Genomic DNA, 57,671 nt, shown 5'->3' on the forward strand with positions numbered 1-57,671 from the left:
CAACAGCAGAAATATTATGCAGTTCTTCAACCGCTGTTTTTGTAGCTAATTCAATTCCCCGGCGGATGCCTAAAGGATTTGCTCCAGCAGTGACGTTTTTCAGCCCTTCACGAACAATCGCCTGTGTTAAAACAGTAGCAGTTGTTGTACCATCTCCTGCAATATCATTAGTTTTAGAAGCAACCTCAGAAACTAATTTAGCACCCATATTTTCAAAATGATCTTCTAATTCAATCTCTTTTGCGATTGTTACACCATCATTGGTGATTAGCGGTGAACCATAAGATTTTTCTAAAACGACATTACGACCTTTTGGACCTAATGTTACTTTTACTGTATCAGCTAAAATATCCACACCACGAAGCATTGCTGCGCGGGCATCTTCTGCAAATTTAATTTCTTTTGCCATGTTATTTCCCACCTTATTTAATTTATTATTCATTCTGTTTTTATTAGGATTTACCTGAGAACTCTATTACTTAAATAGCTCAGATTTACCTTAATACTATAAAAATTATTAGAGGTTTATTCTACAACTGCGATGATATCTTTTCCTGAAACAATTAAATATTCTGTTCCTTCATATTTAACTTCTGTTCCGGAATACTTTTCAAACATAACTGTATCGCCTTCTTTTACTTCCGCAGGAACTTTTGTACCGTTATCTAATACACGGCCTTCTCCCACCGCGATAACTTTACCAGTCTGTGGCTTTTCTTTTGCAGCTGAAGCTAAAACAATACCTCCTACTGTTTTTTCCTCTTCCTGTGCGACTTCAAGAATGATGCGATCGCCTAATGGTTTTAACACAATAAATCCCTCCATGATAAATTTTTTGATTTTTAGCACTCTTGCAAAGAGAGTGCTAACTCACACTATTTATAATACTCATTTCTGATTTGCTTTGCAAGTCTTTTGTATGAAAAATAAGATTTTTATCTTACTTTGGATTATCTCCCAAATCCATTGACCATTTCATTCCAGTATTTAGCGCACTTCATGCTAAAATAGAATTAGTGGAAAATAAAAAAAGGAGGAAAGCGAATATGAAACAGCGCATTGCTCAGACTATTATTCTTACATTTGTTTATCTTTTCATCGCAAATGCCGGAAATCTTTTTTTTGGTGTAGATAAGCAATTCGACTGGACAACTACCTTGTGGGAAGCCTTGTTTTTTTCAATTTTTATTTTCCTTTTATTAGGATTCCGCCACAAAAAATAGATAGGTTTTCAGTTTTCTATAGGATAGTTTGAACTACTCACTTGAAAAGAAAAGAGGATTTTATGGCTGCTAAAAAAACAAGTATGACAATGATTTTGATTTACCTGGCTGTCTTTGTCTCACCATTGCTCTTTGCATCAGCTTCGCAGGATGTCGTGGTCTTAGCCTCCACACTAGCCTATATTTTAGGTGCAGGTTTAATGATTGGCTTATATCTAAAAGATAAAGAAAAAACAATGGTGGAAAAAAAGGGGCGGCTTCACTCTCCAGTATTCGTTCTGCTTCTCGGAGTTAGCGGCATCTTTCTGGCTCTCTTTCTTCAGGGAATTGTTGTTAGCCTTCAAACGACCATTACAAATACAGCTCCTAATTCAGAAAATACTAAAAATATTATCTCAATTATTTTGAACAACAGCTTATTTGTTTTTGCGACAATTATTGGGGGACCAATTATGGAAGAATTTGTTTTCCGACGTTCATTAATTGATCTCTTCTATTATGAAAAGACTGGTTTTTGGTTGGGAGCAATTCTCAGCTCAGCACTTTTTTCCATTATTCATTTTGACGGAAACTTTTTTGTTTATTTCGTTCTGGGGCTTTTCTTTGCCATTCTCTATAAAGTGACTGGGAAAATCTGGACCTCCATCATTGCCCACTGTGGTATGAATACACTTGTCGTAGTTATACAGCTGATTCTTTATTCCAGCGGACACTCATAGAATAAACTTCACAAATTATAGATGCATATACTTCAAAGAACAATTTTATAGCATTGCTAAACAGCATTAGCTGTTCTTCAAAATAAAAGAGGGGCTTGAATCAGATTTTATAGGATAAATTTTTAATTTAAAAAGAGATAAAGGAACGTCAGATTGCGTTCCTTTATCTCTTTTTTATTAAACGAAAAGACAGATACTAAACAACATCTTGTGTAATTCCCAGGTTTCAGGACGTCCATCTTAATTGCTTTTACCGTCTATTCCTCACCTGTCTCAATCAAATCTCCATCGTGATGCAGGAAATAGATTAATGTTTGCAGTTCATTGGTTAGATCGACATTTTGAATCAATACATCTGATGGCGCTGCCAGACGGGCAATGGTAAAGTTTAAAATTCCTTTAATCCCCGCTTCAGCTAGCTGATTTACAACATCCTGCGCTTTTCTGGCAGGCAGCGTTAAAATTGCCACCTCAATTTGTTGAATCTTGATTTGCTCCAGCATATCCTCGATAGGATAGACAGGAACACCATCTACGATTCGTCCAACGATTTCTTCGTTGATATCAAAAGCACAGCTCACACGAATACTGTTGCTCTGATGAAATTTGTACTTCAATAAAGCACTGCCCAGATTCCCAACACCAATTAAAGCTACATTGGTTAATTCATCATCATTTAGTGTTTTACCGAAAAAGTTCATTAGATTTTCTACATCATAGCCATAGCCCCGTTTTCCCAGCTCACCAAAGTAAGAAAAATCTCTACGAATCGTAGCGCTATCAACTTGAACTGCTTCACTCAACTCAGTTGAGGAAACTTTACTTTTACCAGCATCATATAAAATACGTAAATAACGATAATATAAAGGAAGCCTACGCGCAGTGGCTTTTGGTATCGTTTGCTCTTTCACATTCATACCTCCAACTCATTCTATATCTCCACTACTAATAATAGCAGTTCCAAGAGCTAAAAAGCAACGTTGGTGCTCATAAAAAACTATTTATTGCCTAAATCTTCTGTTTTATATCCTGCAGCTTCTTATGTAACTGAATTTTTTAGTATTTTATGCTAAACTAAGAAAGATTACGATGAAATGAGGATAGAACCATGATCTTACTACAAGCAAATCAGATTGCCCGTTTTTTTGGCGCTGAAACTTTGTTTGAAAATATACAAATGGAAATAGCCGACAACAGCCGGATTGCTCTGGTAGGTCGGAATGGTGCTGGAAAATCTACACTCTTGAAAATCATTGCTGGAGTAGAGGCTCCGGATGCTGGAACTATTTCTAAAACCAAAACAGCTACCATTGGTTATCTTGCTCAGGACACTGGGCTGGACTCTGAAAAAAACATCTGGGATGAAATGCTGCTGGCGTTCTCAGCTATTACTGCTATGGAAAAGAGAATGCGGGAGCTAGAACAGCAGATTAGTCAGACAGATCCTGAGGCAGCTAATTATCCTTCAATCTTAAAGGAATACGATAGACTACAGCAGGACTTTTCAGACAAAAACGGCTACAGCATGGAAAATGAGATTCGTTCTGTGCTGCATGGCTTCGGTTTTGATGACAGCTTTTACGATCGTCCGGTCGCTTCACTATCTGGGGGGCAAAAAACTCGTTTGGCATTGGCCCGAATGTTACTCCAGAAACCAGACTTGCTGATTCTCGACGAACCAACCAATCATTTAGATATTGAGACGTTATCGTGGCTGGAAGGCTACCTGCCAAACTATTCTGGTGCGCTGCTAATCGTTTCTCATGACCGTTATTTTTTAGATAAGGTCGTAACTGAAATCTATGAAATCAGCAGACGAAAGATGCGCTACTACAAAGGAAATTACTCTAAATACCTTGAACTAAAGGCCGAACAACTAGCTAGTGAGTGGAAAGCATTTGAAAAGCAGCAAACTGAAATTCAAAAGCTGGAAGATTTTGTCGCTAGGAACCTAGTACGGGCTTCTACGACCAAACGGGCGCAAAGTCGTAGAAAAACACTGGAAAAAATGGAGCGGCTGGATCGCCCTGCCGGAGATGAAAAATCTGCTAATTTTCTTTTTGATATTGAGAAGGTTTCCGGGAACGTCGTTTTACAAGTTGAAGACGCGGCGATTGGCTATGATGACACAATCCTTTCTGCTCCAATTACTATGGATATCCGCCGACAGGAAGCAATTGCATTAGTTGGACCCAACGGTATTGGAAAATCCACACTCTTAAAATCGATTATCGGCACGTTACCCTTTATTAAAGGACAAGCTTTTCTCGGAACAAATGTTTCAATTGGCTACTATGATCAGGAGCAGGCAACTCTTCATGGCAACAAAACCGTTTTGGCAGAGTTATGGGATGAGCATCCAACGACTCCGGAGAAAGATATCCGCAGTGTTTTAGGCAGCTTTTTGTTCAGCGGGAATGATGTAGAAAAAACTATTCCATTATTAAGCGGCGGAGAAAAAGCCCGTGTTGCTCTGGCTAAGCTGTCAATGAATAAAGAAAATTTTCTGGTTCTTGACGAGCCAACTAACCACCTAGACATTGACAATAAAGAAGTATTGGAAAACGCCTTGATTGATTATGAAGGCACCTTGCTCTTTGTTTCCCATGACCGCTACTTTATTAACCGAATTGCTACCAAAGTCATTGAACTATCGGAAAATGGAAGTAAGCTCTACTTAGGCGATTATGATTATTATTTAGAAAAGAAAAAAGAAGAGGAAGATCTTGCCGCTTTAGCCGCAGGTGAAGCGCAAGAGAAAGAAGTATTCGCCAGCAATAAAAATAACTTTTACCAGAACAAAGAAGCTCAGAAAATCTTAAGAAATCTGAAACGAAAAATTACTCAGATTGAAGAAACTCTCAGTAAATTGGATGAGCATATTGCTGAATTAGAAATAGAAATGAGCCGTCCTGAGGTTGCCGATGACCATGTCGGGCTGATGGAACTTAATAAAAAGCTGGAAAAAGCACATGAAGAACAAGAACAGCAGCTACAAGAATGGGAAGATTTGAGTCTTGAATTAGAAGAAATGGAATCTTAGAACGCCCGATTTGAAGCTTTTTCTAAACTTCAGCTTTCTCCTTCAATTATCAGAAAAATGTTGAGTTTTCAGCCTTAATAAATAGTTATTTGCCTATTTATTGAGGTTGAAAGGGCTATAGGGTTTGTCCTAAGGATAAACCCTACAGCTCTTTTTTTGCGTCTAACTTTTCAGCTTTTCTTGTTTCTTTAGTAATTCTACGTAATGTGCTGATAACTGGATAGCGAAGGAACCAGAGCAAAATTAGACTCGCTTTAGACAGGTCCTCTGCCGCTTAAATAGCTGTCCTGCCAGAAAGAAGCCAACCAGCTGCCGGAGCTGTTCTGCTGATGTTTTAATAAGCGCTCCTGAAGTACTCTGCCAGTTCCTTCAGAAAATTCTTCCAGACTGCGGCTGAGTTCTTTGCTTTCTTCAGCCGTTATAAAGGGACTCGCCCAATTAAACAGCTCCACTAATGTATCTTCTAAATCAGGAACAGGCAGCTTTTCCAAATGAGGCAATCGCTTTTTTATATTTATGCAAGTTTTTTTCCAACACCTTCCTGCAAACAAATGTAAACGCTCACTAACTTATTATACCAATTTTTCTGAGCATTTATAAAAGTTTACAAAAAAAGCCCCTATTATCAAAAATCAATTTTTTTGGTAATAGGAACTTTGTTATTATTTTTCTCTTGTATCGATAATGATTGTTACCGGTCCATCATTTGTCAGTACTACATCCATATCTCCGCCAAATTCTCCGGTTTCAACAGAGATGCCGGTTGCTTCCAGCTGCTGATTAAATGCTTCATACAACGGAATAGCCTGCTCAGGACGTGCGGCTTGAATAAAGCTCGGTCGATTTCCCTTTTTAGTATCTGCATATAGCGTAAATTGTGAAATACTAAGAATACTCCCCTGTACTGCCTGAATATCCAGATTCATCTTACCTTCATTATCCTCAAAAACACGCAGTTTACTAATTTTTCGAACTAAATAGGCAGCATCTTCCAGCGTGTCCTCTTCATGAATACCTAGCAGAATCATGAAGCCATGACCGATTTTCCCAATCACTTTCTGTTCCAGTTTTACATGGGCACTGGAGACTCTTTGAATCACAGCTTTCAACTTACTCCTCCTATCCGTTCGTCCGGCGAACACTGTAAATTTCTGGTACACTTTTGATTTTATCGACAATTGTTTTCAAATGAGAAAGATTTTGGATTTTCACAGTGATATGAATCGTCGCCATCTTATCTTTTGTCGGCTTTGCCTCCACACTGACAAGATTTTTAGTCATTGAACTTATTACTTGTAAAACATCGTTCAATAAACCGCTGCGGTTATAGCCGTAGATTTCCAAATCTGCATCATATTCCTTATGAATATTATCTGCGTTCTCCCATTCCACTTCAATCATCCGTTCAGCCAGCTCTTCCTGATGCTGTACGTTAGGACAATCCGCCCGATGAATAGAGACTCCTCGTCCCTTAGTAATATACCCTACGATTTTATCTCCCGGAACCGGATTGCAGCAGCGGCTCAAACGAATCAGTAAATTATCAATTCCCTGAATCACAATCCCGCCTTCATGCCGAACCTTCATTTTATCTGATTCTTTCTTCACCGGCTGAGTCATCAGCTCTTCCGCTTCCTGCTTTTGTTTCTCCAGTTCAATCTGCTTCCGTTCCTTCTCAGTCAAACGGTTGGAAACGACCTGGGCACTGATTTCACCATATCCAACCGCCGCATATAAATCATCCTCAGTTTGATAGTTGAACCGCTCTAAGGCTTCAGCAATTTTTGCCTTACTCATAAACTCTTTAGGCTGGAAGCCGTGTTCGTTTAGGTATTTTGTAATTGCATCATGTCCTTTAATGACATTGACTTCTCTATCCTGTACCTTGAAAAAGCGTTTAATCTTATTTCTTGCCTTACTTGTTTTAACCATCTTCAGCCAGTCACGACTCGGACCAAAAGAATTTGGCGAGGTAAGGACTTCAATTATGTCTCCATTTTTCAGCGTGTAGTCCAGCTGTACCATTTTGCCATTAACCTTGGCACCGGTTGTTTTATTGCCAATTTCCGTATGCACGCTGTAAGCGAAGTCCAGTGGACCAGAGCCCTTCGGCAATTCGGTTACATCCCCAGTCGGAGTAAAAACATAAACCTTGTCACTAAAGATGTCTCCTTTAACACTTTCCATAAAATCAGATGCATCATAGCTTTCATCTTGAAGTTCAAGAATTTCTCTAAACCAGCTCAGCTGTTTACCAGATGGATCTTCCTCCACCTTATCTGTCTTGCCTTCTTTATACGCCCAGTGAGCAGCTACCCCGAACTCAGCAATTTGATGCATCTCATGTGTTCGTATCTGAACCTCAACAGGATTTCCTTTTGGACCAATCACAGTTGTATGGATGGATTGATACATATTAGCTTTCGGCATGGCGATATAATCTTTAAACCGTCCAGGCATAGGTGTCCATTTTGTGTGGATTGCGCCCAGTACCGCATAGCAGTCCTTAATCGAGTCAACAATCACACGGATTGCCAGCAAATCATAGATTTCTGTAAACTGCTTCTTCTGGTCCTTCATCTTCCGATAAATCGAATAGATGTGCTTTGGACGGCCATAAATTTCAGCATAAATTTCTAACTCTTCTGTAGCCTTTTTGATATCTTCAACCGCTTCAAAAATATATTCTTCCCGTTCTTCGCGTTTCGACTGCATTAAATGAACAATCCGGTAGTACTGTTTTGGATTGATGTAGCGAAGTGCTGTGTCTTCCAGCTCCCATTTGATACGGCTCATCCCTAAGCGATGAGCTAAAGGCGCATAGATTTCCAGCGTTTCCTGTGCAATTCTTCTTTGCTTATCATCACGTAAATGCTTTAATGTGCGCATATTGTGCAGTCTATCGGCTAACTTAACCATAATTACCCGAAGATCCTGCGCCATCGCCAACAGCATCTTACGGTGATTTTCAGCCAGTTGTTCTTCATGAGACTTATATTTGATTTTTCCAAGCTTGGTCACGCCATCAACAAGCATAGCTACATCTTCGCCAAATTCATTTTTTAAGTCATCCAGAGTCACATCTGTATCTTCTACTACATCATGAAGAAACCCTGTAGCTACGGTATGAGGGTCCATATGCAGCTCAGCAAGAATACCTGCAACCTGAATCGGGTGAATGATATACGGCTCTCCAGATTTTCTGACTTGCCCCTCATGTGCCTCTTTTGCGTACTCGTATGCTTTCCCAACAAAAGCAGTGTGTTTCTCTGACATATATTTTGATACAATCCTTATAACTTCCGGTCCTGTTACAATTTCATCTTTCGGCATCGTTCTCACTCTCCTTCAGCTTTCAGCGGGTAGCTTTGTCCGCAATTCTTCACCAAGCCTAAAACTACAGATTTGCTGCAGAAAAGTACCATGGCAAAATCTTTTCAATCTTAAAACAGCATAGCAGAATTTAGCTGGAATCAGCGACTGTCTTTTCACTGCCGATGCTCTTTTAAAAGTGCGTATTTATTGTTTGCTGTCATTTTCCTACACGCCTTTGTTGTCATTTGCTTAGGAGTATTCGGTACAACAACAGCTATTTTTTGTAAAAAAGAAAAGTACTACTTGAAGCAGCAGCACTTTCAATACCCTCTTATTATACTCTAAAATCCCAAATTTTCAATTCCTTCATTTCTCGGAATCATGTAAATAAAGGTAGAATTTCTCTAGGATTGTTCACACCAATAGTCGTTGCTCCAGTTTGAAGCAATATTTCCATCTCCAATAAGGTCGGATTGTCTACGTTCACTTGGATTTCCAGATAACGGTCCCGCATTGTTCGAAACATCCCTAAATTAAACAACGCCGTCTCAACTGACAAATTAGAGCCTAAGGAAATCAGCTTCACGTTTGTCCGTCCAATCTGAATGGCGATTCGTCCTCGTTCCTCCTCTGTCATCTCTTCGATATCAATAAAAAAACCTAGTTCTCCTTTTCCAAAAGCCAGTGGTGCCAACATTTGATAGGTTTGTTTACTGATTGAAAGATTTTCTAAAGTAGCAGTAATTTGAACCTCTGTCGCTCCATCCCGATATAGTTCCCCTGTTTCAAACGCTTGTTTCGCCAAGGTGCCGACTCCTAATGGGTAATCGGCAATACTGCCAACGTGAACTTCAGTGCCTTCTAAAAGCTGTTTTGTTCGCCTCACATGATACGGCAAAACATATATCATTTTTATTTTATATTCCCTGATAAATAAAACTTCTTCTTTTAACTGCTGGTCGGTCATTGCCGGGTCCAGCAAAATAACAGAAATTCGATTTAAATCAATCCCCATATTCAACCCCCTTGCGACAACAATTCTTGTTGATAGCTAACCGCACTCAATGCATACAGCGGAGCCGTTTCAGCTCTTAAGATACGAGGTCCTAAACCACAGCATATGCCTCCGCTTTGCTCAAACAACGCAATCTCTTCAGATGAAAAACCGCCCTCCGGTCCAAACACAAACAGTAGCCGTGCACCTGTGTTAAGACTTGTTAACACGTCAACAAGTTTGCTCCGCTCATTTTGTTTTGCTGATTCCTCATAAGCAATCAGCACTTTATCATAGGTTGAAAACATAGCAAGCAGCTGTGCTTCTTTTTCCAGTAACTGTATTTCAGGAACTCTTTGACGGTGAGATTGTTCAGCCGCTTCCTGAGCTATTTTTATCAGCCGCTTCGTTTTGGCAGCCAGCTTTTTGTGATCCCATTTAACAATCGAATTTTGAGCCGGAAAGCCAATAAAGCTGCTGCTGCCTAGCTCTGTTCCTTTTTGCACAACCCATTCCAGCTTATCTCCTTTGGGTAGTCCGCAAGCAATGGTTACGTGGATGGGCAGTTCCTTATCCGCTGTTTCTTTAGACAGTTCTCTAACTGAGACCGTCTGTTCATCAATCGCTGTTATCTCTCCCAATACAACGATGCCGTCCTCAAACACTAAATAAAGCTCTTCTTCCGGCTTCATACGCATGACCCGTACAATATGATGATAATTTTCGTCTGTTACAGCAAAGACTTCTTGATTTCTATAAGATTCTTTTACAAAATAGCGCTGCATATTATTCGTCCTCTGATTTTTTTAAAATAATGGCATACCAGTCACCTTGCTGGAATATCTGATCCACCTGAAAACCAACACTTGTCATCTTTTCAAGAATCATCTCTTTTTTCTCTCTAATAATCCCTGAAACAACAAACGTCCCGGAATTTTTCAATAAGCGATATGCATCTTCCACCATCAATACAATGATATCTGCCAGAATATTCGCTACAATCACATCAGCTTCAACTGCGATTTCTGTCAATAGATTGTTTGCACCAACCTGAACATCAGCAGCAACGGGATTCAACGCCATATTTTCTTTGGCCGCAGCAACGGCTACATCGTCTAAATCATATGCATAAACAGTTTCAGCACCTAAATATTTTGCAGCAATACTCAGAACGCCGGAACCAGTTCCTACATCCAGCAGGGTTTCACCGCCTCGTAAAACAGTTTCCAAGGCCTGCAGCGTCAAACGTGTTGTCGGGTGAGTGCCTGTTCCAAATGCCATTCCCGGATCTAAAGTAATGATATGCTCTTTTGAATCTTTAGGTTCATACTTTTCCCAACTTGGTACAATCGTCAAGTATCGGGTTACCCGTACGGGATGATAATATTTTTTCCAGGCTGTTGCCCAGTCACTCTCGGCTACTTCACTAACGGTCAATTTATTTTTTCCAATCGCCAAGCCAAACTTCGGCAGCTGGGAGATATTTTCTTGGATGAACGGAACAATTTCCGGTAAAAAAGCAGTCTCTGGAAAATACGCCATAACTAACGCTCCCTCTTTAATATGAGCAAACTGATCTTTATCTAAAATCTCACCATAGATGTCGCTTTCAAAATTTTCAACATCCAGCGCATCCTCTATAGCAACACCGCTGGCTCCCGCTTCCATCATAATATTGGAGACCGCCTCGACAGCCTCACTTGTCGTTTCAACTTTCACTTCTGTCCACTTCATTTGCTTAATACCGCCTTTTTAATAGCTTGGATAAGGAAAATAGCTGTCTGTAGCTGTGCTAGCTTCCTTAATAGCTTTTTTAAATTCATCATCATTCCATACTAGTTCAAATGTTTCTTTATCCCCATCTGTCAAAAATTCAAGAAGACTATCCTGACCGTTAATCAGCACCTCATTTAGATACGTCAGTGCTCCATCAATTTCTCCTTTTGACATGCCTTTTTTCCCATCAAAAGGGATTACTGCCATATAATCTGAAGCATCAGGTATCTGCTTTACTTTTTGAGTGTTATAGAACAATAAGCCATCTTCAAACTCAATAATTTCAGATTCTGATACCACTCCCTGCGCATCATCAATTCGTTCTCCTGACTTATTTTCCGCAAATAACCGAACGACTAATTCAATCGTATGATTCCGTGTATCCCAGTCAATAGCGGTATCAAATTCAGTTATTTTCTTTTCCAACTGCTGATCCAAATAATCGAGTATTGTTTGTTTTTTCATTAGTTATTCATCCTTCCACCCCAGGGTTTCTTGATCCACCCCAGCTTTCTTCTGTAAAGATATATATGGGTTCCCCGCAACTGCGAAACGGAGCGGCGCCTCTGTCCAAATTCCTTTATTCGGAATACCGATACGCGGCAGTTCAAGAATTTTTTGAGGATATTTCCTCTTTTCCGAAACCAAGTGCAGCGGGCTGTCAAAAATCGACTGACCATACAGTTCCCGGCTAATCCCTAATGCAGCAACCAACTTGCCTGGTCCATTTGATAACTCCGGTCCGCTACGTCCTTTCCGGTGAATAATCATCTCTTCAACACCTGCAGCCGGCTGCAGTCCTCGAATCATTACTCCTTGCGGGTGTCCTTCATCTCCGGTGACCATATTTAGAATCAAATGTGTGTGCATCGTGTATAGGTAAATTGTTCCTGGTCTGCCGTACATTGCCTGCAGTCGTGGAGTATTCCTCATACCAAAGCTATGTGCCGCCTCATCTTCCGGACCTAAATATGCTTCTGCATCAACAATATATCCTGCCAACGTACCAGCTGCTGTTTCATGCTCCAAATACATACCCAGCAGATAGCGGGCAATCTCTTCTGTCGTGTGTTTTTCAAAGTATTGCTTGATATTATTCAATTTTGCCACCCTCTATCATACACAATCTATAGAAAATAAGCCATGAAAACAGGTAATCTTCCTGTGGTTCTCTCCAGCAAATCTAATCTTCAACCTTCGCGTATATCTTCTTATTAATAAATCACAAAAAGTCAAAGCTTGCTTTATAAAAAGCTAATCACGGCTAGTCTTGTTTTTTTAACAGTATTTATATATATTGTATCATATTCTTGCTCTTACAAAAGTATAAGAGCAAAGGGATTGACCTAATTACAAGAAAAATTTTTTTGAAAAAAGCTTGTTCATTTTTCAGCAAACATATTGATAAATCATTATTCGTCTTTTGCAGAGTCTCTTCAAATAACGTCTGCAGTAAAAAATAAATAAAATTTCTTATGCCAAATTGATTCTATCACCGAATAAAATACTCTTACCAAACAACATACGAATGTATGTTCTTATGATAAAAACATGGTATACTAGTGTATAAGAATTGGAATAGCTCTTCTTATTTTTTTATGTGTGTTTATTCCGGAAAGAGGATATTATTATGGCTTTCTTTAATCAGCTTTTTAGAAAAAAGGCAGACTCAGCAAAGAAAAGACCGGCAGCTTCTTCTGAACCGAAACAACTGTCTATCAATCGGCAAACCCTTGCTCCCTTCAATCTTCTGGAAAGTGAGCTGGACAGTATTTTTCAGCAAACCTACAGTTCGCAACACCCGCAAATCCATTTGATTACTAGTGAAGAATTTCAGGCCCTTTCCATGATGACTGAAGTGTTGCCGGATGTCTGCTTCTTATGGACAGATGATGAAAGTAATTACGCTGGACTTTTTTATCAAGGACCGTTAAGAGGAAAAATTATGTTTCTTGATCATGGAAACCCTTTTTATGTTCCTTTATATAAAACAGTTGATTCGTTTATCCAACGGGTGGCAGATGGAAGCATTGAGAATCTATACATACCTGAACTGGGCGCTCAGTCATCGGAAAACAAGCCAGTTGCGGATTTTCCAATGAAAGCTGACAGCTCCAGTGAAATGCAGCAGAATTATGCCTGTAGTAAAATACTACTGGGGCAGCTTTCTCAGTCTTTAAATGAGGATGATTATGCCCAAATCGCTTTTCAGGCTTTTTATCTCATGCCAAAAGAACACCTTTATGAGCTTCTGCCCTTCTTGGATAATGAAAATATGTATATTTTACAAGAGCTGCCTTATCTATTTGCTTTTCACAATTTCCTGCCTGCACGTCCTCTGCTTGAGAAAGCTGCGGAAGCTGGAAACAACTATATAAAAAGTCATGCGCAAAATGCATTGAAGCGCTATACTGCTTAGCAAGATACATGACTCTAAAACAAACAAGGATTATGAACAAAATTTCCCACCCTGTTTCCGCAATATCTAAACAGATGACAAGAACAAAATGAATTGCTGCAATACTTAGCTGTAATAAGCACCAGTTGGCACTTCATATCACTTTGCCTTCTAAGATTCAGACTTTCATTCCTGTCTTATGTGCAGTCTTGTAAGCTTTTATCAATTTACGATTATGAACAGAAAGGAAGTATTCCTATGCAAAAACCGCTAGCCTACCGTATGCGGCCAAGAAATATAGATGAAGTTGTTGGTCAAACACATCTTGTAGGAGAAGGAAAAATTATCCGCCGTATGGTGGAGGCACGTATGCTTTCTTCCATGATTCTCTACGGACCACCGGGAACTGGAAAAACCAGTATAGCCAGTGCAATTGCCGGTTCTACGAACTATGCCTTTCGAATGCTGAATGCGGCAACAGATACTAAAAAGGATTTGCAAATAGTTGCGGAAGAAGCAAAAATGAGCGGAACAGTTATTCTGCTGCTGGATGAGGTTCACCGCTTGGATAAAACCAAACAGGATTTTTTGCTTCCACATCTGGAAAGCGGACGAATTATTATGATTGGAGCAACAACTGAGAACCCCTATATTACTATTAATCCTGCAATACGCAGCCGGACACAAATCTTTGAAGTAAAACCTTTAAGCGAAGAAGATATTCAAACTGCTGTGAACTGGGCTTTGGAAGACAAAGAAAGAGGATTAGGAGAATATCCTATAATATTAGAACCAGAAGCTCTCCTGCATTTATCTCGAGCAACAAACGGCGATTTGAGGAGTGCTTTAAATGGGTTAGAATTAGCTGTAAAATCGACGAAGGAAAATAATGAGCAAAAAATTGTCGTTACACTATCGATTATTGAAGAATGCATTCAGAGAAAAGCACTGACACATGATAAAAACGGCGACGCTCATTATGATGTTATTTCTGCCTTCCAAAAATCGATTCGTGGAAGTGATGTGGACGCTGCGCTTCACTATTTAGGTCGATTAGTCGTCGCAGGTGATTTACCGATTATCTGTCGCCGCCTAATGGTTGTTGCCTATGAAGATATTGGGCTGGGAAATCCGACAGCTGCTGCGCGAGCAGTTACAGCTGTACAGGCCGCTGAAAAACTAGGCTTTCCTGAAGCTATTATGCCGTTGTCTATGACTGTTGTTGAACTCTGTCTCTCACCCAAATCTAATTCTGCAAATGCGGCATTAAGCAGGGCCATTGCAGATATCGAAGCCGGTAATGCCGGAGAGGTTCCTGATCACTTAAGAGACAGTCATTATTCTGGGGCCAAGGAACTAAACCGCGGAATTGGCTATCAGTATCCTCACGCCTTTGAAAATGCTTGGGTGAATCAGCAGTATTTACCGGATAAACTAAAAAATGCAAAATACTATGAACCGATTGACACTGGAAAATATGAACAAGCCCTTCATCATCAATACGACCGAATTCAAAAATGGAAACAAGAAAATTCATAAATTCTCCAATGCATGGTCATTGCCGGATGGCAGAAGCTATGCTATTATAAAGATGGTTAATCTGTGATGTGCGCGTTGTCTTTTTTGTGTGTTGACCGAACATTTTATTGATATCTCGGGATCCGACTAGTATCCAGATGGGTAGCATGCCTTTTCATTTGGTAGCTCGAAATCAGGGATCGTGGAACCCACCTGCTAAGTGCGGGATCAATACTATAGGACAAATAACGGCATCGACGGATTATCCTTTTTTTTAAACTTTCCAGAAACTGTGACATTAATGTAGATGTCGCAGTTTCTTTTTTTGGGGGAATACTATGCTTATTCGTTTTCTTATTTTAGCTGCAGCTATACTCGCTTTTATCATCAGTATTTATTTAAAAAAGAGCTTTCCTCTTCTTGCAGCTGCATTAAAAAAGGACATCTCTTCAGATTTTTTTGATAGCTTTAGCCGCCTGTTCTTAATTTTCGGAGTGTTGGGTATTGTAACAGCAATTATCAATCTATTTTATCTTTCCTTAGTCTATATTATCTTTCTATTAATGCTTGCCGCAGTTTTTGGAATCTCATTCTCAAAAAAAATATGAGAATTTTACCCTTTTTGATTTGAATTTCGACTGTTTTGTTCTACAATAATAGTGTAGAACGATTTAATGTTATATAAATCCTTTGGGACACCTCGCAGGATTCATATAGAGTAAATAATAAAGGAGTTGATTCCTATGTTACAAAATTATCGTAAAATCATGGTAGCCGTCGACGGCTCAGCGGAAGCAGAACTGGCTTTCAAAAAGGCTGTCAATGTAGCAATGAGAAATGATGCAGAACTACTACTAGCGCATGTCATTGACACGCGGGCTTTCCAATCCATCTCTTCTTTTGATGGGATGTTGGCTGAGCAGGCAACAGAAATGGCTAAACAAACATTGGATGACTACAAAAAACAAGCAGAGGAGCACGGCTGCGAAAAGGTTTCAACCGTTATTGAATACGGATCGCCGAAAGGAATCATCGCCAAGCAGCTTCCTCAAGATCACAATGTTGATCTTATCATGATTGGTGCAACTGGACTAAACGCTGTAGAACGGCTATTTATCGGATCTGTTTCAGAATACGTTATCCGCAATGCCGCCAGTGATGTCCTTGTTGTAAGAACAGATTTAGACAATAAGGTACCAAAAGAAGTAGAATAAAAGCTATAAAAATAGGACCCAGCCAAAAGCATTCAGCTTTTGGAAATCAGATGATGTTCACAAAAATGATTTTTTAATTTTGTGACTTTCAGCTTGTTTCCAGAAGAACAGCTTTTGTCTGGCCTTTTTTAATTGTAAGAGAGTTAGGGCAAAAGTATGACGCCTTGGAGCATAATACAAAGTAGATGAAAATTGTTAAGAAACTTTACGAAGAAATTCGAATAGCTGCTGATAGCTCCCTCAGTATTAGGAAGTAAACACGGATTAATGTCTTGCCTGCTCATTTTATTTTTTAGAATAGATTAATTTTTAGTTTGATTACTCTAGTTCATCTGTATTATAATTTTTTTCCATCTGATACTGCTCTACAATTGGGCTAAAACCTATATTCAACAGCTGTTTAGTCTCTTGCGATGATTCAGAGAAGTTCATCCCTACAACCTGTTCACGGCCAAATGCTTCCGCTAGATTTCTTATCATGTTTTCGCCATCTTTGTTGAAATCAACAAGATTCATCTGACAAATCGTCACCTGCTGTTCATTTCTCGACAATACTATTGTTCCAATCCGTTTATTTTCTTCTGAACTGATTTTATAGCCCTCATTTCCATGACTTAGCCAGTTTTGCCAAGGAGTATTGTCCGGTTCTACAATTTGTTCAGCTGCTATTTTTGAAAAAGACAGCTTACTTTGCGGTTTTTCTGTTACTTTCCTTTTTAGAACTAGAACCTTCGATGCAATATAATAGCCTAGCTTTTTATAGAGTTCAACTGCCTTAGTATTTTCAGTAATTACTTCCAGCGTCATTCTGGATACGCTATGCTGCTTGGCTATTGTCTCAGCCTGATTCATCAAAAGCTTTGCTATATTTTTGCTGCGATACTCTGGATGAACTGCCAAGCCTCCAATCCATCCTACTTTTTCTTGCCCCCACACTGCTTCACCATACAAAATAATTCCAGCAGGCTTTCCATTACTCAAGTATATCCAAGACCAATCATCCTTTAGCTTCAAAAAACTAAGCCTGTCATTCAGCTGCTGCTCCGTCACCTTAACTGGTACTAAATAATCTGAAAATCCCTGATTCCATAGTTCAGTCCGAACTGCTGAAGGAGTCTCCTTAAAAGATTGGAACACATCTCTCACACCTTTCTTAATCGACTATTGTTTCACTTAACTTTTTAAAAAGAACCCTTCACTCAGTAGTAAGAGTGAAGGGTTCTTTGGCTTCGGTAAGCTATTTGTTGATTATTTACGGAAACGCTCAACATCACGCGCAATTACTAATTCCTCGTCTGTAGGAATCAATAGTACTTTTACTTTTGAATCTTCAGTTGAAATCACAGATTCTTTCCCGCGCACATTATTTTTCTCAGCATCGATTTCACAACCGAACCAAGTCATTCCTTTAATTACTTCGCTACGGACATGAGAATCATTTTCTCCAATTCCCGCAGTGAACACAATTGCATCCACACCGTTCATTACAGTTACATAACTGCCGATATATTTACGGATACGGTCTGTAAAGATGTCATATGCTGTTTGTACTTCTTCTTTGTCAATATTTGATTCCAAGTCACGCATGTCACTAGAAATACCTGATAATCCTAATAAACCGGATTTTTTGTTTAAAATATCAATCATTTCCTTGATATCAGTCAAACCAAGCTTTTCCATTAGGTAAGGAAGTAATGAAGGATCAATATCTCCAGAACGAGTACCCATTGTTACGCCGGCTAACGGTGTGAAGCCCATTGATGTATCTACAGAAACACCGCCGTCAACAGCTGTAATTGATGCACCGTTCCCTAAGTGACAAGTGATGATTTTCAGCTCTTCAATTGGTTTGCCCAACATTTCAGCAGCACGTTGTGCTACGTATTTATGGCTTGTTCCGTGAGCTCCATATTTACGTGCGGCAAACTTTTCATAGTATTCAGTTGGAATACTATATAAATAATTGTGCTTAGGCATTGTTGTATGGAAAGCTGTATCAAAAACTGCCACACTTACGATGTCTGGTAGAATCTTTTTGAATGCTTTAATTCCCATTGCATTTGCTGGATTATGCAAAGGAGCAAGATCTGCCAATGCTTCAATTTTTGCCAGTGCTTCATCGTCAATCAAAGCTGAATCTTTAAAGTCTTCTCCACCAGCAACCACACGGTGACCAACCCCAGTGATTTCATCATATGAACCAAGAATATTTAATTCAATCAACTTATCAAGCAGCATTTTAACAGCAACTTCGTGATCGTTAATATCAATGATTTCTTCATACTTTTTATCGTCACCATACTTGATTGTAAAAATTGAATCATTTAATCCAATACGTTCAACGATTCCTTTAGCGATAACTTCTTCATTTGGCATTACGTATAATTGCCATTTCAAACTTGAACTTCCAGCGTTGATTGCAATTGTTTTAGACATGATATTCTCCTCTTTAAATGAATTAAGTAATTTTTATTTTAAATTTGAAGCTTTCCAGGCTTCAAATTGTTGAAAGAACTGAGTGATGTTTTTTGGATCTTTCATTGTCGCCAGCTTGGCAAGAAGGACTTCTTTCGCCTGCACGCTTTCGTTTCCCTTATTTTGGACAATCATGATACTTTTTCTCGATTGTTCAGATTGAAAAAGTTCATTCGGCAATTGAATTAAACCTTGCAAAAATACTTGTTCCTGAATCCATTTTTTTAGATATTGACTCTGGTCTGATTCAAATATATTTGAAGGTACTAAAAATAGCCCAAAGCCGCCGGGCTTCACATAATTCATCGCCTGCTCCATCAACAAATGATGTGCATATGTATGTCCTTTTTCTGAAGCAACAGTAAATTGCTTTGCTTTATCATCATTAGGGTAGTAGCCAATCGGCAGGTCACTGACAGCTGCATCAACTGGATCAATGAGTAAATCTTGTAGACCATCCTGATGAAATAGATGAATATTCGACTTGACTAAGCCATTATTTACTGATGCAACTGCTAATAATGTATCATCAATATCCACACCATAGCCTGTCATCCTATAACCGTTCATCTGCAGATTCACAACCAAGGTTAATAATAGATTGCCCATACCTGATGCAATGTCTAAAATCCGTAAATCCTTTGTTTCAGCAGATAAACTTTCTAATAAGTACATGAACAAATAGCCAATACCGTCTGGTGTTAGCTGATGGTTGGCTTGCAAAGGTTCATCCTTGTTTCCTTTCAGCAGCAAAAGCTGTGTCAAACGACTAAGCTCCTCTGGCTTTAGATCAATCTGTCGAAATTCCTTATAAATCTCTTCCAGTTTCAAAACCGTGGCTTCTTCAGGCTTTCCATCAAGAACTCTGACCGTAAAATCATCTAGAAGATTATCTCCATTTTCAATGTAAGCATCTAAAAAAGAAATATCTAAAGATTTCTTCAGTAAAGTTATTGCTTCTTCCAGCAATTCGAAAGCCTTTTCCATTTTCTCAGAAAACAAAAAAACACCTCAACTTCTTAAAAAATATAACAACTTTCATACCTGTTCTATTTTATCTAAAAAACGCATAATAATCAATCAATTTTATAACATTATTTGTAAATTCAGCATTTACAGTAGAAAAACAGCAGTTTCATGAAAGAAATCTCATTATTTCCATTCAGACTGCTGTTCTGTACCAGTTATTTTCATTTAGATTTTGATACACAATTCACAAACTTTTTACTCTTTATCTTTTTCTGTTTTTTTAACCGCTTCATAGAAGGTATAGGTCGCCCCAGAAGTCTGAACAATCATTGTCATTTTTTGATTCTCTAATTTATAATTGAGTACTCCTTTTGAATAAGTTTTTGTCCCTTGATTATCTTCATTCTGATACTGTCGAAATTCTGATAAAAACATTGAACAGATTACTTTCGCTGTATAAAAGGCTTGTGTCTTTTTTGAATATTGAACAGTTAATTGATAATCCTCTGCGACAATTAAAAATAAGACACCAAATAAATAGAAAAAGAGTAATGCTGTTATCATCGTACTGCCTCTATACCTCTGCTTCATACTCAAGCTCCTTAGGAATAATCCAGCAACCCTTATGATTTCTGCCGTTTTCAAACAATACATCTACCTGTATTCGATTTTCATTTCTAGTAAAAATAGCTCTTTCCACTTTAGTCAGTAGTGGCTGATACCCGTTGTTTGCTGACTTCACTATTTTATTGTATTTAAATTCAATAAGTACCGTGTATTGCTCCTTCTGGTCATACAAGGTTAGCTTTTCACTTTCCAAAGCAGTCAAACTGCACTCTTTCAGTTCATTCTCCAATTGAATTTGAAAGGCATGCCATTCTTTTTCAGAAGCATTGTTTAGACGTCTAGTCAGCAGTTGGGTATGCCGGATATAACCTGAACTAATTATACCGATGAACGAAAAAAGAAATAACGCAAGCAGACATTCCAACAGCGTAAAACCAGATAGCCTCATTCTTTTATTCAATTTCTTCAACCGCAAATGATTCTTCCCCATTTTTAATAGCCGCCTTTACAATTTTCTTATTTTCCAGTGTAATACTTAGCTGATAATAAGTATTATTTCTAAAAATGACTTTGCTAGCTGTTCCACCATAGTTTTCATAATGCCTCACTTCTTCGTAAAGAAGCCGCTTCATCTCCAGTTGTGTTTCCTGTGCTTTTGTTTTTTCTAATAAAAGACTATTCACAGAAAGATAAGTACCAATTATCAGAGTAAGCATCGTTAATGCTAAAAAACTTTCTATAAATAAATAGCCATTATATTTTATGAATTTTTTTGACATATCTTCCATTTCCCATCTGAAACTGAAATTCAATCCTTTCTTTCTTAGAGACCCATTCAAAACTATATTTTGACAATGAGCCATTGTTTCCCGTACCATTTTTAAACACTATTTTTTGAGGTCCCTGAACTACCAGCTCCTCTGGGATATTCAATATTTCCTCCCCATTTGCAGAGGAGAAAATCAATCGGCTTTCTTTCGTATTAAGATAAATGCCTGAATCTCGTTCACTGACAATCGCCATTTGCTGAACATATAGCAGATGCTTTTCAAACCGCATAAAAAACTGTCCCACAATGATATTTTGCTGGCTTTGCTTTAGCAACAATGAGGGCATGCTAATAAGAAATGCAGCTACCAACAGAACCAACAAAGCCTCAATCAGCGTGAAGCCCTGGTATTCTTTACTTATTTGCCTGATATTTATCATATTGCTCCTGTGTAATATAGCCCTCTGAAAGTAAGGTATCCACTGTTGGTGTCTGATCATTTTCTAAACGATAGACATCCATTTGTGTTTCCACGACTTTGATAATCGCTGCATTGCCCTTTTTATCAATATTGTCCTTTTGTCTAGATAAATTTGGAGCAAAAAGCAGAATTAGAACGGAAATGATTAATAAAACGATGAGCATTTCCAAAAGTGTAAAACCTTTTAGCTTTTTTTTACGCAGCTTTTTTTCCATATTATTATTTTTGTGATTTTTTGCTATCTTTTGTTGTTTCATAATGTATCAATCCCTCCATAAATTGGCAGCAGCATTGCTGCATAAATTCCAACTACAGCCAATGCAATAATCAAAAAAATTATTGGCTGAAGCCATTGAATCAGCTTTTCTATTCGCAGAAAGAAGCTTCTCCAGCATATTTCACTATAAATCATTAGCTCTTTTCCTAAGTTTCCCTTAACTTCTCCTTGTTGAATAATTAATGCCAGCTCTTCAGAAAAGAACGGAAAATATTCTAACTGATTGTAGAAAGGTTCCCCTTTTAGCAAACCTCTCTCAATGACTTCGGATAGTTCCCTCATCAGTGATTCATTAAGGAGCCCCTTCATTGTGACAACAATATGCTTAATTTCCATTCCCTGAGAAAAAAGCTTTCCCCATTCCAAAGAAAAAAATGCTGAGGTATATTGAATATAGTATGATCGAAATCCTGGTATTTTTGCTAGAAATACGGCTCTATTAAAAGGAGTCTTTCTTTTAAGCAAAAGGCGAACACTGATAGTCAGTGATATAAGCAGCAGCATACCGCCACCTAAAACATAGGGACTGGCTCTAACAAATTGAATACCAAAATTATCAGTAGTTGTTAGGCCGCTCATCTGAAGCTGGGGCAACAAAAATTGTCTCATACCGATGAGTGCTGCAAATAGGAACAGTAGAAGAATAAATGGATAGATAAGTATCTTTGAAAGGTTCTCTCTCTGTTTTTGCATAATCCCCATATGTTGTTCAATGCCTGTCAAAGTTGCCGCTAGATTTCCATGCCTTTGAGCGAATTCTATTTGAGTGATAATTTCAGAAGAAACCCCCAATTTTACTAAAGATTCGGTTAATTCCTCACCACTTTCCAACCCATCTATGAGAAAATCAATTAATGCTGCCGGCAATACCTTGGCTTTTCTCATAAATGAAAAGCTTTCGTTTAAAGAAAAACCGTTCATTAACAGCTCTGCTAAAAGCTTAAAAAAACCAGAAGACTGTTTTTTAGTTAATTTAGGTTCTTTTTTCTTTGTAATAAATTTCCGTACTGATAAATCCATAAGCCCATACCTTTCTCAATAAATTGTTCCACCCCATTGTTTTTGATTTAGAGAACTGATACTCCATCAGTAAAGCAGGAATCTCCCCCTCAATATCTACCGTCAACAACCGCTGATAGATAATACTTTTTAGGCACTCATCTAGTTCTCTGGTCTGTATGCCCAACTCCAGTAAACGTTCAGTCGCTCCAGTAATGCCCCTGCTGTGTATTGTTGCAAAAACTGTGTGCCCTGTTAGTGAGGCTCTAATGGCTGCTTGAGCAGTTAGTCCGTCCCTGATTTCACCGATTATTAAAATATCCGGTCGATGTCTAAGACAAGCCTTAATCAATGCATCATAGGTCATATCTATTTTATTGTTTGTCTGTAGCTGGAGAAATGTTTCCTCTTCAATTTCCACAGGGTCTTCAATACAAATAATCTGAGCATCTACTCCTGAATTTTTAGCAAGCTTATACATTAAAGTAGTTTTTCCTGAACCAACAGGACCACAAAATAAATGCAGTCCAGCTGCCTTCACCTCTTTACTGACCGTTTCCAACTGTTTAGGCAGCAGGTAATACTCTTTGCTGTCTCCAAAAAAATGTAGAAAACGAATGACTAAGCTTTCTCTTTGCCGGAAATCCCCTACGGAAGATAGCCGAAGCCTGCGTTCTTGTCCCCTAACCTCGTATGTAACTGCTCCAGTCTGTGCCTTTCTCTTTTCACCAACATCCATTTGTCCAATAAACTTAAAATGAAATATTAGCTTCTCTCCATGTTCTTTTGACAGCTGTTTATATTTTTGCCTATGCTGAACTGTTCGAAATAAAATGCTATAGCCTGTCCTTTCAGGTAAGATGTACAGATCCTGAGCTTTATTTTGTACACCCCATTCAATCAGCTCTTTTGAAAATTCTTTAATATCCATAGCTTCCTCCTCAAGATTAAGCTACGCAAAAGAATTCTAAACATGCAAAAAAAGTCTGAAATTAATGAACTTCAGACTTCGGAAGAAATACAGCTCCTATTAAAAAATAAAAATATCCTACTTCTATCTTTGTTTACGAAAAGAGGCGGCAATTGCCGTAATTAGGATAAGCATTTGCCTTTTTCTTCGTACGCATACCATTCCACTAGATGTTCCTACATAAGTGGAACTGGCAGGAGATATCACCTATATTTAATATAATTAGTCGGCAGATAGTGTTTTCAACTGTCTTTTTCAACTGTCTTTTTCAACTCTATTTTTAAGAAATACACTATTTAATCGATTTCTTACTTATCTCTTATTGTCTTTCTGTAAAATATGCAGAATTAGTGCATAAAATAATACAACAGCTACTGCCTGAACAGTAGCTGTTGTATTATAAAGAGATTTAATGCACTATCTTCCCCAAAATAGTTTATTAATACTTGATACCATCATTATACTAAAAATTTTGCTCTCGTGGTTTTCAAAAATTGTCAGATTTATTAAAATTTTTGAGAAAACAAGGCATTTAGCTGAAAGGGTCAGCAAAACGCCTTGATTTTATGCTTAAACAAAGCATTAGATCCCTTACATTATATCAAACAAAAAAATTTATTTCTTCTCAATTTCTTATACCTGAAAGCTATTTCTTTGAGAAATCATACTAAAAATATTAATTATTTTTTTAGTAATAATTAAACGTAATTAATTTGAAATTTTATACAATTCCATCTAATTAAACTATAATCCTTTTTCATTTTATTGTCCATAATAAGCATTTTTACCATGTTTTCTAAAATAATGCTTGTCTAATAAATAGTTAGGAATCGGTTTTATTTTTCCTCCTATCTCCTCGGTTGACTGTGCCATCTCTGCAATTTCATCCAACACGATACTGTTTTCTACTGCTTTCTGAGGTGTTGCTCCCCAGGTAAAAGGTCCATGCCCATAGACAAGAACTCCTGGAACAGCTAGTGGATCAACTGACTGCTGCTGAAACAGTTCAGCAATGACCTTTCCAGTTTCTTTTTCATAGGCTGCTTTGACTTCCTTCTCACTAAGCTGTCTGGTGCAAGGGACTGGACCATAGAAAGTGTCAGCATGGGTTGTTCCATACGCTGGAATTTCTCGGCCGGCCTGCGCCCACATAACAGCATATTTGGAGTGGGTATGTACAACTGCACCAATTTCTAAAAATTCTTTATAGAGAATGACATGAGTTGCCAAATCAGAGGAGGGCTTCATACCCTTTGTCAACATATTTCCATCTAAATCAGTGATCACCATATCTTCTACTGTCATTTTCTCATATGGTACACCGCTGGGTTTGATTACAATCACACCCAAAGTTCGATTAATCTCGCTGACATTGCCCCAAGTCAACTTCACCAGACCTGCTTTTGGCAAAGCCAAATTCGCTTGAAAAACCCGTTCCTTCATTTTTTTAATTACTTCATCTCTCAAAATATCCCGCCTCCTTCAAATAAGGAAATAGAAACTCCTTGGCATCTTCAATCTCTTTTTTAGGGTCTGAACTAGTTTCACTCCACATTTCAATTAGGAATGGTCCGCTGTATCCAAGACGTTTCAAGGTTTTCAAGCATCCTGAAAAGTCGACACAGCCTGTACCAAATGGAACTCCCTTGAATTTTCCATCAAAATCTGCTGTTACTGCCAGTGTATCCTTCAAATGAATAGCCGATATCTGGCTGATTCCTGCTTCTAATTCATAACCGACATCATTTTCCGACCATGCAGAAAGATTGCCTAAATCTGGATAAACCTGTAAATAAGGCGAGGGAATTTGCTTTTTAATCTTCAGAAATTTAGAAATGGAATTGATAAAAGGATCATCCATAATTTCAATAGATAAAACCACTTCTTTTGCTGCTGCTAACGTAACAGCTTTTTTTAAATTTTCAATAAAATAATTTCGGGAAGCAATTGTCTTCTCTTCGTAATACACATCATAGCCCGCTAGCTGAATTGTTCGAACACCTAAATCAGAAGCTAAATCCACTGCCTGAGCCATAATTTCCAGTGCTTTTTTTCTTGCGCTTGCATCTTTCGATCCGAAAGGAAACCGCCGGTGTCCGCTCAAGCAAATAGATAGTATTTTAACTCCGGTATCATGAACTGCATCAATGACTTCTTTCCTTTGCTTTTTATCCCAAGTCAATCGGTCTAATCGTTCATCTGTTTCATCTATAGACATTTCTACAAAATCAAACCCCAGCTCTTTAGCAAGAATCAACCGCTCTACCCAGCTGATTCCTCTAGGGAGCGCCTTCTCATAAATTCCTAAAGTGGTCATTCTACTCCCCCCAAATACGCTTAATTTCATCTTTAAAAGCCTGAGCAGCCTGTTTAGGATCTTTTGCTGAGGTAATTCCTCTCCCGGTAATAAATGTGTAGACAGCTACGCCTTCAAAAAGTTTTAAGGTTTCTACCTCTAAGCCTCCAGTAACAGATACTCTAAAGCCCATATCTATCAGCTTTTTAACTTTAGTCAGATCCTTTTCTCCCCAAGTTTCTCCTGCAAAAAGAGCATCCCTGCTTTGATGATAGATGGCTTGTGAGATGCCGGCATCCAGCCATTGCTGTGCTTGTTCAAAGGTCCAGTCGCCATAAAGCTCTACTTGAACTTCTCCAACTTGCTCAGCTGCAGCTTTCATAGTAGGGATTGTTGCACAGCATATAACAGTCATCCAATCCGCACCCGCATCGGCACAGTTCTTTCCAACCGTTCCTCCGGCATCAGCACATTTTGTATCTGCAATCACTCGCTTATCCGGGTATAGCGCCCGTATGCAGCGAATCGCTTCCTCTCCTGCTTGTAAGCAGAGAATCGTTCCTACTTCTACTATATCTACAACTTCTCCAACTTTTACGATGTCAGCTAATGCACTGGCTAGATCTGAATGATCTAACGCAACTTGTAAATTTGGTCTGCTCATATTAATTTTCCTCCCGCTCTAGTTTAAGAGCGCAGGATACGAAACAAATCTATCCCGCGCTCATTTCTAATCCAGCCTTTTTATAAATTTAGAAGCTTTCTGTTTTACTTATAGGTCGCTTCTAAATCCGTTTCCTGTACTTTTTCTTGTACCTCTTTTGCAGACATGACATTTTTGATTCCTATCACAGTCACACCCTTTTCCTTTACAGCATCGAACATATGCAGAAAATTCATAGGTGTAAATACTACATCATACTGCATAGCTGAACTTTTTCCCTCTGCAATTGAACAATGATGAATTTTTGTGATTTCAAAGCCAAGCTCTTTCAAGCCTTTTTCTACACTTCTCATCATCATCAAGCTTGTTCCTGATCCATTTGCACACGATACTAATACTCTCATTATTATTTCCTCCTATTAATTATAGTTAGTGTTTTTCCTTTAATTTAAGCTGCCATCTTTTTTACATACTCATCATAATCTTCAGCAATCAGGAAATAGCCTTCCGGATTCGCACGATACTGAAGCTGCGGAATGGCTAGTAGAAGCAGAACAACTACTGCAATACCAAAATAGCCAAGGAATTTCATCAGTAATGTAGCAATTGGCCAAACTGTCGCCCAGTCAAACATGCCTAAATACCCGCCATACTGTGCCAGTCCTACAAATGAAGCAATTAGAGCGGAACCAACAACCTGTATAATCCCAGAGATAAATGGGAAAATACAAGCAGCTTTTACTCCTCCACGGTTATTTGAAAACAGAGCAATCGCTGCATTGTCAAAGAATAGCGGAATAAATCCGGCAATTACAATGACTGGTGACTTAAATAAAATTAATAAGCCGATGGTTACAAACTGTCCTAATGCGCCAAACAGGAAGCCAATTGTTACCGCATTGGGCGAACCAAAGGCTAGTGAGGCAGAAACATCTATGCCGGGAACAGCTCCTGGCAGCAACGTATTAGAAATTCCTTGGAAGGATTGCGTCAGTTCATCCACGAAGGTCCGAACCCCTAACTGCAGAATTGCCAGATAAACGGCGAAGTACAAGGATGTTTGTAAAATATAGAAGAAAAAGCTTTGCCCTTCAACCATAAATTCAGCTTGAATCAGATAGTCTTGCCCCAATATAACCATAATTATTCCAAAGAAAAACAGCATCAAAATGGATGTGGAGACCATATTTTCATTGAAAATGGAAAGGAAGCCTGGAAACTTAATGTCTTCAATTCGTTTATTGTTCTCTCCTTTTTTCATTTTTTCAGCTAAGCGGGCAAAAATGTATATTCCAAACATTTGTTGATGGGCAATGGCAAAGCCAGCCCCTTCAGTCAGCTCCTGTGTGATTCCTACGGTCAAATTGGAACCAACTGCCCAATAACAACCTAGAACCAGTCCCATTACCAACAGGATTTCTATACGGCCTAAATCCGGGAAACAGAAGAGTAACAGCCAAAAGGCGGTTGCCGCCTGCTGAATCTGAACATTTCCTGTGGTAAATACGGCTCTTAATTTTGTATACTTTTTGAAACGAACCAGCAAAATGTTCATAACAAAGGCAATTAACAGTAAAATCATCGTATCACTGAAGGTCCGCCCAAAGGTCTCTTCAATTCCAGCGGTAACTGCATTTTGTCCGAAATAAGGATCGATAACCATGGCGTCTAAATCGAAACGTTCTTTTAGTCCAACAAGGATTGGCCGAAAATTATTAACCAGTCCGCCGGAACCAACAGACAAAATCAGATACCCTACAGTCGCCTTTAAGAAACCTGCGATACTTTCATAAATCGGTTTCTTCAATAATACATAACCTAATAACACAATAAATCCAATAAGAAACGCAGGCTGCGTAAGAATGTTTGCAGCAAAATAGTCCCAAATTCCTAGTAAAAAATCTAAAACCTGATCCATTTTATCCCCTCTTTCTTATAATTGATATTTTTCCATAACTCCTTGATAATCTGCCAGTGAGTTTGTCGCAGATAAATCTTCAATCAAGCCTTCTACCATCAGCAGCTCAGATAAATTCGCAATATTTTCCATATGTTCTTCCGGATTTTTAGCTGCCAGTGTAAAAAATAAACAGGCATTTTTTTCCGGATTTCCCTCTTCAAATACAACGTCTGCCGGCATTTTTGTAAAGGAAATAGCTGTCCCAAAGACCCCTTTACTTTTTTCTGAAGAGTGCGGCATAGCCACCCCTGGCACAATAACGATGTAAGGACCAAATTCTTTAACACAGGCAATAATTTCTTCTACATAAGTCTGATTGATGATTTTCTTCTCAATTAGATTATCGCAGCTAATCTGGACTGCCTCTTCCCAATTTCCCGGCTTTTTTTCGCTAAAACGTACTAAATCATTTTCATAGAAATACTTCAGCATCATGTATCCCCTTCCATTTTTTATTTTTAAACAATCGGGAGGAATTTTTTGTTTTCCATCCCGATTTCTTTTATTTATATGCTTTTTACAGGAATGATGGGAATGGCGTATCATTCTCCACAGCAAAGACATCTTCAAATCCCCGATAAAAATTAAATTCCAGTTTGTCTTTATCATTAGGATAAGTAAATTTACCACCTACTTGCCAGATGAATGGTTTAAATTGGTAGTCTAAACGATCTTTCTTAAATTTCCAGATTTCCGTGATTTCTTTCGGATCTGCCATAAAGTTCGCCCAGATGTCGTAATGAACTGGAATTACTACCTTTGCATTTAGTGATTCGGCCATCCTAAGCATATCAACAGATGTTACTTTATCTGTAATTCCTCTTGGATTTTCACCATAGGCGCCTAAGCAAACGTCAATTTTATGTTCATTGCCGTGTTTAGCAAACATATTGGAATAGTGGGAATCTCCTGCATGATAGATATTGCCGCCGCTGGTTTCAAATAAATAATTTACTGCAATCTCATCCATATCCTGAGGCATTTTTCCCTTTAATGTTACTTCAGGATCTTCACAAGTTACCAGCGCTGTCCGGTCAAATGCTTCCAATGCGGCTACTTCAACATCTTTCACTTTAATGCGGTCCCCTGGTCTGACAACTATTGTCTTTTCTTTTGGAATTCCCCATTCCAGCCAAGTATTTACAACCTCTTGCGGTCCGATAAACGATGCCTCCGGGCAATTCTGATGGACTGCTGCAGCCGTATTAATATCCAGATGATCTGAATGGATATGGGTTACAACTAATGCATCTACATTCTTTACCGCAAATGGATCAATAACAAATGGCTGAGTTCGTAGATTCGGCTGCATGTTTTCACATCCGCTCATCCGCATCATTTGATGTCCTTTTTTCATCTTACCGTCTCCGTGTGTACGTTTACCTGTTCCACACCATAAATCACAAAGTATATTCGTCCCTTCATGTGATTTTAGCCAGATTCCCGTACAGCCTAGCCACCACATCGCAACTGTTCCTTCTTTAACATCTTCTTTTTCTATTTCTTCGTTTAAATAAGTGCCCCACTCTGGAAATGTACTTAAAATCCAGCTCTCTTTTGTTACATCATGAATTGTCGCCATACGCTGCCTCCTAATTTTTCACGTTTGTTTTCGTTTACAAATTTATTCTACAACAAAATCAAGCGTTTTCAATCTTTTTTTATGAGCATTTCATGTTTTTAAGAACGTTTGACCATTTTTTTAATATTTTTTGAGCATTTAATCATTTTTTAGTGCAAATTAAGATTGTTTTATGATAGTATAATGTTTGAGGTGAGAATCATGAGAAAAATATTGTGGACTGTCTTTCATTCTGGGAAAAAACTACTACTCTGGAGTATTTACAGTATCTTTGCCGGTTATATCATCTATTTAGCAGCTACATCTCCTAAACTGGAATCTAAATTGTTTTTTTCAGTTGTTGGTATTGCTGCTTTAGCTGTCACACTTCTGTTTGAATATCTAAAAAGAAGCTATGAAAAAATGATCTGCGCACTAACTTTCGATTGTGATATTATCAAAGCAGAGCAATTGAAGAAACAGCTGTATAAAGCTGATTTGTTCAAGGGCTTTACTGGTTCCCTTCGTATCTTCGATGCCTTATTACTAATGGATAAAGGTCATTATAATGAATGTCTGGAGCACTTAGCAAAGAACGAAAAATTTTTCCGCTCGACCTTTGACTACCTTTTTATTTATTACCATACACAACTTCACTGCTTTTATTTTTTAGAGGAATTTGAAAAAGCAGATACAGCGCTAGAATCGCTTACTAAGTTAAAACAACTAAAAACAAAGCAGGTTAGTCCCCTTTATTCTTGGTCAGAAATTGAGGGAATAAAGTATTATGTTCAAGGTAGAAATAAAAAGAGCCTAGAAGCCTTTGAACAGGTTGACACTAGTCGACTAAATAATCGGGAACTCGCTTATCTCTACTATATGCAGGGCCGCAGCACTGTTAAGTCTGGTGCAGTGTCCGATGGAAACCGTTTGCTGAAGGAAGCTCGAACGCTGGGAAACACTTTGCACTTAACGACTATATGAACAGGGAGAGATTTTTATGAAGAGTTCCTACAAGACAATTCAGGAGAGAAGAGAGCGTATTCTTGACTTGCTAAAAACCGCTGCTTCCTCTATATCAATTAAAGAAATTAGCGAGCAGCTGGCAGTGTCAGAAGTTACAATTCGCCGCGACTTGACTGCACTTGAAAAAATGGGTCAGGTGATACGGGAACACGGCAAGGCAAAGATAATTCAAAAAGAAAATGAGCAGCTTTACAACAAAGAATTGGAAATACTTAAATGTTTAATTGCCCAAAAAGCTGCTGAATTTGTTAGCGAGGGAGATACACTTTTTATTAATACTAGCTCTACCGCTCTCGCTGCCATTAAAAAGCTGGAAGAAAAACGCGTAACTATTGTCACAAACAATGTGAAGGTTGCCAATATTGATCATCATCCTAATTCGACTGTTATTCTTTCAGGCGGGGAAATCCGTTTTCCTAAAGAAGCATTGGTTGGGGATATCGCCATTGAATCCTTTTCAAAGATGTCATCTGATATTTCTATTATCGGCTGTTCAGGGTTAAGCTTAGAGGATGGTATCACTACTCCCGTTCTCCATGAAGCTAAGATTAATTCTTTAATTATTGAGCGAACCCGCGGACCGGTCATTGTTGTTGCAGATTATCGAAAAATTGGTTTTTCATCTAACTTTACCAGCGGAAATATTAAGGATATTGATTACTTAATTACAGACACCTTTGCCTCTCCTGAAGCCATTAACGCAATAGAAAAAGAAGGGGTTCATGTTATTCAGGTAGAGGTTTGATTAAGCATAGAAAGACTGTCACATAGATAAAAACTGCTGAATGCTCTAGACAGCTCAGCAGTTTCTATCTGTTTAAATAAGAATAAAACCTGCACAAAATTATCGTTGTAGTCTTCATACCTATTTCACTGGTATCATTTATAACCTGTTTAAATGAGCAAAATTAAAGTTATTCAACGTTTCTACTCTTAGGAATATTTACAGAGAAGTTTTTTTGAGCTATGATATTAAGTAAGCGCTACCATTAATTGTACTAGTGCGTATTATCGGGATATTCGGGCAAGTTTCATAGTTTTCAAGAGCTAAAAAAGGAGTAGTGAAGGCTGATGAGTAATAGTATAGAAGAACATTTGGCTCAAGCGCACAGCTATTGGCGTGAAGGAAACGAAAAAGAAATGCTGATTCCGCTGGAAAAAGCATTAGCTGCGGCAAAGCAGGAACAGAAAATAGCAAAAACAATTGAGATACTTAATGAATATGGAGGTGCACTGCGTGTTACCGGCAATTATCCAAAGGCTGTTGAAGCATTGACTGAAGCATTGGATTTAATTGACTGGTTCTATTCCCGTCATTCAGAAGCTTACGCCACTACGTTGACAAATTTGGCAAATGTTTTAAGAGCACAGGGCTCACTAGTAAAATCCGAAAAAATATTTTTACAAGCAAAAGAACTATACGAAAACCTAAATCTATTTGATTATCCTTATGCTAGTCTGTGCAATAATCTTTCTCTTGTTTATCAAAATATGGGTGAGTACAAACAAGCCTATCAACTGTTGATGAATGCTGTTGAACTTATTAAAGATTCACCGCGGTTAGCTGTTCCTTTGGCAATCAGCTACAACAATCTTTTTGAAATTTGTAAACAAACGAAACAGCCGGAGGCAGAATCCTATTTGGTTTTAGCAGAAGAGCTTCTGAGAAATACAGTAGGCAAAAAACATCCGTTGTATGCAGTTATACTTAATAATATGGCCAGTGTTTTTTATAAACGAGGGGAGTTTTCTAAAAGCCTAAGTCTTTATGAGGTCAGTCAGAAATTGATTAGGGACACCTACGGTGAAGAAAGCAGGGATTATCAGGCAGTTACAGGACATATTCAAACACTGAATAGTATCTTAAAAAAAGAAGCTATCGCTGAAGCGGCTTCTTCCATCCCTTGTGAAACGGACAGAGGTGGTTATGGAATGGAGGCTGCCCGGCATTTTTTTGAAACTGAAATACTAGCGCTGTTTCAGAATAAATTACCAGAGATTTTCCCCTTCTGTGCTTTTGGATTAGTCGGTCAGGGGTCTGAATGCTACGAATTTGATGATGCCTATTCGCGAGATCATGACTTCAAAACAAGATGCTGCTTATGGCTGCCGCGACAAAAATATCTAGAATATATCGATGAAATAACTACTATATCTTCGTCGCTGACAGCTCAACTGGATGTCTATTCTATTGAAGAATTTTATAAGAATTTCACCTTGTGTGATTCAGTTCCACAAACCATTCAGGAGTGGCTGCGTATTCCTCAGGATTTTCTTTCTATCGCTACTAATGGTCAGGTTTTCATGGATAATTTAGGACAGTTCACCGCCTTTAGAAAACAGTTACTAGCCTATTATCCCGAAGATATCCGCCTCAAAAAAATGGCCTATTGCTGTAATAAAATTGCACAATCAGGACAATATAACTATTTTCGATGTCTAAAAAGAAACAATCAAATTGGTGCGCAGGCTGCACTAGGAGAATTTATTCACTACTATAGCGAATGCGTCCATCTAATCAACAGACGATATTTACCTTTTTACAAATGGGTAGAACGTTCCCTTTCCAGCTGTCCTCTTTTTGGTCAAGAAACTACGGACGATTTAAATCTGCTGCTGGTCAATAAAGAGAATAATCAAGAAGAGCTGATAGAAACTATGTGCAGACGCTTAGTCAGCTATTTCAATGCAGAAGGTCTTTCTCAATCTAATGTTAGCTTCTTAACCTACCAGGCAGAAGAAATAATGGAAAAAATCAAAAATCCTCAGCTAAAAAGAGGAAATTCATGGGTATTATAAGGACACTAAAAACTAAGAAAAGAACTTACCAGAAAAGCAGTTACTCTGGATTTATTTTAGTTTTAGGCTAAGGAAAATATCGGTGGAAAAGCCCTTTGTCAGAGTCAGTTGGCAAATTTCATTTTCTCAAAAAACTCTCAATGGCACCTCTATTCGAAGAATGACAAGCAAAAAACACTTTCATAGAAACTTATTTACGCGGAGAATATTGCACTTATTCAGAAACAACTCTTGCTTTGCTTTAAACTGTCTATCTTATACGCCTATAATACTGGAGAGAATTTAGTCACTCGTTTAGCCAATTTACACAAGCAGCTCGTATAGAACGCAGAATGAGTGACTAAGTACTAAACATTAAAAAGCCGGAATATACTGAAAATAGGAACTAAGGTGAGAGCCTTAAGCAACTATTCTCAATATATTTTCGGCTTCTTTCTAATGGAACTGCTTTTTCGTCTATCATTCTCCCTGCATACCTTTTCGCTGCTGGAGTCCTGAGGCAGTATGAATCATTGGAATACCGTTTATACAATTTTTAAGGACTGGAACATCATCAATTTGACGAATGTTTCAGTCCCCGCTTGTTAATTTATCTTTTTTGAATAGTAACTATGCCGCCTTATTTAGCTGCTTTTTCTTTTTTTATTTGCTTACTACGCAATTGTCCACAGGCAGCATCGATATCTGTGCCATGCTCTCTGCGAATAACACAGTTAATTCCATTTTTCTTGAGCACATCATAAAATGCCAGCACGTCAGCTTTATCACTGCGGCTGTACTGATCATGTTCGCTTACAGGATTATAAGGAATCAGATTTACATAGGTTAGCTTTTTCTTATTCTTCAGCAAATCTGCCAGCTGCTGAGCATGTTCTTTTCGGTCATTCACATGGTTCAGCATAATGTATTCAAAGGTAATCCTCCGATTCGTTTTTTCCAGATACTCATCGACTGCTTCCATCAGTTTCTCAATCGGAAAGCTGCGGTTAATTCGCATGATGGATGTACGAACATCATTATTTGGTGCATGTAGGGAAATCGCGAGATTAACCTGCAAACCATTATCGGCAAATTCTTTGATTTTCGGTACTAGACCGCTTGTTGAGACGGTAATATGACGTGCTCCAATAGCCAAGCCCTTGGCATCGTTGATTGTATGCAGAAAGTTCATCAGGTTGTCATAGTTATCAAATGGCTCACCGATTCCCATCACGACAACGTGGCTCACTCGTTCATCCTGTCCGCGCTCATCAAAATAGTGCTGAACCTCCATAATCTGTGCAACTATTTCTCCAGCTGTTAAATCCCGCTGCTTTTTCAATAACCCACTGGCACAGAAGGTACAGCCAATATTACAGCCAACTTGCGTAGTCACACAAACAGACAGACCATATTCTTGGCGCATCAAAACTGTCTCAATCATGTTTTTATCCGGCAGCTCAAACAAGTATTTTACTGTTCCATCCTTTGACTCCTGAATAATTACCTGTCGCAAAGGATTAATAATAAAGTTTTCTTCTAGTATAGTAATTAAATTTTTAGATAAATTCGTCATTTCACTAAACGTGCGTACACGTTTTATGTACAGCCATTCCCAAACCTGTGTAGCCCGGAACTTCTTTTCACCGTTTTCAATAAACCAGTTGATCAGCTCTTCTTTAGTCAACCCGTAAATGGATATCTTTTCCACTAGTTTTCCTCATTTCATCAAGACTTCGATTCATACTATAACCCATTCTTTCTTGCATTGCAACAGCTCTCTTATTTTCAAGATAGGAAAAAGAAGAGGTTAAGCCAAAGTGTTTTGCTTCAAGAACCAGGCAGATACTGTTCAACATCAGCTCATACATCACTGTGTTTTTCAGCAATAAACCATACTAAACGAAAATAGCTACATTTCCAATATAGTATGGCTTATTTTTGAAGAGGCGGTTTTTGACCGCCATTATTTTGGTCCCAGACATACTGAGAATCTGGGAATTTATATTGTTCCAAGCCCGCCCTTGCCTCAGATACCTGATGATTTAAAAAAAACACTTTCAGAAAAACCAAAGAACACAGCCTGTTCACCCAGTACCAGCAAAAAAAGTAGCGCTAGCGTTCATAACCTTTGGGGAAAAGCTTCTTTTGTAAAAAACGCTTAAATTCAACCACTAACATGTTGGCAGCCAATTAGGCTTGAATAAGCCGATAGACTTTTTTAAAGTAGAAGATTCTCGCAATTAGATAGTAGGCGGCCTGGATCAAAATGAATACACCCAATACCTGCCAACCTGCCAGCTGCATTCCCTGATTAAATATATGATACATGGCTGTCAGTGCAACCGCACCATGTATAACTGAAACAATAATTGGTGTAAAGAAGAGAATAGCCACCTGCTGATTGATCATTTTTTTCAATTCTTTTTTCGTTAATCCCATTTTGTAAATCATTCTGAACTTCTCTACATCGACATCCATATCACTGTATAAGCGGAAGTAAAGGAAGCTTCCGGCAGAGACAAAGAAGACAATTCCAATGAAAATACCTACAAATAAAATGGGTTTATAGCTGTCTAAAATCATTTGTGTAGAATAGGTTTTTGCAGAAAACTGATAATTACCTTCCTGAGATTTTCCCAGATCAATTAATTCTTCTCGTGAAAGATCCTGCGGCTGCCAAACTGTTCCCTGAGTGTAACCCAATGTATCTAAGTCAGTCGCATCAGGGACAACAACTGTTGTACTGAATACTGGCAAAATAGTTTCTTTTTCCTGCTTCTGTACTGCTAAAAGCTGTTGATTTGGCAATTGAACCTGAGTGACCGCTTCTGGTTCATTTCCTGAACCAAACTCTGTATCAAATAACAGTTGAATTGCTTGTCCGTTAACCACTATCTTGGGTTGTCCCGCAATTTCTGCCAACCGATTGTAGTCACTTTCTTTAATAAAGTTTACATGGTTCTGATCCGTATATGTCTTATAGTCACCCCGTTGCACCTGAATGCTTTTTTGCTCCAATAATGCGGAAAAGGCAGTATCAATCGGTGCTGTTTCTGCTGTTTCACCAGATAGCTGAAATTCATACGGCATAGAATCAACTGACCCTAAAATCATTTGTTGAAAGCTGTAAAGGGTCCCAATAGCCGCAAAAGCAACTGTTGAAATGATTGATACGAGAAAGAAGGAGCGAGCATTATCTTTCATACGAAAGGCCAAATCCGAAAAGACAACCATGTTGGTTTTCTTCCAAAAAATCTGTCTTTTACTCTTCAGCTTTTCAATACTCCAGACACTGAGTTGATTGAACAGAAATCTCGTTCCCAAAACAACCAGAAAAATCACCGGCAGCATAACTATTGGAACCAGCTGACCTGGTGACAGCAGCGCTACACCATAACCGATGCCAATTAGTATAATTGCTAATAATCCTTTGATAAATGAACCCTTGATTGTCCCTTTTCCCATATCTCCAGCTTTCAGTAACGTCTGTAGCTTGAGCTTTGGTAAACGAAACTGAATGAAAAAAGAAATAGCTAAAAATAAAATGGAAAAAGAGATTAGAGTTATTATCATTGCCTGTAATGGAAAATAGAAACTAAGACTAACATGTATCAGCTTGTTGCTGAGGAATAAAATCAACTGGGAAAAACCTACTCCTACAATACTGCCAATAATTGTTGCAAAAAAACCAATAACTAGATTTTCAATAAAAATCATGCGTTTCAGTTGTTTAGGGCTCATGCCCTGAATCATTAATACCCCGAATTCTTTCTTACGCGATTGAATAAACACATCCATCGAATACAGTACAAAGAAAAAAGAAAAGCCATAAATGATAATTGCCGCAGCCATCATCCCTTTTTGGGCACTGGCATTTAATCCATCAGATAATGCCGGATGAAAAGCAAAACCAGTAAAGGTGAAAAAAACCATCACAGCAAATAGTGTGCTTAGGAAATAGGCTAAATACAGCCGTCTGTTTCTGATTGTATTGCGGATTACAAATTGACTAAAACTCATTCTCAACACCTTCAATCATTGCAAGATTGGTCATAATCTCATCATAGAATTGTTTTTGTCCTTGCTGTTGTTTGATTTCACCAACCAATTCACCATCCTTGATGAACACAATTCTTTGGCAATAGCTGGCTGCCAAAGGATCATGGGTAACCATCAGAATAGTTGCCTGCTCTCCTCTATTCAGCTGCTGTAGGAGCTTCATTACATCTTTAGAGGATTTAGTATCCAGATTCCCCGTCGGTTCATCAGCCAGCAACAGCTGCGGCTGATGAATCATCGCTCTAGCAACAGCCACACGCTGTGCCTGTCCGCCGGATATTTCTCCAATCCGTTTTGTTAATAATGGTGCAATACCTAATTTTTCAGCTAGCTGGTGCAATTTTCTCTTCATCACATTAATTTTTTCACCATCTAAAGTTAAAGGCAAAACAATATTTTCTTCCACAGTCAAAGTAGGCATCAGGTTAAAGCTCTGAAAAATAAAGCCCAGCTCCCGCCGTCTAAATTTAGCGATTGCCTCCTGATCCAGTTTATGAGGGTTTTTGCCGTTCAATACTATTTCTCCAGAAGTAGGCTGGTCAATTGTCGCCAACAGATTTAAAAATGTACTTTTACCACTGCCGGAAGGTCCCATAATTCCGATAAATTCTCCATCCTCAACAGTTAAATCAAGCCCTTTTAATGCTTGATATTTGATTTCATCACCATATGTTTTACTTAAATTTTTAACTTGCAGCATTTTTAATCACTCCATTTCTTTCTACTTCATTCTATGAAAATCTGGTCTTTTTAACAATTGAAAGGAATAACATTGTGCTTACATTTTTGTCATATTCACTTGTAAAGCCGTAAAAATAGTTTTTTGACAGCAAAAAGCAGGCTCCTTATGCTAAAGAGCCTGCCTGCTGATTCCAGTTTTTAACTATGCTTCATATTCAATAACATATGGATGCATTTCAGTATTATAGATTGCTTCAGAGTATTCGACAACTTGATCGTGTCTGCCAAAAGAACGTCGAATCCGTTTCAACCCAACTGTTTCTGTTGTATCCAAAATCTCCTGCTGCCAATCAGTTAGCTGAATAATCTGAAAACTATCCTCAAATCGAAAAATTTCTATTTTGTGCTGATCCAAAATACGATACAGAGATTCCTTTTCAAAGCTTTCAATTGAGACATCCGCAAGTTCTATTGGCAGAAAGTACTCAAAATAAATATACGGCTGTTCATCCAATGTATAGACTCTGGAAAATTTAACCGCTTTTTTCCCTATATATTTATAGGCGGCAGCCTCCTCTGTTAGGTTGATAACATCCAATGTTAGGTTTTTCTTCACAACATTCAAACCAGATTCATTTAAAAACTCAGTGAACGTTCCTGCTTTTGACAGCTTGTTATAGGGACGATTACTTAAAACGGTTGTACCCTTTCCGCTCTTTTTCGCTACCAAATCTTCATCTGCAAGCATTTCAATTGCACGGCGTATTGTTATTTTACTTACCTCAAATATTTCTTCGAGTTCAGATTCTGTAGGAAGTAGTGAACCAACTGGATACTTTCCACTTATAATATCTGCTTTTAATTGTTCCGCCACATCTAGATATAAAACGCTTTTCCTTCTCATCATACTCCCCCTTGACTTGGTCAATCAATAACTGGTTTCAGCTGCTGCTAAAATAAATTTTCTATTCCTTCTCACTATTGCTCTTGTATCTATAGAAACTCTCTACGCTTAAATAAAACAGTACAACTACTACTAACAGACACATCATTAAACAACGATTTCCAGAAAAACTTTACCTTTAAATAGCTAGCACACCACAGAAAAATTAGACATGCTCTAATGTCCCTTTCGCTTTTCTAAACGCTTTTCTTGTTTCTTTTCAAAAATCTGCTGCTTCTTCTCAATTGTCCGTTTCCGCTTTTTCTGTTTTCTCAAAAGCTTCAAGCTTTCCTGCTGCTCTACTATTGCTGCTTGAGATTTTGTGGATAAAATCGGCTGCCTCTTCTGTTTCTCAATCATGCGCTGAATACGTTTTGGATTTATAGGCTTTTTTTCTATCTGTTCTTTTTTTATCTGACTATGCCATTCTTGCTCCAAAAGTACAGGCAACTGTGTAATTACAAATTGGTACACCTCTTCATCCTTAGGCTCCGAACCAAATATATGCTGATAGACTCTCAAATGCTGTTCACTATCCACATACTCTACCAACCCGCTCCAATACTGACCATTAAAATAAATTGTTAGTTCCACGCTGCTTCCTCCCTTAGTTTGGAAAAAGAACAATGGACGACCCAGGAGGGAAGGTTACTGACAATTACTGCTTTTGGACTACCAACCAAAACGTGTTTTTATGCTCTTATCTCTATCATACAATAAATGAAGCAGAATGCAATTTGATTTTAATAAAAAGAAGAAACATAACAGCTAACTTATGCTTTTTGTCTAATAAATCTTAAGAAAAACGGTATATAGAGACTCTTTTTTCTTTTTCTAGCAAAAGCTAGATTGTGAGAATTTAATAAGAAGGTTAATTGTTGAAAAATATTCTCTTTTAATAAAAAAGAACTGAAACATGAGTCAATCCGACCCTGCTCCAGTTCTAAAAAATCCAATTAATGAAAACGCTAGAGTAGCCTTTTCAACATTAAACAGACATGAGTTGAAACGAATAAAAACTATTCTAGCATTCTTTCAGCTTATTCTTCCAAGCTTAATCTTTTGCTTCCACTATTATTATTTTTACTGTTCTTCTTCCGGGAATGGCGGCTCTTCTTCCGGCTCCGCTTCAACAAAAACCTTGCGCGGCTTACTACCTTCTGATGGACCAATAACCCGATTACTTTCCAGTTCGTCAATCAAACGCGCTGCTCGATTATAACCAATTCTAAAACGCCTTTGCAGCAGTGAAATACTCGCCGTCTGCATTTCAATTACTAAAGCCTTGGCATCTTCATATAGTTCATCCTGTGGCATCTCACCCGGTGCCGCAGCTACTTCTTCAGTCGGCATCATATTTTCCTGATAGTCTGCTTCCTGCTGTTCTGTCACAAAGCTGACCACTCGTTCCACTTCCTGGTCAGAAATAAATGCTCCCTGAACACGGATTGGTTTGTTTTCTCCCATCGGCAGATAAAGCATGTCTCCTCGTCCAAGCAGTTTTTCTGCACCATTACTATCAATAATTGTGCGGGAATCCGTTCCGCTTGATACAGCAAAAGCAATTCGTGAAGGGACATTGGCCTTGATAATCCCAGTAATAACATCTACACTAGGTCGCTGTGTAGCTAGAATCATATGGATACCTGCTGCCCGCGCCATTTGAGCCAGGCGAATAATCGCATCCTCAACTTCATTGCTGGCAACCATCATTAAATCGGCCAACTCATCAACAATCACGACAATAAACGGTAAAATCGGATGGTTTTCACCAGCTTCAATATTTCTCTGTCTCACTAAGTCATTGTAGCCGGAAATATTTCGAACCCCGGCTCCAGCAAATTTCTCATATCTAAGCTCCATCTCCTGAACAACCTTCTGCAGTGCTTGAGCTGCCTTGCGCGGGTTCGTTACAACAGGGGTTAGCAGATGAGGAATCCCATTGTAAACATTCAATTCAACCATTTTAGGGTCAATCATCATCATTTTAACTTCATGAGGCTTTGCCCGCATTAAAATACTGGTAATAATCCCATTGATAGCGACTGATTTCCCACTCCCTGTTGACCCAGCAATCAGTAAGTGAGGCATCTTAGTCAAATCAGCAGATTGTACCATACCTGAAATATCTCTTCCCAACGGCACCTCAAGCAGCTTATCTGGATGGCTGGGCTGAGCTTCAATAACATCACGGAAGGATACCGTACTGACTGTATTATTGGGTACTTCAATTCCTATCAGAGATTTCCCAGGAATTGGAGCTTCCATCCGCACATCCTTGGCGGCTAGTGCTAACGCGATGTCATCTGTTAAGCCGACAATCTTACTAACCTTAACGCCGACAGCCGGTTGAACCTCAAACTTTGTTACTGCAGGTCCCAGACTAGCTTTGACAACCTTGGCATCGACACCAAAACTCTGAAAGGTTTGCTCGAGAACTGAAATATTCTTTTCAATTTTTTGGTATTCGTCACTTTGATCTGCCGCTGGAATGGAATCCAGCAATGAAGACACAGGCAGCTGATAATCTCTGTCTTCTGTTTCAGCAGAAATTTCAAACTCCAAATCTGCCGGATCTTCCGTTTCTGAAAAATCAGTTTCCGGTTCAGGTCCGTAGTAATCATCAGGAGACAGCTGCTCCTGATTTTGAAAGCTGTCAATAGGAACTAATGTTAACTGTTCCGGCTCTTGTTCAGCAGCCTCTGTATACAGCGCCATTTCTTCTTTCGCTAGCTGTTCCCCTGCAGTATGGGGTCTAACCTGATTCTTTTCAAGCCATTGTTCTGCCATTTCTCGGGCTTTCTCTTGTTTTTCTTCTTCCTTAAGCTGCTTCATTTCAGAACGCTTCTGGGCTCTTGCCGCCATTCGCTCGTCGCTTTTTGCAAACATGTTGCCAAGCAGCTTACGAAGCCTCTGAATCCCGTTTAAAACTTGCTGAATCTCAAGCTTGCTAATCAGGAAAATCCCCAAAGCTATGATTATCACTGCAATAATATAACTGCCCAGCTGAGCAACTAAAAAGTGTGTGGCTGAATACAAGAGCGCGCCCAGCATTCCACCACCGACATTTTCACTGATACTATTTCTGCTGAGATCCATTTTTAGAAAATCCCAGGTAGTATTGATAATATTTGGAGAAGCACTGTTGATATTACGGAACCAGTATGCGTGAATGAATAATAAGAAACCAACATAAATTAGACTACCGCCTATAATCTGACGAGCCGACTTAATTGGAAAATTATCTCCAAAGAGGACTAGTGAAAAACCGTAAAGCATCAACAGAATTGCTGCTGCAGAAAATGTATTTCCAACTGCGAAACGTAATCCATTCGCAATCAATATACCTAAAAATCCTAATTTTAATAATCCCAACAAACCAAAGAATACGAAAAAAATACCAATAAAAATGTAGCGCAGCTGTTCCTGCTGCTTTTGTTGTTTCTTGGTTTTCTTTTTCTGTGCCATTAATCCTCCCTCTTTCCGACAAAGACCATTATACCTAAAAAAAGAGACGAACAAAAGTACCCCCATTCGATTTTCCCATTTAAAAAGGAAAACTTTACCAGTTTTCCTTAAATTACCAAAAAATATAGTTTGTATCACCAGTTATTTACTGTCGACCTTGGATACTGTAAATAAGCAGGGACATCGACAGACTTATTTAATTCTAGTCACCCCCTTTTTATAACTTCTTAGAAAACCACTGTTCTCAAGGTTTATATGCTTAAAGAAAGCTGAGATTAACACCTTAGATCATTGACATTATGTTATCATTGCCTTAAAATTTGTAGTGAAAGAAGAAAAATACCGAGGTCGACAGAAACGGCTGCTTCAGACCAGTTATACCAAGGGTTAGAATGTAGCGGCTCTTAATCTAAACAGACTGTAATGTTAATTCCGTTATTCGTATATAGTTCCCTGTTTGCACTATTCTCTTAATCTAAACAGACTGTAATGTTAATTTTTCTACTCTGGAATATGTTGACCTTTCACTGTGATCTCTTAATCTAAACAGACTGTAATGTTAATTTTCTTAAAAGGAGCAATAGAAGCGTTTCTAATTTCCTCTTAATCTAAACAGACTGTAATGTTAATCCTCGTCAACAGTGACACTATACAGCCATTTAAAAACTCTTAATCTAAACAGCGTGTAATGTTAATGTTGATAAAACAACGGAAGGGTCAGTGACAATCAAACTATTAATCTAAACAAAGTGTAATGTTAATCCGCTTAGCTCATCAGTATCTCCAATAAACATACCACCTCTTAATCTAAACAAAATATAATACCAAAGCTCTAAAAATTCACAAAGAAGACGGCTTAAGTATATACTCAAGCCGTCCTCTTATACGATTCAACAATCTATTCATAAGTTATTACAGAGATTGAGGCATCGTGGTATCGTCGATGCCACAGTTCTCTTTAATGATAAAAATCAAAACGGCCTTTCGCCATTACTTCTTTTACACCGCCTGTTTCTAATAAGGAACGGTCCATAATTGCTTTTTTGATAAAGGAAGCGGGATAGCCTTTTACTTCGGTTTTTCCAACTTCACCAAACGCATGGGTATTTCCAATAGAGCATACTGAGCCTAATGAATGGAAGGTGAAGGGTTCTGTCGCCTTACCTTTCAATTGAGCCTTGATATTTCTGCCAGCCTGCTCCCCCATCTTCAATGAAATCTGAGCAGTGGTCGGATAAGGACGGTTGCTGGCCATATCCATGACTGCGGAGCAGTCGCCAACGATATAAACATTTTCATGTGCTGGTGCAGTTAAATCTGGATTAACCATCACCCGGCCGCGTTTTGCTTCAAAGCCGGAAGCTCCGACTACGCGGCTGCCGCTGACGCCCGTTGTCCAAATAATGGTTTTGGCTTTCAGCTCTGTAACAGCTCCTGTTTCTTTATCCTCTTGATAAACCACTGTATCGGGCTTAATTTCCTTGATTGGTTTTCCAGTTAAAAATTTTACTCCCCATTTTTCTAATCGCTGGATGCCGTAGTCTGCCAGTTTTTCACTGAACATCGGTAATAAACGGGTGACCGCTTCAACACAGTAAAGCTCAATCGCCGCAGGTTCAACTCCAGCTAGTTCCGCAAAATGTTTTCGACCTTCAACAAACGCGCCCAGCAGTTCTATCCCAGTAAATCCAGCACCACAGACCACAATTTTTAGTAGTTCAGGGTCTTTGGTTTCTTTGTAAGTCTTCATCTGCTCTTCGATGTGCTGATGAATCTGTTCTGCCGTAGCAACATCCACCATCTGTAAAGCATATTCTTCTACTCCAGGAATACCAAATGACTCAGACACAAACCCTAAGGCGACAATCAGATAATCATACGTGAGTACCTGTCCGTCCTCTAATAATACAGTCTGATTGTCTGGATCAATTTTGTCCACAGTTCCCTGAATAAAGGTCGTACATGAGGCTTTTACCACATCACTGATTGGGTAGCTGATTTTGTCTTTTGTTTGTGTTCCTGCCGCAACCTCATGAAGGTCTGTCGCCTCATAATGGTAAGCATTACGGTCCACCAATGTAATTTTTAAATCTGCCGCTCCCTTTTGTAGTTCATGAAGCGCTCTCAGTCCTGCATACCCTGCTCCTAAGATGATGACCTGTTTACTCATGTTAATTCTCTCCTCTCACACATTTCATTTATTACAGCCATAAACCAATGGCAAAAAAAACAACCTGAGCGAAAGCACCTGCTGCAAGAATTCTTACCGCACAAATAAATGTTTTCGTTTTTATCTGCTCCTGAAGAAGCTGTCGCGTCTGCTTCCAGACAAAAGGAATGATTAAGAATGTTAAAAGCAGCGTAATTGGTGCCAGGCCTGACCAGACACTATAAGCAATTGCTGCAAAAGCAATCACCTGCAGCAGAACAAATAGTTTTAATGCATTACCCTTTCCTAAGTAATGTACCAAAGTAAAGCGATGATTTTTTTCATCCTCTTCCAAATCACAAATATTATTTGCCAGCATCAAATTGGCAATCAGACAGGTATTTGGTAAAGAAATCATGAAAACCTCGCCGATTGTTGACAGTGTCCACTGAAATTCTTCAAAAGTATTAATGTAAACACAAATCAGCGTAATCATGAATCCCATTGTAATTCCTGACAATACTTCTCCTAAAGGTAAGCTGGACAGTGGTTTCGGCCCTGAGGAATAAAAGATACCGACTAAATAACAGTAGACACCCATCGCCAGCAATGGCCAGCCGACTATTACTGAAAGAGCAATGCCAATCAATGCTGAACCAGTAATCATCCAGATAATCCAATGGCGGAGCTGTTTCAATGAAAGACCCTCTCGTCCGATAATATTCGTCTTTTCTTTATAATCATGTCCTTCCTTTGCATGAAGATAATCATTATAATTATCTAAAATATCAACTGCCATATTAAAAATGAACATTGCAACAAAATAAATGCATACATACAACAGATGTGTCTGGCGATAGTGATACCAGCTATAACACAACCCTAGCAGAAATGGCAGGACACTAGCAGTTTTTGCTTTTAATTCAACTAATTCAAAAAAGATATCTCTATTCAAATTATACTCCTCTCTCCTTTCTTTTAGCTAAAATATGCTTCATAATTGAATCGAATAATTTACTGTATTTATTTCTCAATATCATATACAATCAATAGTATGGAGTTATTGAAAGGAACTACTTTGTTATGAAGGATTTTTGGACACACTTTCCACTGGTTCGGCAGCAGTTGATTGAAACAAGTCTGCTGATTGAAAACAAAATTAATATTCGCAATAAAGAAATCGAACGAGCACTGCTTGAGCTGAATCACTCCGGCGGCAAAATGCTCCGTCCGGCTTTTTTCTTTATTTTCGCCCAAATGGGCAATAAGGAACAACAGAATCAGCAGCAGCTAGTAAAAATTGCTGCATCTTTGGAAATTCTACACATGGCTACATTAGTCCATGATGATATTATTGATGACTCGCCGCTGCGCCGAGGAACTCAGACTATACAGTCGAAATACGGTAAGGATGTAGCCGTCTATACTGGTGATTTGCTATTTACAGAATTTTTCGATTTACTGGCAGATACAATGAAAGGCTCGGATTTTCTTCGCATTAATGCCCACTCGATGAAACGCCTGCTTCTGGGTGAGCTGGATCAAATGTATACACGCTACAATAAGCATATCACTGTTGCTGACTACTTGCGAAGCGTAACTGGAAAAACGGCTGAGCTTTTTTCTCTCAGCTGTATTGAAGGTGCTCATTTTGGTCACGCGCCAAAGGAGGTAGAAAAACTAGCAAGTAGAATCGGACGTCATATCGGTATTGCTTTTCAAATCTATGATGATATTCTTGATTACTCAGCTACCGAAGTTGTTCTAAAAAAACCTACTATCGAAGATATCTCTCAAGGGGTATACACACTCCCTTTAATTTTTGCTTTGGAAGAACACAGCAGTTTATTAGCGCCTTATCTTGATAAGCAGGAGCTGATTACAGTAGAAGAAGCAAATGAAGTGGCAGCACTTGTCCATCAGCTCAACGGTGTAAGTAAGGCAAAAGAGTTTGCCGGTCGAATGACGGAAAAAGCCCTTTCAGATATTGAAAAACTACCTCCGTGTGACAGCACGAAACAATTGAAAATGCTAACTGAACTTTTATTAGGCCGTTCTTATTAACAGCCTATTTTATTGCTGCTGTTCTCATTTCAATTTGCAGCTTTACAATTAAGGAGAGGGACCGAGACAATCGATGTCTAGTCCCTCTCTTTTTGTAATCCTGCCAATCGCCAAAAAATGCGATTTACAGACCGTTTTTTTGGTGCCCTTTCCATTTAGCAGCTTGCTACAAGCCCTGATCCACACGATAAAGCTGCTGGTAATGAGCATTCTCTGCCATTAGCTGTTCTGGTGTTCCCTTCATTGTCAATTTGCCGTTTTCAATGAATATGACCTGATCCATAGATTGTACACTTTGGAGATGATGGGTAATCCAAATGATTGTTTTGTCCTGCAGCACTTCAAAAAAAGTGGCTAAAAGCTGCTGCTCTGTAATTGGATCAAGACCCGTTGTTGGCTCATCAAGCAACACAATTGGTGTATTTTGCAGGAGAATTCTTGCTAACGCCAGTCGATGGCGTTCCCCTCCGGAAAAACGCAGGCCTGCCTCATCAACCATTGTCTGTAGTCCTTCAGGCAGCTGCGTCACCATTTTTTTCAAGCCCACCTGCTCTAAAACCTGCCAGATTTCCTCTTCAGAAGCATGCTCATTGCCTAGTCTGATATTATTCAAAATCGTAGTACGAAACAAATACGGCTTCTGTTGAATAACACCTATCCATTGGGTAATCTGGTCGCCAAACAACGCTGTTGGAACATCTCCCAACAATACCTGCCCCGCTGTAGGAAGAAGGTCTCCCCGAATCAACGAAGCAAATGTACTCTTTCCTGAACCGCTACGTCCTAAAATAGCCAGCTTCTCGCCCCTTGGAATAGTTAGCGTCAGCTGATCAAGCACATTTTTCTCCTGCTCTGAATAAGCAAAAGTCAATTCTTTAATATTGATATCCACGGTCTCTGGCGTTAGCTCCTGTGTTCTGCTTTCTTCATGATTATCCGGCAGCTCGTTCAAACGGCGAATAGAATCTCCATAAATATTCACTTCCTGAGCAGCAGCAGGTAGCGGTGCAAACGCATCAATCAGTGGAAAAATAGTTAACACGAAAGCTGCAATCCAGTTAGCCGCTCCGCCATGATTTCCAGGAAAACGGAATGCTGTCCATGATAAGACAGCTAAAGCAATCAAACCAAACAGCAACTGTAATGTAAAATCTCTGCTTCGGTCAAACTTTTTTGTCTTTTCATCTAGTCCGCGTAATTTCCTCTCCTGTGCTTCATAGGATGCAACAAAATCTGCACCTCTTTGACTAAACATCCAATCGGAAACACCTAGAATATTATCAGTTAATGTCTTGTATAACTCATTCTTAGAAACTTTCTGTTTTTCCTGACGTGCACCATTTACTATTAACGAAAGCAGCGGCAGCAGAAAAACAATACTTCCCAGAAGCAGCAGCATAGCTAAAGCAAACCACCACGAAAATAATCCTAAACCGATAATAATAAATGTGTAAAGAATCCAGGCAATCACAGTGGGGAAAATAGTTCTCAGATACAAATTCTGCAGATGATTAATATCCTCAGAAAGTAAACCCAAAAGATCCCCTGTCTGAAAATCAGACTTTAAAAACATTGCTCTCTTTTCTAAAGTTAAATAGAGCTTCAAACGTAAATCTGAAGTCATTTTTAATACCCAGTTGTGGCTAACCAGTCGTTCAATATACCGAAAAACCGGTCTGCTGATGCCGAATGCCCGAGTTAATACAATTGGGATATATATCATTAAAATATTCTCAGGCAGTGAGGCAGCTTTACTGATTAAATAGCCGGAATTAAACATTAATGCACCAGCACTAAAAAATGTCAGAAAACCTAAAAATAATGCAGCAGCTAATAATCCTTTATACTTTTTCAAAAAAGGCTTTACCCATTTATCGTTTCGATAATCTGCTGTATTTATCGGGAGTTTATTCATCACTTTCCCCCCTCATCTCTTGTATCAACGATACATAATAACCATTTTTTTCCAGCAGTTCCGGAAGGGTCCCCCACTCAACCAGACGACCTTCATTCATCACTAAAATGAAATCCATTTCCTTCATCCAGTGGAGCCGATGAGTAGCAAAAAACACAAGATGATTTTCCATTAACGGAAGCATTTTCTCTTTTAGCTCGACTTCTGTCTCAATATCCAAATGAGCTGTCGGCTCATCAAAAATCAAAATTCGCCGCTGTGCATCCAAAAACGCCCGTGCCAGTGCAACTCGCTGAGCCTGACCGCCACTAAGCATTCGGCCGCTTTCACCGATAACAGTCTCAATGCCATTCGGCAGCTCAGCTGTCAGTTCATCCAAGCCAACCAGCTGAATCACTTTTGCAACCTGCTCATCAGTAGCCTCCGGCGTATAGAATCGAATGTTATTTGCCAGTGTATCCTGAAACACGTAGGGATTTTGTGGAATATATAAAATCTGTTTCTGCCAGCCCTGCTGTGCCATATGAGGAAGGGGTTGATTGTTAAGCAAGAAGCTTGTTTCTGATTCCGGTGTAAGAAACCCCGTCAGTAGATTAATCAACGTAGATTTCCCAGAGCCGCTGGCGCCGATGATTCCCACCTTTTGCAGTCCTTCAACAGAAAAAGAAAGCTCTTTCAGAGTCGACCGTTCCTGTTCTGGATAAGTAAAGCTAAGATTTTGAACAAAAAGCTTATCAGTTGCTGACCACTCCGGTAATGCCAGCTGCTCTGTCTGAGAAGCCTCCGGCAGCTCCAACACGCTGTGGATAGCCTGAAACGCATTTTTTCCATCCAGTGTTGCATGATAATCACCAGCAAAATCACGAATTGGCAGAAAGAATTCCGGTGCCAAAATTAGTGTTGTTAGTGCCGGGAATAGAATAATCTGCCCATTTAGCAACGCTAGACCTAGAAAAACGGCAACGACTGCTACTGATAAGGTTGTAAAAAAATCAAGCGCAAAAGTTGATAGAATCGCTATTTTCAAAGTACTCATAGTTGCTTCTCTGAAACGCTCACTAGTAGAGTAAATACTGTCAGCATACTTTTTACTTAGTCCAAACAATTTTAATGTGTCCAAACCTCTGAGCGAATCAATAAAATGATTAGAGAGCAGTTGAAAAGCCTTATACTGCTTATCCGCTTTACTTTGTGCTGCATAACCCAAAATAATCATAAATACAATAATTATCGGAAATACTATTAACAGGATAACCGCAGAACGAATATCCAGCGTAAAAAGAAACGCTAAGATAATCCAGGGAATCACCATCATATTAATCATTTTCATCAAAATCAGCTGAAAATAATTTTCAGTCTGATGAATACCTTCTAAAGCCATGGTAACAATATTTCCTGTGCCTTCTTTTTGAACAACAACTGGACCTAATCGGAAAATTTTAGTCAGCAGCTGCTCACGTAATTCTCTTGATGCCTTGTAACTAAAATTATCCAGCTGCTGATCCCTGAAAAAGGTAATAATGTGACGACCAGCGTAAAATAAAAAGAACCCCAGCAGAAACTGCCACTGCTCTTCCAATAAACCGCCGCTCCATAAGCCAGTAATCGCTTTTGCTAAATAATACGCCTGCCCAATAATAAAGACTGCCTGCAGGAAAGAAAATCCTGCAAGCAATAACATCATTCGTTTGGTTTCAGGCATCTTCATGATTGCCTTATCGATCATTCACCATACCCCGTCGCATGGAGAGGATGGGTAATTCTTTTTCTAAAAACGTAATATGTCCAAGCCGTGTACCCCAGTACAAATGGTAAAATCGTTAGAGAAATCCAGCTCATAATTTTTAGTGTATAGGGACTGCTGGAAGCCGACTCGATTAGTAAATCGTTAGCAGAGCCTAAAGAGCTGATCATTACTCGTGGGAATAACCCGCTAAACAGCAACGCTACCAATAAAACCAAGGTTAGACCACTTGCAACAAATGCCAGCATTTCTTTTTTCTTAAACACACTAATATTGGCAATCACAGTCAAGCCGACAATTCCAACCAATAAAAGGAGGGTTGTCATAAAGTGCAGTTCAAAGAAATCGGTTTTGAAATACAATAGGACAGCAAAAACAACTAGTCCCACATAAAGAATCCAATATAGAAATTCGGCGTAATTTTTCGCCCGTTCTCTGACTGGGCCGTCTGTTTTTAATGCGATATAGTTTAGCCCGTGCAGGTAGCACAACAGGGTAAGAGCCACTCCGCCGACTAGTGAAAACAGATTAATATAGTCTGTAAAGCCCGCTGACATATTCCCTGCTTCATCGATTGGCATCCCTTGAATCATACTGATAAATAAAACACCAAAGAAAAATGGGACTAAAAAGCTGCAGATTGTCAGGGTCCAGTTCCAAATATTTCTTTTAGGTCCTTCAGGCATACGATGACGAAATTCAAAGGAAACACCACGGATAATCAATCCCACTAAAATAATAAACAAAATTAGATAGTAGCCGCTAAACAATGAAGCGTACCAATAAGGAAAGGAAGCAAACATTGCGCCTCCCGCTGTCAACAGCCAGACCTCATTGCCATCCCAAACCGGTCCAATACTTTCAACAACCTGATCTTTTTCATGATCGTCATGCGTCAAAGTCTGAACTGCCATACCTACACCAAAATCAAAGCCTTCTAAAAAGAAAAAGCCTGAAAATAAGACACCAATTAATACATACCATAATAACTGCAGATTACTCATTTACTGAAAACCTCCCTGTCAAAAGGATCTGAAGAGGCTGTTTGCTGTGCCAGCATTTTTTCTTCATAATCAGGTCCCTTTTTCAATTCTCTTGTAATCAGATAAATCATAACTGTTGCCAGACCTGCAAATAGAATAAAATAGATAATATTCGAAATTAAAAGCGAAGTCACTGATACATTAGGAGATACGCTGTCTTCAATTCTGAATAACCCGTAAACTGTCCAAGGATAGCGTCCCAGCTCTGTGATCAGCCAGCCAGCTGTATTAGCTAAAAATGGTGCAAACGTACATAACCCCATAATCCAAAGCATCCAGCGTTTTTCATAAAGAGAAGGTTTCTTCTTACGCGTAAAGAATAACCCTAGCACCGCAACCAGCAGCATCAGCATGCCAAAACCAGCCATTACACGGAAGCTCCAGAATAAAGTGTTGACTGGCGGATAATAATTATCTTCGCCATACTTTTCAATCAGTTCTTTGTTAACTGTGTCCATCCCGTCTACAGCACCGGAAGGTTTATTATAAGATAAAATACTCAGCATATAAGGAATTTGAATACCAAAAACCTGCTTATGCTTCGCTTCATCCGCCCAGCCAATCAAGGTCCAGGCAGCTGGATCGCCAGAATCTTCATAAGCTCCTTCCATCGCCGCAAATTTCATCGGTTGATCGTCAATCAATGCTTTCATCTGAGCATCACCAGCACCTAAAACAAGGATTGAGCCGACTAAAGTAACCACTAAGCCTAAACGCATGGAACGTTTATGAAACTCTGTATCCCGCTTTTTCAAAATTTGAAAAGCCGCTAGTCCGGCAACAATCATTCCACCCATGGTAATCGCTCCGGCGATTACGTGAGCAAATTCGTACCAGACTTGATGATTCGTCAGCAAAGCTCCGAAATCAGTCATTTCTGCCCGACCATTACGCAGCGTGTAGCCTACCGGATGCTGCATAAAGCTGTTAGCAGCCAGAATCCAAAACGCGGAGAGCATTGAAGCTCCTGTCACCAGCCACATGAACAGCAAGTGAACCTTTGGTTTGACGCGATCCCAAGTAAAAATCCACAAACCTAAAAAAGTTGACTCCATAAAAAAAGCCAGCAGTGCTTCCACAGCCAACGGTGCTCCGAAAATATCCCCAACAAAGCGAGAATAATCAGACCAGTTCATCCCAAACTGAAACTCCTGAATAATTCCGGTCACAACCCCTACTGCGAAGCTTAGAAGGAAAATATTCCCCCAAAATTTTGCCATCTTCCGATAGCGCTCATCCTTTTTCCAAACGTACATCGATTCCATGATTGCTACAACCAAGGCAACACCGATGGAAAACGGTACGAAGAAAAAGTGAAATACCGTTGTCATTCCAAACTGGAATCTTGCCAACGTAACAATATCCATAAAACACCCTCCTTGTTCTCTGCTTTTTCTTCATATAAGAAAAAGCACTATAAAATAATAATTATTATGATGTCCTTTTGAGTATACTCCTTTATTGCAAAAGTACCAAGACTTTCGAAATGGAAAAATGAAAAAAAACGAATTTTTCAGAGTATTCTAATTATTAGGAAAAATAAATCATTGCTTTACGATAAAAAACCAGATTTTTTCTCTCTATAAATCAGCAGCTTACTCCAATTTAAAAAAAGCCTTATCGGTTGATCCCCGATAAGGCTTTTTCTACTAACTATATTTTCAGATTAGTTATTTAACAGTGGGACGAGTAGACACTGATCTCAATCTTGAAAACCAGCCTACAGCTCGGCGAACCGTTGGCATATCTTTCCCGTAATTGGCTTTATAGATTGTATTCAAAATACCCTTTTCATCTGGGTGAGCAATTCCTGTAATCCCTTTACCGTCAAAGTAATAAGTTGTTGAATCACCTTCCACCTCGAAGAAACAAGGTGTGTCAAACAGGGCGTCCTCTACAACTCCGCCTGTTTTTAAGAACAATGCTACTTCATCGTTTCTACGATTAAGCAAACCTTGTAGAAATTCACCATCTGCATAAACATATTTTTTCATTTCGTTTGCTGCAGCCTGCCATTGCCTGCTGTTTAGATAAACCAACAGCTGAGAACCCACAAGAATCGCCTCACCTAAGTTAAAGTGAAAGCTCACTAAAGCATCAAACTGTCCCTGTGTTAATTGAACCTCTACGTAGTTGAAAATACCAGATGCATGTGATTTGATATCTTCATCTAGAAAAGCATTCGCCTGACTTTCTGAAATAGTCATTCCTGGATAAACACCTTTCGTATGTCCATACCCGATTGTCCACTTACCTACAGAATCCTGATAGGCAGTCAAACGAAGACCTTCCCATTTTTTAATTAGATTTCTTCCATCTTGAGAAATCTTCATATTTTCATTTGCCATTCTTCCACCTCCTCAGTAGTATTATTTTACAAGCGGACGTGTGGATACACTACGTAGTCTTGAGAACCAGCCCACTGCTCGGCGAACCGTTGGCATATCTTTCCCGTAATTTGCTTTGTAGATTGTATTCAAAATACCTTTTTCATCTGGATGGGCAATCCCCGTAATTCCTTTACCGTCAAAATAATAAATTGTTGAATCTCCTTCTACTTCAAAAAAACATTTCATAATTATTTTCCTCCTTAATAATTTTAATAAATAGTTGTTTGTTTTATAGAAATATCAGCGCTGTCATCTCTATAAGTTAATTATATTCTAAAATGAGCAATACAAACTTTCATAAAACTCCCACTTTTCTTTCCAAATATAAAGTATATACTGTTTTTCCACTTATTTTACAAGCGGACGCGTCGATACACTGCGCAATCTTGAGAACCAGCCCACTGCTCGATGAACTGTCGGCATATCTTTGCCGTAATTGGCTTTATAGATTGTATTCAAAATACCCTTTTCATCTGGATGAGCAATCCCTGTAATCCCTTTACCATCAAAATAGTAAGTCGTGGAATCCCCCTCTACTTCAAAGAAGCACGGGGTATCGAAAAGTGACTCTGAAGGCGATGGTGCAGACTCCGTTTCATAATTAGGACGAATAACACCCCAGACACCATCCATATTATGAAGAACTCTAGCTGCCGGGCTTCCAAATTCTAAACTTGAGTTATGCCAGTTCTGATCTACAGAAACAAAAGTTCCATCTCCTTGCCCATCCTCTACAGCAATTGCTGTATGTCCATATTGAGCATATATGCCCAGTCCCCAAATAAGGACATCCCCCTTTTTGATACTCGCAGCATTGGTTACCCGAATTCGCTGAAAGCCGGCTGGGATAGCCTGTGTTGTTAAATGAATCGCATTGCCGCTGGGCCACCAGTCAAAGTATTTTTTCATGACATGAATCGTCAAGTCCATACACTGTGAGCCATAAGCATTGTCCATATCGATACGCTGACCGACAAGGCTGTTTACATAAGTTGCTACACTACTTGCTTTTACCATATTCTTACTCCTTTTCTACCATTCGAATGTTTGTTTATTTAGGATATCCTATGTAAGAATTATAACCAGAATATGTAAGCAAAAACTGTCAAATAACTGTTAAATTCCTCCCATAATCATGAGTTTTTGCTAAAGAGTATAATTTTAGCATGAACATGAATGTCAGCTATGACTAGTTAATTCAAAAGGTATTTTCTCGTGCACAAATTATTACGGAGCGTTTCCGTGTATCCAACAAATGAATCATATACTGGATCAACTACAGGTAAAAACGCTGAATGCTCTTTGGTATGGAACGACTCAAGAATAGAAACACTATGGAAGATTGCAACGTTATTGAAAATTGTTATTGAAGGATTCCACGGACTTGAATACTCACACCTGTTAATATCAAATATCACCCTTACTTAAACGACAATTGAAGCTAGCTGTCCAGCTACGAATAGACTTTGTAAAGCCTGTCTCTGGGATTACTCGAGGCAAAGCATAATGAACTATTGGCTTAGCTACCCAGATTATTCGCTTTGTTTCCTTTCTTCAAATAAAAGAACTTAAAACAACGGTGTACCAACCTCTAAAAGTTAGATTTTCAGGTCTAACTTTTGGAGGTTGGTACACAACGGCAGGGAGTTCCTGCATTTGTTTTAAGCTCAACAAGTTTATTCAGTTTTTTGTCCTACAACACAAATTGTCATATAACTAGTTTTTCAAAAACTATTCTTTTACTGTGCTTATTAATATGATTAAATCCATTTCAATCTGCTGATTTCATCAATCGTAAGCCCAAACTTATCAGTGTTGTTAGTAAGCACAGCTCCAAGGCTGCCTATTTCTGTACCTTTCCGTACCAAAACATCGATTCCTGCTGGGGTTACAAGAGAGGCATCAAATCTAATCACCAGAATATTGTCCGTCAAGCCAATCACTCGCCATTTACTAGTCAGAATTTTTAAAACTCCTTTGCCTCGCCAAACGAATAACTCTTCTCTAAACGTATCTATACCAGTGATTTTTCTTATTTTCCCAGTATTCGTTTGATATGTAACTATATCCAATAGTTTAAGTGGATGGCGATTGAGTATTTTATAGCTGATACTTGGCACCTGACGTTTTCCAGAAAGCCACATAGGAAAAGTTGACCCTTTAATCAACCATTGACCTTCTAATTGAGTTATGCTATTTTCCGTAACAATCCCCGCCTTTCCAAGTTAAGCTCAACTCTATTTTCCAGTTAAGCCGTTTTATATAAGATGATGCTTGATCATACTATCAATGGAGGCTAAAATAATACCTTCATTATCTGCAATCGGCTGCCAGTCTAAACCCCTTTTTGCTTTGTCGTTACTGACATTACGGCTCATTCCCAAAAGGAGTGCCCCTTCTTTAGCTTGTCTGCTGAACAACGAAGAAATACGGATAATTCCATTAGGTAATATTTTTGAGGGGACTTTTCCGGCAGCTTCGGGTCGCTTTTTCTTGATTATTGATGCTATTTCAGTTATTGATATTTGACCTTTAGCAGAAGCAATAAATCGCTATCCATTCGCCTTTTCACTGGTCATTGCCCGAATATGCAAATCAGCAACATCTCGGACATCTACAATATTTAAAGGTATATTTGGTATTCTTTTGCTTGATCCATTTAATAAACCTTGTAAAATTTCAAAGCTTCCTGAAATATGAGCACTTAAAGATGGACCAAATATAGCTACTGGATTAATTGCTGCAAATTCCAATGAGCCTCCTTCATTTTTGATGAAATCCCAAGCAGACTGCTCAGCTAGAAGCTTAGATTTTTCGTAAATAGATAATCCTTTTTCGTCTACCTTAGTCCAATCTTTTTCAGTTGTTGGAATTGATGCATCTTCATTACTAAATCCTACGGATCCAAAATTGGATGTCATTACAACACGCTTTACCCCTGAATTCCGAGCTGCCCTTAATACTCTACTAATCCCCTCAACCGCTGGACGGATTGCTTCTTCTTCATTTTTTGGTCTAGTAAAGAAAACTGGTGAAGCAACACTCAGAACATAGTCGCAGTCTGTTATAGCCGTCTCCCAATTGTCATCCTTGGATAAATCAGCCTCAAAAAACTGAAGCTGTTCAACTGATGTTGTACCGTTTTCTTTAAGCATTTCAATAATTTTTTCCTTGCTATTGATTGAACGCACGGTAGTTCTCACATTATACCCTTTTTGCA

Annotated in this window: 55 protein-coding genes, 1 other RNA gene, 1 pseudogene and 1 CRISPR repeat array (2 of these 58 running past the window's edge); of the genes and pseudogenes, 12 read left to right on the plus strand and 45 right to left on the minus strand. The window is 38.8% G+C overall.

The window, feature by feature from the left end; all coding sequences use genetic code 11:
* A protein-coding gene (groL, locus tag AC1Z3K_RS01495) for a chaperonin GroEL (RefSeq protein ID WP_426082774.1) crosses the window boundary here: on the minus strand, positions 1–409 show its start. 1,220 nt of this gene lie to the left of the window's left edge; the window shows 409 of its 1,629 coding nt (coding positions 1–409); the start codon lies at positions 407–409; its stop codon lies beyond the left edge, outside the window.
* Between the two features lie 116 nt (positions 410–525).
* Positions 526–810 carry a co-chaperone GroES gene (groES, locus tag AC1Z3K_RS01500; RefSeq protein WP_426082772.1) on the minus strand — a complete coding sequence of 95 codons (285 nt, stop codon included), beginning with the start codon at positions 808–810 and terminating at the stop codon, positions 526–528.
* 236 nt (positions 811–1,046) lie between these two features.
* Between groES and AC1Z3K_RS01505 the strand changes: the two genes are divergently transcribed.
* Both AC1Z3K_RS01505 and AC1Z3K_RS01510 read left to right on the plus strand, forming a co-directional pair.
* Positions 1,047–1,223 (plus strand): hypothetical protein, encoded by a 177-nt coding sequence (locus AC1Z3K_RS01505; RefSeq protein ID WP_426082770.1) that lies wholly within the window; start codon positions 1,047–1,049, stop codon positions 1,221–1,223.
* A gap of 62 nt (positions 1,224–1,285) precedes the next feature.
* The gene (locus AC1Z3K_RS01510; protein WP_426082768.1) at positions 1,286–1,942 is read left to right on the plus strand and encodes a CPBP family intramembrane glutamic endopeptidase; all 657 of its coding nucleotides are present in this window, start codon (positions 1,286–1,288) and stop codon (positions 1,940–1,942) included.
* Between the two features lie 257 nt (positions 1,943–2,199).
* Here the strand turns inward: AC1Z3K_RS01510 and AC1Z3K_RS01515 are convergent, their stop codons facing one another.
* Positions 2,200–2,853, minus strand: coding sequence for a redox-sensing transcriptional repressor Rex (locus AC1Z3K_RS01515; RefSeq protein WP_426082078.1), 654 nt, complete (start codon positions 2,851–2,853; stop codon positions 2,200–2,202).
* A gap of 197 nt (positions 2,854–3,050) precedes the next feature.
* Between AC1Z3K_RS01515 and AC1Z3K_RS01520 the strand changes: the two genes are divergently transcribed.
* Positions 3,051–4,985 (plus strand): ABC transporter ATP-binding protein, encoded by a 1,935-nt coding sequence (locus tag AC1Z3K_RS01520; RefSeq protein ID WP_461731612.1) that lies wholly within the window; start codon positions 3,051–3,053, stop codon positions 4,983–4,985.
* 254 nt (positions 4,986–5,239) lie between these two features.
* Here the strand turns inward: AC1Z3K_RS01520 and AC1Z3K_RS01525 are convergent, their stop codons facing one another.
* From AC1Z3K_RS01525 to AC1Z3K_RS01560, 8 genes and pseudogenes are all read right to left on the minus strand, one after another.
* Complete coding sequence (locus AC1Z3K_RS01525) at positions 5,240–5,476, minus strand: choline/carnitine O-acyltransferase (RefSeq protein WP_461731613.1); 237 nt, start codon at positions 5,474–5,476, stop codon at positions 5,240–5,242.
* A 171-nt stretch (positions 5,477–5,647) separates the two neighbouring features.
* Complete coding sequence (gene dtd / locus AC1Z3K_RS01530) at positions 5,648–6,094, minus strand: D-aminoacyl-tRNA deacylase (protein WP_461731614.1); 447 nt, start codon at positions 6,092–6,094, stop codon at positions 5,648–5,650.
* Positions 6,095–6,104: 10 nt separating this feature from the next.
* Positions 6,105–8,318 carry a RelA/SpoT family protein gene (locus AC1Z3K_RS01535; RefSeq protein ID WP_461731615.1) on the minus strand — a complete coding sequence of 738 codons (2,214 nt, stop codon included), beginning with the start codon at positions 8,316–8,318 and terminating at the stop codon, positions 6,105–6,107.
* A 361-nt stretch (positions 8,319–8,679) separates the two neighbouring features.
* Entirely contained in the window at positions 8,680–9,315 is a 636-nt protein-coding gene (locus tag AC1Z3K_RS01540) for a deoxyribose-phosphate aldolase (protein ID WP_426082083.1), read from the minus strand.
* A gap of 2 nt (positions 9,316–9,317) precedes the next feature.
* Positions 9,318–10,079: a 16S rRNA (uracil(1498)-N(3))-methyltransferase gene (locus tag AC1Z3K_RS01545; protein ID WP_426082084.1), complete on the minus strand. Its 762-nt coding sequence runs from the start codon at positions 10,077–10,079 to the stop codon at positions 9,318–9,320.
* A 1-nt stretch (position 10,080) separates the two neighbouring features.
* Positions 10,081–11,028, minus strand: a complete 948-nt coding sequence (prmA, locus tag AC1Z3K_RS01550; RefSeq protein WP_426082085.1) for a 50S ribosomal protein L11 methyltransferase — start codon at positions 11,026–11,028, stop codon at positions 10,081–10,083.
* A gap of 18 nt (positions 11,029–11,046) precedes the next feature.
* Positions 11,047–11,535, minus strand: coding sequence for a DUF3013 family protein (locus AC1Z3K_RS01555; protein ID WP_461731616.1), 489 nt, complete (start codon positions 11,533–11,535; stop codon positions 11,047–11,049).
* Positions 11,477–12,105: pseudogene (locus tag AC1Z3K_RS01560) on the minus strand (DNA-3-methyladenine glycosylase). Before AC1Z3K_RS01560 ends, AC1Z3K_RS01555 begins: the two are co-directional and overlap by 59 nt.
* Before the next feature lie 595 nt (positions 12,106–12,700).
* Here AC1Z3K_RS01560 and AC1Z3K_RS01565 point away from each other — a divergent pair.
* The 5 genes from AC1Z3K_RS01565 (at position 12,701) to AC1Z3K_RS01585 (ending at position 16,200) form a co-directional block, all read left to right on the plus strand.
* The gene (locus tag AC1Z3K_RS01565; RefSeq protein ID WP_461731617.1) at positions 12,701–13,489 is read left to right on the plus strand and encodes a hypothetical protein; all 789 of its coding nucleotides are present in this window, start codon (positions 12,701–12,703) and stop codon (positions 13,487–13,489) included.
* Positions 13,490–13,726: 237 nt separating this feature from the next.
* Positions 13,727–15,007 carry a replication-associated recombination protein A gene (locus AC1Z3K_RS01570; RefSeq protein WP_461731618.1) on the plus strand — a complete coding sequence of 427 codons (1,281 nt, stop codon included), beginning with the start codon at positions 13,727–13,729 and terminating at the stop codon, positions 15,005–15,007.
* A gap of 55 nt (positions 15,008–15,062) precedes the next feature.
* Positions 15,063–15,254, plus strand: a non-coding RNA gene (gene ssrS, locus AC1Z3K_RS01575) — 6S RNA.
* 70 nt (positions 15,255–15,324) lie between these two features.
* Positions 15,325–15,594 (plus strand): hypothetical protein, encoded by a 270-nt coding sequence (locus AC1Z3K_RS01580; RefSeq protein ID WP_426082090.1) that lies wholly within the window; start codon positions 15,325–15,327, stop codon positions 15,592–15,594.
* A 135-nt stretch (positions 15,595–15,729) separates the two neighbouring features.
* On the plus strand, positions 15,730–16,200 hold the full coding sequence (locus tag AC1Z3K_RS01585; RefSeq protein ID WP_426082091.1) for a universal stress protein: 471 nt from the start codon (positions 15,730–15,732) through the stop codon (positions 16,198–16,200).
* A gap of 318 nt (positions 16,201–16,518) precedes the next feature.
* On the opposite strand, the gene AC1Z3K_RS01590 is transcribed toward AC1Z3K_RS01585, so the two are convergent.
* From AC1Z3K_RS01590 to ulaG, 17 genes are all read right to left on the minus strand, one after another.
* Positions 16,519–17,337: a GNAT family N-acetyltransferase gene (locus AC1Z3K_RS01590; RefSeq protein ID WP_461731619.1), complete on the minus strand. Its 819-nt coding sequence runs from the start codon at positions 17,335–17,337 to the stop codon at positions 16,519–16,521.
* 111 nt (positions 17,338–17,448) lie between these two features.
* A complete protein-coding gene (locus AC1Z3K_RS01595; protein WP_426082093.1) occupies positions 17,449–18,636 on the minus strand; it encodes an acetate/propionate family kinase in 1,188 nt (395 codons plus the stop codon).
* A 33-nt stretch (positions 18,637–18,669) separates the two neighbouring features.
* The gene (locus AC1Z3K_RS01600) at positions 18,670–19,677 is read right to left on the minus strand and encodes a class I SAM-dependent methyltransferase (protein WP_426082094.1); all 1,008 of its coding nucleotides are present in this window, start codon (positions 19,675–19,677) and stop codon (positions 18,670–18,672) included.
* Between the two features lie 222 nt (positions 19,678–19,899).
* Positions 19,900–20,235, minus strand: coding sequence for a competence type IV pilus minor pilin ComGG (gene comGG, locus AC1Z3K_RS01605; RefSeq protein WP_426082095.1), 336 nt, complete (start codon positions 20,233–20,235; stop codon positions 19,900–19,902).
* Positions 20,219–20,701: a competence type IV pilus minor pilin ComGF gene (comGF, locus tag AC1Z3K_RS01610; protein WP_461731620.1), complete on the minus strand. Its 483-nt coding sequence runs from the start codon at positions 20,699–20,701 to the stop codon at positions 20,219–20,221. Before comGF ends, comGG begins: the two co-directional genes overlap by 17 nt.
* A complete protein-coding gene (locus AC1Z3K_RS01615; protein ID WP_461731621.1) occupies positions 20,664–20,990 on the minus strand; it encodes a competence type IV pilus minor pilin ComGE in 327 nt (108 codons plus the stop codon). The genes comGF and AC1Z3K_RS01615 overlap by 38 nt, the downstream gene beginning before the upstream one ends.
* Positions 20,965–21,420, minus strand: coding sequence for a competence type IV pilus minor pilin ComGD (gene comGD, locus AC1Z3K_RS01620; RefSeq protein WP_426082098.1), 456 nt, complete (start codon positions 21,418–21,420; stop codon positions 20,965–20,967). Before comGD ends, AC1Z3K_RS01615 begins: the two co-directional genes overlap by 26 nt.
* A complete protein-coding gene (gene comGC / locus AC1Z3K_RS01625) occupies positions 21,395–21,718 on the minus strand; it encodes a competence type IV pilus major pilin ComGC (protein WP_426082099.1) in 324 nt (107 codons plus the stop codon). The genes comGD and comGC overlap by 26 nt, the downstream gene beginning before the upstream one ends.
* Positions 21,715–22,758 (minus strand): competence type IV pilus assembly protein ComGB, encoded by a 1,044-nt coding sequence (comGB, locus tag AC1Z3K_RS01630; RefSeq protein ID WP_461731622.1) that lies wholly within the window; start codon positions 22,756–22,758, stop codon positions 21,715–21,717. Before comGB ends, comGC begins: the two co-directional genes overlap by 4 nt.
* A complete protein-coding gene (comGA, locus tag AC1Z3K_RS01635) occupies positions 22,712–23,668 on the minus strand; it encodes a competence type IV pilus ATPase ComGA (RefSeq protein WP_461731623.1) in 957 nt (318 codons plus the stop codon). Before comGA ends, comGB begins: the two co-directional genes overlap by 47 nt.
* Positions 23,669–24,469: 801 nt before the next feature.
* Entirely contained in the window at positions 24,470–25,150 is a 681-nt protein-coding gene (locus tag AC1Z3K_RS01640; RefSeq protein WP_426082302.1) for an L-ribulose-5-phosphate 4-epimerase, read from the minus strand.
* A gap of 13 nt (positions 25,151–25,163) precedes the next feature.
* Positions 25,164–26,024, minus strand: coding sequence for an L-ribulose-5-phosphate 3-epimerase (locus AC1Z3K_RS01645; protein ID WP_461731624.1), 861 nt, complete (start codon positions 26,022–26,024; stop codon positions 25,164–25,166).
* 1 nt (position 26,025) lies between these two features.
* A complete protein-coding gene (locus AC1Z3K_RS01650; RefSeq protein WP_426082105.1) occupies positions 26,026–26,667 on the minus strand; it encodes a 3-keto-L-gulonate-6-phosphate decarboxylase UlaD in 642 nt (213 codons plus the stop codon).
* A gap of 104 nt (positions 26,668–26,771) precedes the next feature.
* Entirely contained in the window at positions 26,772–27,071 is a 300-nt protein-coding gene (locus tag AC1Z3K_RS01655) for a PTS sugar transporter subunit IIB (RefSeq protein WP_426082106.1), read from the minus strand.
* A gap of 44 nt (positions 27,072–27,115) precedes the next feature.
* Positions 27,116–28,585, minus strand: coding sequence for a PTS ascorbate transporter subunit IIC (locus AC1Z3K_RS01660; RefSeq protein ID WP_461731625.1), 1,470 nt, complete (start codon positions 28,583–28,585; stop codon positions 27,116–27,118).
* A 15-nt stretch (positions 28,586–28,600) separates the two neighbouring features.
* Positions 28,601–29,059 carry a PTS sugar transporter subunit IIA gene (locus tag AC1Z3K_RS01665; protein WP_461731784.1) on the minus strand — a complete coding sequence of 153 codons (459 nt, stop codon included), beginning with the start codon at positions 29,057–29,059 and terminating at the stop codon, positions 28,601–28,603.
* Between the two features lie 85 nt (positions 29,060–29,144).
* Complete coding sequence (gene ulaG / locus AC1Z3K_RS01670; RefSeq protein ID WP_461731626.1) at positions 29,145–30,209, minus strand: L-ascorbate 6-phosphate lactonase; 1,065 nt, start codon at positions 30,207–30,209, stop codon at positions 29,145–29,147.
* Between the two features lie 201 nt (positions 30,210–30,410).
* Between ulaG and AC1Z3K_RS01675 the strand changes: the two genes are divergently transcribed.
* The 3 genes from AC1Z3K_RS01675 to AC1Z3K_RS01685 all read left to right on the plus strand — a co-directional run bounded on the left by AC1Z3K_RS01675 (position 30,411) and on the right by AC1Z3K_RS01685 (position 34,013).
* Positions 30,411–31,172: a hypothetical protein gene (locus AC1Z3K_RS01675; protein ID WP_461731627.1), complete on the plus strand. Its 762-nt coding sequence runs from the start codon at positions 30,411–30,413 to the stop codon at positions 31,170–31,172.
* Between the two features lie 16 nt (positions 31,173–31,188).
* Positions 31,189–31,959, plus strand: a complete 771-nt coding sequence (locus tag AC1Z3K_RS01680) for a DeoR/GlpR family DNA-binding transcription regulator (RefSeq protein ID WP_426082110.1) — start codon at positions 31,189–31,191, stop codon at positions 31,957–31,959.
* Positions 31,960–32,285: 326 nt separating this feature from the next.
* Positions 32,286–34,013 carry a DUF4037 domain-containing protein gene (locus tag AC1Z3K_RS01685; RefSeq protein ID WP_461731628.1) on the plus strand — a complete coding sequence of 576 codons (1,728 nt, stop codon included), beginning with the start codon at positions 32,286–32,288 and terminating at the stop codon, positions 34,011–34,013.
* Between the two features lie 619 nt (positions 34,014–34,632).
* On the opposite strand, the gene rlmN is transcribed toward AC1Z3K_RS01685, so the two are convergent.
* The 8 genes from rlmN to AC1Z3K_RS01725 form a co-directional block, all read right to left on the minus strand.
* On the minus strand, positions 34,633–35,703 hold the full coding sequence (gene rlmN / locus AC1Z3K_RS01690) for a dual-specificity RNA methyltransferase RlmN (RefSeq protein WP_426082112.1): 1,071 nt from the start codon (positions 35,701–35,703) through the stop codon (positions 34,633–34,635).
* A 482-nt stretch (positions 35,704–36,185) separates the two neighbouring features.
* Positions 36,186–38,015, minus strand: a complete 1,830-nt coding sequence (locus AC1Z3K_RS01695; protein WP_461731629.1) for an FtsX-like permease family protein — start codon at positions 38,013–38,015, stop codon at positions 36,186–36,188.
* Entirely contained in the window at positions 38,005–38,754 is a 750-nt protein-coding gene (locus tag AC1Z3K_RS01700) for an ABC transporter ATP-binding protein (RefSeq protein ID WP_426082114.1), read from the minus strand. Before AC1Z3K_RS01700 ends, AC1Z3K_RS01695 begins: the two co-directional genes overlap by 11 nt.
* A gap of 183 nt (positions 38,755–38,937) precedes the next feature.
* A complete protein-coding gene (locus AC1Z3K_RS01705) occupies positions 38,938–39,639 on the minus strand; it encodes a GntR family transcriptional regulator (RefSeq protein WP_426082115.1) in 702 nt (233 codons plus the stop codon).
* A gap of 216 nt (positions 39,640–39,855) precedes the next feature.
* Positions 39,856–40,272 (minus strand): YjdF family protein, encoded by a 417-nt coding sequence (locus AC1Z3K_RS01710; protein ID WP_461731630.1) that lies wholly within the window; start codon positions 40,270–40,272, stop codon positions 39,856–39,858.
* A gap of 489 nt (positions 40,273–40,761) precedes the next feature.
* Positions 40,762–43,146: a DNA translocase FtsK gene (locus AC1Z3K_RS01715; protein ID WP_461731631.1), complete on the minus strand. Its 2,385-nt coding sequence runs from the start codon at positions 43,144–43,146 to the stop codon at positions 40,762–40,764.
* 401 nt (positions 43,147–43,547) lie between these two features.
* A CRISPR array of direct repeats spans positions 43,548–43,908; the repeat unit is 30 nt; unit sequence CTCTTAATCTAAACAGACTGTAATGTTAAT.
* A gap of 196 nt (positions 43,909–44,104) precedes the next feature.
* Positions 44,105–45,316 carry an NAD(P)/FAD-dependent oxidoreductase gene (locus AC1Z3K_RS01720; RefSeq protein WP_461731632.1) on the minus strand — a complete coding sequence of 404 codons (1,212 nt, stop codon included), beginning with the start codon at positions 45,314–45,316 and terminating at the stop codon, positions 44,105–44,107.
* A 31-nt stretch (positions 45,317–45,347) separates the two neighbouring features.
* A complete protein-coding gene (locus AC1Z3K_RS01725) occupies positions 45,348–46,250 on the minus strand; it encodes a prenyltransferase (protein ID WP_426082124.1) in 903 nt (300 codons plus the stop codon).
* Positions 46,251–46,378: 128 nt separating this feature from the next.
* Here AC1Z3K_RS01725 and AC1Z3K_RS01730 point away from each other — a divergent pair, with 128 nt between their 5' ends.
* Entirely contained in the window at positions 46,379–47,359 is a 981-nt protein-coding gene (locus AC1Z3K_RS01730) for a polyprenyl synthetase family protein (RefSeq protein WP_461731633.1), read from the plus strand.
* A 166-nt stretch (positions 47,360–47,525) separates the two neighbouring features.
* On the opposite strand, the gene cydC is transcribed toward AC1Z3K_RS01730, so the two are convergent.
* From cydC to AC1Z3K_RS01775, 9 genes are all read right to left on the minus strand, one after another.
* Complete coding sequence (gene cydC, locus AC1Z3K_RS01735) at positions 47,526–49,274, minus strand: thiol reductant ABC exporter subunit CydC (protein WP_426082126.1); 1,749 nt, start codon at positions 49,272–49,274, stop codon at positions 47,526–47,528.
* Positions 49,267–51,000: a thiol reductant ABC exporter subunit CydD gene (gene cydD, locus AC1Z3K_RS01740; RefSeq protein WP_461731634.1), complete on the minus strand. Its 1,734-nt coding sequence runs from the start codon at positions 50,998–51,000 to the stop codon at positions 49,267–49,269. Before cydD ends, cydC begins: the two co-directional genes overlap by 8 nt.
* Positions 50,997–52,022 carry a cytochrome d ubiquinol oxidase subunit II gene (gene cydB, locus AC1Z3K_RS01745; RefSeq protein ID WP_461731635.1) on the minus strand — a complete coding sequence of 342 codons (1,026 nt, stop codon included), beginning with the start codon at positions 52,020–52,022 and terminating at the stop codon, positions 50,997–50,999. The genes cydD and cydB overlap by 4 nt, the downstream gene beginning before the upstream one ends.
* Positions 52,019–53,428 (minus strand): cytochrome ubiquinol oxidase subunit I, encoded by a 1,410-nt coding sequence (locus AC1Z3K_RS01750; protein ID WP_426082129.1) that lies wholly within the window; start codon positions 53,426–53,428, stop codon positions 52,019–52,021. The genes cydB and AC1Z3K_RS01750 overlap by 4 nt, the downstream gene beginning before the upstream one ends.
* Positions 53,429–53,731: 303 nt before the next feature.
* Positions 53,732–54,409, minus strand: coding sequence for a lysozyme (locus tag AC1Z3K_RS01755; RefSeq protein ID WP_426082130.1), 678 nt, complete (start codon positions 54,407–54,409; stop codon positions 53,732–53,734).
* Positions 54,410–54,430: 21 nt separating this feature from the next.
* Positions 54,431–54,637, minus strand: a complete 207-nt coding sequence (locus AC1Z3K_RS01760) for a hypothetical protein (protein WP_426082132.1) — start codon at positions 54,635–54,637, stop codon at positions 54,431–54,433.
* A 162-nt stretch (positions 54,638–54,799) separates the two neighbouring features.
* Positions 54,800–55,468, minus strand: coding sequence for a CHAP domain-containing protein (locus tag AC1Z3K_RS01765; RefSeq protein WP_426082133.1), 669 nt, complete (start codon positions 55,466–55,468; stop codon positions 54,800–54,802).
* A gap of 743 nt (positions 55,469–56,211) precedes the next feature.
* Positions 56,212–56,619: a hypothetical protein gene (locus AC1Z3K_RS01770; protein ID WP_426082135.1), complete on the minus strand. Its 408-nt coding sequence runs from the start codon at positions 56,617–56,619 to the stop codon at positions 56,212–56,214.
* Positions 56,620–57,003: 384 nt separating this feature from the next.
* Positions 57,004–57,671, minus strand: partial view of an NAD-dependent epimerase/dehydratase family protein gene (locus AC1Z3K_RS01775; protein ID WP_461731636.1) — the 3' portion only. It continues 4 nt past the right edge of the window; the window shows 668 of its 672 coding nt (coding positions 5–672); the start codon falls outside the window, past its right edge; it ends in the stop codon at positions 57,004–57,006.

This window comes from Enterococcus sp. LJL128 (genome assembly GCF_056924295.1).

Coding starts and splice junctions, on each gene's coding strand:
- AC1Z3K_RS01505 (WP_426082770.1), top strand. CDS start 1,047: ATGAAACAGCGCATTGCTCAGACTATTATTCTTACATTTGTTTATCTT.
- AC1Z3K_RS01510 (WP_426082768.1), top strand. CDS start 1,286: ATGGCTGCTAAAAAAACAAGTATGACAATGATTTTGATTTACCTGGCT.
- AC1Z3K_RS01520 (WP_461731612.1), top strand. CDS start 3,051: ATGATCTTACTACAAGCAAATCAGATTGCCCGTTTTTTTGGCGCTGAA.
- AC1Z3K_RS01535 (WP_461731615.1), bottom strand. CDS start 8,318: ATGCCGAAAGATGAAATTGTAACAGGACCGGAAGTTATAAGGATTGTA.
- AC1Z3K_RS01540 (WP_426082083.1), bottom strand. CDS start 9,315: ATGGGGATTGATTTAAATCGAATTTCTGTTATTTTGCTGGACCCGGCA.
- AC1Z3K_RS01545 (WP_426082084.1), bottom strand. CDS start 10,079: ATGCAGCGCTATTTTGTAAAAGAATCTTATAGAAATCAAGAAGTCTTT.
- prmA (WP_426082085.1), bottom strand. CDS start 11,028: ATGAAGTGGACAGAAGTGAAAGTTGAAACGACAAGTGAGGCTGTCGAG.
- AC1Z3K_RS01555 (WP_461731616.1), bottom strand. CDS start 11,535: ATGAAAAAACAAACAATACTCGATTATTTGGATCAGCAGTTGGAAAAG.
- AC1Z3K_RS01565 (WP_461731617.1), top strand. CDS start 12,701: ATGGCTTTCTTTAATCAGCTTTTTAGAAAAAAGGCAGACTCAGCAAAG.
- AC1Z3K_RS01570 (WP_461731618.1), top strand. CDS start 13,727: ATGCAAAAACCGCTAGCCTACCGTATGCGGCCAAGAAATATAGATGAA.
- AC1Z3K_RS01580 (WP_426082090.1), top strand. CDS start 15,325: ATGCTTATTCGTTTTCTTATTTTAGCTGCAGCTATACTCGCTTTTATC.
- AC1Z3K_RS01585 (WP_426082091.1), top strand. CDS start 15,730: ATGTTACAAAATTATCGTAAAATCATGGTAGCCGTCGACGGCTCAGCG.
- AC1Z3K_RS01595 (WP_426082093.1), bottom strand. CDS start 18,636: ATGTCTAAAACAATTGCAATCAACGCTGGAAGTTCAAGTTTGAAATGG.
- comGG (WP_426082095.1), bottom strand. CDS start 20,235: ATGAAGCAGAGGTATAGAGGCAGTACGATGATAACAGCATTACTCTTT.
- comGF (WP_461731620.1), bottom strand. CDS start 20,701: ATGGGGAAGAATCATTTGCGGTTGAAGAAATTGAATAAAAGAATGAGG.
- AC1Z3K_RS01615 (WP_461731621.1), bottom strand. CDS start 20,990: ATGTCAAAAAAATTCATAAAATATAATGGCTATTTATTTATAGAAAGT.
- comGD (WP_426082098.1), bottom strand. CDS start 21,420: ATGATAAATATCAGGCAAATAAGTAAAGAATACCAGGGCTTCACGCTG.
- comGC (WP_426082099.1), bottom strand. CDS start 21,718: ATGAAACAACAAAAGATAGCAAAAAATCACAAAAATAATAATATGGAA.
- comGB (WP_461731622.1), bottom strand. CDS start 22,758: ATGGATTTATCAGTACGGAAATTTATTACAAAGAAAAAAGAACCTAAA.
- comGA (WP_461731623.1), bottom strand. CDS start 23,668: ATGGATATTAAAGAATTTTCAAAAGAGCTGATTGAATGGGGTGTACAA.
- AC1Z3K_RS01640 (WP_426082302.1), bottom strand. CDS start 25,150: ATGAAGGAACGGGTTTTTCAAGCGAATTTGGCTTTGCCAAAAGCAGGT.
- AC1Z3K_RS01645 (WP_461731624.1), bottom strand. CDS start 26,024: ATGACCACTTTAGGAATTTATGAGAAGGCGCTCCCTAGAGGAATCAGC.
- AC1Z3K_RS01650 (WP_426082105.1), bottom strand. CDS start 26,667: ATGAGCAGACCAAATTTACAAGTTGCGTTAGATCATTCAGATCTAGCC.
- AC1Z3K_RS01655 (WP_426082106.1), bottom strand. CDS start 27,071: ATGAGAGTATTAGTATCGTGTGCAAATGGATCAGGAACAAGCTTGATG.
- AC1Z3K_RS01660 (WP_461731625.1), bottom strand. CDS start 28,585: ATGGATCAGGTTTTAGATTTTTTACTAGGAATTTGGGACTATTTTGCT.
- AC1Z3K_RS01665 (WP_461731784.1), bottom strand. CDS start 29,059: ATGCTGAAGTATTTCTATGAAAATGATTTAGTACGTTTTAGCGAAAAA.
- ulaG (WP_461731626.1), bottom strand. CDS start 30,209: ATGGCGACAATTCATGATGTAACAAAAGAGAGCTGGATTTTAAGTACA.
- AC1Z3K_RS01675 (WP_461731627.1), top strand. CDS start 30,411: ATGAGAAAAATATTGTGGACTGTCTTTCATTCTGGGAAAAAACTACTA.
- AC1Z3K_RS01680 (WP_426082110.1), top strand. CDS start 31,189: ATGAAGAGTTCCTACAAGACAATTCAGGAGAGAAGAGAGCGTATTCTT.
- AC1Z3K_RS01685 (WP_461731628.1), top strand. CDS start 32,286: ATGAGTAATAGTATAGAAGAACATTTGGCTCAAGCGCACAGCTATTGG.
- AC1Z3K_RS01695 (WP_461731629.1), bottom strand. CDS start 38,015: ATGAGTTTTAGTCAATTTGTAATCCGCAATACAATCAGAAACAGACGG.
- AC1Z3K_RS01700 (WP_426082114.1), bottom strand. CDS start 38,754: ATGCTGCAAGTTAAAAATTTAAGTAAAACATATGGTGATGAAATCAAA.
- AC1Z3K_RS01705 (WP_426082115.1), bottom strand. CDS start 39,639: ATGAGAAGGAAAAGCGTTTTATATCTAGATGTGGCGGAACAATTAAAA.
- AC1Z3K_RS01715 (WP_461731631.1), bottom strand. CDS start 43,146: ATGGCACAGAAAAAGAAAACCAAGAAACAACAAAAGCAGCAGGAACAG.
- AC1Z3K_RS01720 (WP_461731632.1), bottom strand. CDS start 45,316: ATGAGTAAACAGGTCATCATCTTAGGAGCAGGGTATGCAGGACTGAGA.
- AC1Z3K_RS01730 (WP_461731633.1), top strand. CDS start 46,379: ATGAAGGATTTTTGGACACACTTTCCACTGGTTCGGCAGCAGTTGATT.
- cydC (WP_426082126.1), bottom strand. CDS start 49,274: ATGAATAAACTCCCGATAAATACAGCAGATTATCGAAACGATAAATGG.
- cydD (WP_461731634.1), bottom strand. CDS start 51,000: ATGATCGATAAGGCAATCATGAAGATGCCTGAAACCAAACGAATGATG.
- cydB (WP_461731635.1), bottom strand. CDS start 52,022: ATGAGTAATCTGCAGTTATTATGGTATGTATTAATTGGTGTCTTATTT.
- AC1Z3K_RS01750 (WP_426082129.1), bottom strand. CDS start 53,428: ATGGATATTGTTACGTTGGCAAGATTCCAGTTTGGAATGACAACGGTA.
- AC1Z3K_RS01755 (WP_426082130.1), bottom strand. CDS start 54,409: ATGGCAAATGAAAATATGAAGATTTCTCAAGATGGAAGAAATCTAATT.
- AC1Z3K_RS01760 (WP_426082132.1), bottom strand. CDS start 54,637: ATGAAATGTTTTTTTGAAGTAGAAGGAGATTCAACAATTTATTATTTT.
- AC1Z3K_RS01765 (WP_426082133.1), bottom strand. CDS start 55,468: ATGGTAAAAGCAAGTAGTGTAGCAACTTATGTAAACAGCCTTGTCGGT.